This window comes from Gordonia oleivorans, from assembly GCF_040044975.1.
GTDB classification, from domain to species: Bacteria; Actinomycetota; Actinomycetes; order Mycobacteriales; family Mycobacteriaceae; genus Gordonia; species Gordonia oleivorans.
On record NZ_JBDZDI010000002.1, the window covers coordinates 612,562 to 670,232 of the forward strand.

The 57,671-nt window shown below is 68.1% G+C and carries 32 protein-coding genes and 1 tRNA gene (2 of these 33 only partly in view); 18 read left to right on the top strand and 15 right to left on the bottom strand.

The features are described 5' to 3' along the window. The 3 genes from scpA to ABLE92_RS06190 all read left to right on the top strand — a co-directional run. Nucleotides 1-174, top strand: the 3' end of a protein-coding gene (gene scpA, locus ABLE92_RS06180) for a methylmalonyl-CoA mutase (RefSeq protein ID WP_348803795.1). The gene continues 2,091 nt to the left of window position 1, outside the view; the window shows 174 of its 2,265 coding nt (coding positions 2,092-2,265); its start codon lies off the left edge, out of view; the stop codon is at nucleotides 172-174. 14 nt (nucleotides 175-188) lie between these two features. Next, nucleotides 189-1,187, top strand: a complete 999-nt coding sequence (meaB, locus tag ABLE92_RS06185; protein ID WP_348803796.1) for a methylmalonyl Co-A mutase-associated GTPase MeaB — start codon at nucleotides 189-191, stop codon at nucleotides 1,185-1,187. A 285-nt stretch (nucleotides 1,188-1,472) separates the two neighbouring features. Next, nucleotides 1,473-3,743, top strand: coding sequence for a DUF222 domain-containing protein (locus ABLE92_RS06190; protein ID WP_348803797.1), 2,271 nt, complete (start codon nucleotides 1,473-1,475; stop codon nucleotides 3,741-3,743). 615 nt (nucleotides 3,744-4,358) lie between these two features. Here the strand turns inward: ABLE92_RS06190 and ABLE92_RS06195 are convergent. From ABLE92_RS06195 to ABLE92_RS06205, 3 genes are all read right to left on the bottom strand, one after another. Beyond that, nucleotides 4,359-5,330 carry an ABC transporter substrate-binding protein gene (locus tag ABLE92_RS06195; RefSeq protein ID WP_348803798.1) on the bottom strand — a complete coding sequence of 324 codons (972 nt, stop codon included), beginning with the start codon at nucleotides 5,328-5,330 and terminating at the stop codon, nucleotides 4,359-4,361. Between the two features lie 64 nt (nucleotides 5,331-5,394). Then, entirely contained in the window at nucleotides 5,395-6,171 is a 777-nt protein-coding gene (locus ABLE92_RS06200; RefSeq protein WP_348803800.1) for an SDR family oxidoreductase, read from the bottom strand. Continuing rightward, nucleotides 6,168-6,863: an isochorismatase family protein gene (locus ABLE92_RS06205; RefSeq protein ID WP_348803802.1), complete on the bottom strand. Its 696-nt coding sequence runs from the start codon at nucleotides 6,861-6,863 to the stop codon at nucleotides 6,168-6,170. Before ABLE92_RS06205 ends, ABLE92_RS06200 begins: the two co-directional genes overlap by 4 nt. 31 nt (nucleotides 6,864-6,894) lie before the next feature. On the opposite strand from ABLE92_RS06205, the gene ABLE92_RS06210 reads away from it, so the two are divergent. Continuing rightward, nucleotides 6,895-8,463 (top strand): (2,3-dihydroxybenzoyl)adenylate synthase, encoded by a 1,569-nt coding sequence (locus ABLE92_RS06210; RefSeq protein ID WP_348803803.1) that lies wholly within the window; start codon nucleotides 6,895-6,897, stop codon nucleotides 8,461-8,463. 44 nt (nucleotides 8,464-8,507) lie between these two features. On the opposite strand, the gene ABLE92_RS06215 is transcribed toward ABLE92_RS06210, so the two are convergent. The 4 genes from ABLE92_RS06215 to ABLE92_RS06230 are packed head-to-tail and all read right to left on the bottom strand — an operon-like array spanning nucleotide 8,508 to nucleotide 34,118. Beyond that, nucleotides 8,508-9,917: an MFS transporter gene (locus tag ABLE92_RS06215; protein ID WP_348803804.1), complete on the bottom strand. Its 1,410-nt coding sequence runs from the start codon at nucleotides 9,915-9,917 to the stop codon at nucleotides 8,508-8,510. After that, nucleotides 9,917-23,278 carry a non-ribosomal peptide synthetase gene (locus tag ABLE92_RS06220; protein ID WP_348803806.1) on the bottom strand — a complete coding sequence of 4,454 codons (13,362 nt, stop codon included), beginning with the start codon at nucleotides 23,276-23,278 and terminating at the stop codon, nucleotides 9,917-9,919. The genes ABLE92_RS06215 and ABLE92_RS06220 overlap by 1 nt, the downstream gene beginning before the upstream one ends. Beyond that, entirely contained in the window at nucleotides 23,275-31,020 is a 7,746-nt protein-coding gene (locus ABLE92_RS06225; RefSeq protein WP_348803807.1) for a non-ribosomal peptide synthetase, read from the bottom strand. The genes ABLE92_RS06220 and ABLE92_RS06225 overlap by 4 nt, the downstream gene beginning before the upstream one ends. Continuing rightward, complete coding sequence (locus ABLE92_RS06230; RefSeq protein ID WP_348803808.1) at nucleotides 31,017-34,118, bottom strand: non-ribosomal peptide synthetase; 3,102 nt, start codon at nucleotides 34,116-34,118, stop codon at nucleotides 31,017-31,019. Before ABLE92_RS06230 ends, ABLE92_RS06225 begins: the two co-directional genes overlap by 4 nt. 218 nt (nucleotides 34,119-34,336) lie before the next feature. Between ABLE92_RS06230 and ABLE92_RS06235 the strand changes: the two genes are divergently transcribed. Genes ABLE92_RS06235 through ABLE92_RS06245 form a run of 3 tightly spaced genes read left to right on the top strand, consistent with a single transcriptional unit; the run spans nucleotide 34,337 to nucleotide 37,461 of the window. Beyond that, nucleotides 34,337-34,606, top strand: a complete 270-nt coding sequence (locus tag ABLE92_RS06235; protein ID WP_348803809.1) for a phosphopantetheine-binding protein — start codon at nucleotides 34,337-34,339, stop codon at nucleotides 34,604-34,606. Beyond that, the gene (locus ABLE92_RS06240; protein ID WP_348803810.1) at nucleotides 34,603-36,132 is read left to right on the top strand and encodes a tryptophan 7-halogenase; all 1,530 of its coding nucleotides are present in this window, start codon (nucleotides 34,603-34,605) and stop codon (nucleotides 36,130-36,132) included. The genes ABLE92_RS06235 and ABLE92_RS06240 overlap by 4 nt, the downstream gene beginning before the upstream one ends. A gap of 45 nt (nucleotides 36,133-36,177) precedes the next feature. Then, the gene (locus ABLE92_RS06245) at nucleotides 36,178-37,461 is read left to right on the top strand and encodes a cation:proton antiporter (RefSeq protein WP_348803811.1); all 1,284 of its coding nucleotides are present in this window, start codon (nucleotides 36,178-36,180) and stop codon (nucleotides 37,459-37,461) included. Here ABLE92_RS06245 and ABLE92_RS06250 read toward each other — a convergent pair. After that, on the bottom strand, nucleotides 37,442-38,671 hold the full coding sequence (locus ABLE92_RS06250) for an isochorismate synthase (RefSeq protein ID WP_348803813.1): 1,230 nt from the start codon (nucleotides 38,669-38,671) through the stop codon (nucleotides 37,442-37,444). The genes ABLE92_RS06245 and ABLE92_RS06250 overlap by 20 nt on opposite strands. Nucleotides 38,672-38,944: 273 nt before the next feature. Here ABLE92_RS06250 and ABLE92_RS06255 point away from each other — a divergent pair, with 273 nt between their 5' ends. Then, the gene (locus ABLE92_RS06255; protein WP_348803815.1) at nucleotides 38,945-40,342 is read left to right on the top strand and encodes a lysine N(6)-hydroxylase/L-ornithine N(5)-oxygenase family protein; all 1,398 of its coding nucleotides are present in this window, start codon (nucleotides 38,945-38,947) and stop codon (nucleotides 40,340-40,342) included. A gap of 45 nt (nucleotides 40,343-40,387) precedes the next feature. Here the strand turns inward: ABLE92_RS06255 and ABLE92_RS06260 are convergent, their stop codons facing one another. After that, nucleotides 40,388-41,341, bottom strand: coding sequence for an LLM class F420-dependent oxidoreductase (locus ABLE92_RS06260; RefSeq protein WP_348803816.1), 954 nt, complete (start codon nucleotides 41,339-41,341; stop codon nucleotides 40,388-40,390). 10 nt (nucleotides 41,342-41,351) lie between these two features. Next, nucleotides 41,352-42,395, bottom strand: coding sequence for a nucleoside hydrolase (locus tag ABLE92_RS06265; RefSeq protein ID WP_348803818.1), 1,044 nt, complete (start codon nucleotides 42,393-42,395; stop codon nucleotides 41,352-41,354). A 71-nt stretch (nucleotides 42,396-42,466) separates the two neighbouring features. Between ABLE92_RS06265 and ABLE92_RS06270 the strand changes: the two genes are divergently transcribed. Then, nucleotides 42,467-43,390: a mechanosensitive ion channel family protein gene (locus ABLE92_RS06270; protein ID WP_348803819.1), complete on the top strand. Its 924-nt coding sequence runs from the start codon at nucleotides 42,467-42,469 to the stop codon at nucleotides 43,388-43,390. Between the two features lie 107 nt (nucleotides 43,391-43,497). On the opposite strand, the gene ABLE92_RS06275 is transcribed toward ABLE92_RS06270, so the two are convergent. Then, nucleotides 43,498-43,583 (bottom strand) — tRNA-Leu (locus ABLE92_RS06275). A gap of 93 nt (nucleotides 43,584-43,676) precedes the next feature. Here ABLE92_RS06275 and ABLE92_RS06280 point away from each other — a divergent pair. Both ABLE92_RS06280 and ABLE92_RS06285 read left to right on the top strand, forming a co-directional pair. After that, nucleotides 43,677-45,023, top strand: a complete 1,347-nt coding sequence (locus ABLE92_RS06280) for a M20/M25/M40 family metallo-hydrolase (RefSeq protein WP_348803821.1) — start codon at nucleotides 43,677-43,679, stop codon at nucleotides 45,021-45,023. A 29-nt stretch (nucleotides 45,024-45,052) separates the two neighbouring features. Then, the gene (locus ABLE92_RS06285; protein WP_348803822.1) at nucleotides 45,053-45,598 is read left to right on the top strand and encodes a YbhB/YbcL family Raf kinase inhibitor-like protein; all 546 of its coding nucleotides are present in this window, start codon (nucleotides 45,053-45,055) and stop codon (nucleotides 45,596-45,598) included. 31 nt (nucleotides 45,599-45,629) lie between these two features. Here ABLE92_RS06285 and ABLE92_RS06290 read toward each other — a convergent pair whose 3' ends face one another. Genes ABLE92_RS06290 through ABLE92_RS06300 form a run of 3 tightly spaced genes read right to left on the bottom strand, consistent with a single transcriptional unit; the run spans nucleotide 45,630 to nucleotide 48,222 of the window. Beyond that, complete coding sequence (locus ABLE92_RS06290; RefSeq protein WP_348803823.1) at nucleotides 45,630-46,733, bottom strand: quinone-dependent dihydroorotate dehydrogenase; 1,104 nt, start codon at nucleotides 46,731-46,733, stop codon at nucleotides 45,630-45,632. Beyond that, a complete protein-coding gene (locus ABLE92_RS06295; RefSeq protein WP_348803824.1) occupies nucleotides 46,727-47,056 on the bottom strand; it encodes a DUF5703 family protein in 330 nt (109 codons plus the stop codon). The genes ABLE92_RS06290 and ABLE92_RS06295 overlap by 7 nt, the downstream gene beginning before the upstream one ends. Next, nucleotides 47,053-48,222, bottom strand: a complete 1,170-nt coding sequence (locus ABLE92_RS06300) for a YncE family protein (RefSeq protein ID WP_348803825.1) — start codon at nucleotides 48,220-48,222, stop codon at nucleotides 47,053-47,055. The genes ABLE92_RS06295 and ABLE92_RS06300 overlap by 4 nt, the downstream gene beginning before the upstream one ends. Nucleotides 48,223-48,335: 113 nt before the next feature. Between ABLE92_RS06300 and ABLE92_RS06305 the strand changes: the two genes are divergently transcribed. The 6 genes from ABLE92_RS06305 to ABLE92_RS06330 all read left to right on the top strand — a co-directional run bounded on the left by ABLE92_RS06305 (nucleotide 48,336) and on the right by ABLE92_RS06330 (nucleotide 53,267). Continuing rightward, nucleotides 48,336-49,178: an undecaprenyl-diphosphate phosphatase gene (locus ABLE92_RS06305; RefSeq protein WP_348803826.1), complete on the top strand. Its 843-nt coding sequence runs from the start codon at nucleotides 48,336-48,338 to the stop codon at nucleotides 49,176-49,178. Between the two features lie 32 nt (nucleotides 49,179-49,210). Beyond that, on the top strand, nucleotides 49,211-49,963 hold the full coding sequence (locus ABLE92_RS06310) for an MSMEG_4193 family putative phosphomutase (protein ID WP_348803827.1): 753 nt from the start codon (nucleotides 49,211-49,213) through the stop codon (nucleotides 49,961-49,963). 31 nt (nucleotides 49,964-49,994) lie between these two features. Continuing rightward, on the top strand, nucleotides 49,995-50,684 hold the full coding sequence (locus ABLE92_RS06315) for a DUF3090 domain-containing protein (protein ID WP_348803828.1): 690 nt from the start codon (nucleotides 49,995-49,997) through the stop codon (nucleotides 50,682-50,684). A gap of 20 nt (nucleotides 50,685-50,704) precedes the next feature. Next, nucleotides 50,705-51,565, top strand: coding sequence for an SCO1664 family protein (locus ABLE92_RS06320; RefSeq protein ID WP_348803830.1), 861 nt, complete (start codon nucleotides 50,705-50,707; stop codon nucleotides 51,563-51,565). Between the two features lie 81 nt (nucleotides 51,566-51,646). After that, entirely contained in the window at nucleotides 51,647-52,891 is a 1,245-nt protein-coding gene (mshC, locus tag ABLE92_RS06325) for a cysteine--1-D-myo-inosityl 2-amino-2-deoxy-alpha-D-glucopyranoside ligase (RefSeq protein ID WP_348803832.1), read from the top strand. Nucleotides 52,892-52,958: 67 nt separating this feature from the next. Next, nucleotides 52,959-53,267 (top strand): hypothetical protein, encoded by a 309-nt coding sequence (locus ABLE92_RS06330; RefSeq protein WP_348803833.1) that lies wholly within the window; start codon nucleotides 52,959-52,961, stop codon nucleotides 53,265-53,267. A gap of 33 nt (nucleotides 53,268-53,300) precedes the next feature. On the opposite strand, the gene ABLE92_RS06335 is transcribed toward ABLE92_RS06330, so the two are convergent. Beyond that, a complete protein-coding gene (locus ABLE92_RS06335; RefSeq protein ID WP_348803834.1) occupies nucleotides 53,301-54,182 on the bottom strand; it encodes a PAC2 family protein in 882 nt (293 codons plus the stop codon). A gap of 50 nt (nucleotides 54,183-54,232) precedes the next feature. Between ABLE92_RS06335 and metH the strand changes: the two genes are divergently transcribed. Then, nucleotides 54,233-57,671 carry the 5' portion of a methionine synthase gene (gene metH / locus ABLE92_RS06340; protein ID WP_348803835.1) on the top strand. It continues 173 nt past the right edge of the window, so only the first 3,439 of its 3,612 coding nucleotides appear in the window; the start codon lies at nucleotides 54,233-54,235; its stop codon lies off the right edge, out of view.

Consider the following 57,671-nt stretch of genomic DNA (forward strand, 5'->3'; position numbering starts at 1 on the left):
ATCATGATCGTGGTCGGTGGCGTGATCCCCCCCGGCGACTTCGACGAGTTGTACGAGGCCGGCGCCGCCGCGATCTTCCCGCCCGGCACGGTCATCGCCGACTCGGCGGTGGAACTGGTCAACAAGCTGGCCGACAACCTCGGCCTCGAACTCGCGGGCGCCGCGTCGGAGTGACCGGTACAGCGAGGGTGACGCGACGCCCGATCGACGTCGACGAGCTCGAGAAGGCGATCCTGGAGGACGGGCGCGCCGAACTGGCGCGTGCGATCACGCTGGTGGAGTCGACACGTCCCGAGCATCGGGCCGCCGCCCAGGAGCTGTTACTCAGGTTGACTCCGCACGCGGGCAAGTCATTTCGCGTGGGAATCACCGGCGTGCCCGGGGTGGGGAAGTCGACGACAATCGAGGCGCTCGGGCTCTATCTGATCGAGATGGGTCACAAGGTCGCGGTTCTCGCGGTGGATCCGTCGTCGACGCGCACCGGCGGGTCCATCCTCGGTGACAAGACGCGGATGGCGCGGCTGTCGATGGACCGCCGTGCCTACATCCGTCCGTCGCCGACGTCGGGCACTCTCGGTGGTGTCACCAAGGCGACCAGGGAGACGATCGTGCTCGTCGAGGCCGCGGGCTTCGACGTGGTGCTCGTGGAGACCGTCGGTGTCGGACAGTCCGAGGTGGCCGTGGCCAACATGGTCGACACCTTCTCGTTCCTGACGCTGGCCCGCACCGGTGACTCTCTGCAGGGCATCAAGAAGGGCGTACTCGAACTCGCCGACGTGATCGTCGTCAACAAGGCCGACGGCAAACACCTGACCGAGGCCAAATCGGCTGCACGTGAACTGAAGAACGCGCTGAAACTGATCTATCCGCACGACGCGCTGTGGTTCCCGCCGGTGCAGACGATGAGTGCGATCGAGAACACCGGAGTCGACGACTACTGGGCGGCGATCGAGAAGCACCGCGAAACACTGGTGGCCGCAGGCGAATTCGACGCGCGCCGCAGTCGTCAGCAGATCGACTGGATGTGGGAGATGGCGCGTGAGACCGTGGTGTCCCGTCTCGCCAACAGCCCAGCCGTCAAGGCCGAGCGGTCTGACATCGAAAACCGCGTGCGCGGAGCAGAATTGACGCCGGCTCTCGGTGCGGCACAGATCGTCGAGATCTTCGACGGCGAATCGCGCACCTGATTCCGCCCGCCTCGAGCACCCCTCATCCCGGTCGGTCGAGACCCTCATCCCGCCGGTCGAACACTTTCATCCCGCAGGTCGAGCCGCTATCCCGCCGGTCGAGCCGGGCGGAGCGCTAGCGAAGCCCGTGTCGAGACCACGCAAGCCGACGCCGAAAACCCCACCACCCCAACCACACTGGTTCATCCATAAGATGTGGATAGAAAACACTTGCGAGCGTCATGCAGGACAGCTACAATAGAACACATACGCCACAACGGCCTTCTCGGGGGAGGTGACATCAGCATGACAGACACCACCGACACCCCCATGTCGCAACCACTGGCACTGATGCACCAGATCAACGCATTGCTCGACGAACTGGCCGCCACCCCGATGACCGCATGCTCCGACACCGAAGTCATCGAGGCAGCGAAACTGTCCGAACAGATCGCGACCCGTACCCACTTTCAAGGTGATCGGGCGATCCTGGAAATCTCGGATCGTGGTGTGCACCGCAAGGTCGGCAAAGTCAGCCTGTCGAACTTTCTGAACTACGATCTGCGGATCGCGCAACCCACCATGCGCATCGCTCACATGAAGGCCACCGCCCGATTCCACGGTTTGACCGGGCAACCGGAGGAGCCGAAGTTCCCGACCTTGTCGGCCGCGTATGAGAAGGGCTTGATCGGCCACACCCACCTCTCGGCAGCACTCGAAGCGTTGGACAACATCCCGAACGCCGTTCCGCACGACAAGAAGGTCGCGGCCGAAGCCACCTTGGGTGAGAAGGCCACCGAACACATTCCGGCGGATATCACCAAGATGGGTGCCCGGATTCTGGCGCACCTCGATCCCGATGGGCAGTTGGTGGAGGAGAAGGAACGCCAACAGCGTCGCAACCTGTGGATCAACCAATCCCGTGTCGATGGGATGGCGAAACTGAACGGGCATCTCCCGCCGATCACCCGTGCCTTGTGGGACTCCATGTTGGATGCGTGGGCGCAGCCCGGGATGAATAATTTGAGTGATCTGGAATCGCCGACCGGCGCCATCGGGGACGCCGACCCCGACGTGCTGGCGGCGGCGGTCAAGCGTGACGATCGTTCCCAAGCACAACGCAATCACGATGCGATGCACGTCCTGTTGGTGTCGGCGATGAAAGAAGGCGTCCTCGGCAAAACGCATCGCGGCCTGCCGGTCGCGTTGATCATCAAAACGTTCCTGCAGGACTTGCTGGCCGGCGCCGGGTACGCCACCACCGCCTCTGGTTCGACGATTCCCATTCCGGACTTACTCTCGGCGTTGGGTGACATCAAGGATCCCAACGATCTGCAGCAGTTCCTGGCGGTGTTCTCCGACGCGATCGACCTCCCGTTGTATCTGGGGCGGGCCCGCCGGTTGGCGTCGACCGAGCAGCGGATCGCGTCGTTCTCCCGCACCGGCGGTGAAGTGTGCTCGTTCCCCGGATGTGGGCAACCCGCGTCGCATTCGGAGATGCATCACGCAAAGAAAGACTGGGCTGATGGCGGGAAAACCGACATCACCGACCTCGCGCCGGCGTGCGGTCCGCACAACCGGATGGTCGGCCCGAACCCGGGGCAGTACACCACCGGCATCTACGAAGACGGGCCGCTCGCCGGTCGGTGCTGGTGGCAGCTCAACGCCGCACCCGGCATGCCGGAGAACCCGAAGATCGTCAACGATCACCCCGACATCACCGCACTGTACGAGCAGAAACTCGACCAGATCCGGGATCAGATCCACAGCGACCACACCACCAGCGAGGACACCGGCATCGGTAGTGGTTCCGGCGCAACCGAACCCGCAGACACCGACTCGGTTGATGCCGACGTGGTTGATGCCGAAGTGGTGGATGCCGAAACTGCTGACATCGAAGCCGACGCCGAAGCAGAGGTTGAGGCCGAGTCGGTCGATCCCGACGCCACCGCCGACGTCGACGAACCGGCCGATCCCGACGACGACAGCGACCACGAGGCCGAAGCCCCGGCGACCGTCGAGGCAGAAACCCCGTCCGACCGTAGTGTTCCGAGTGACGATCACGCTCCGGCTGCCGACTCCTCGACCATCGACGGCAGCATCGACATCGCAGACAGCGTCGACAAGCACGACGATCACGATGCCGACGTCATCGATCAGCCCGACCCAGGCGTCGACCAATACGATTCAGGCGCAGCCCAATCCGATGCTGTCGAACCACGACCGCCTGACCAACGGAACAGGCCCGACGCCGTAGGCGACGCGCACTCCGACAAACTCGATGCCGCCAACACCGGGGAGATCGACCTGGTCATCTTCGGCGGAGACGGTGTTCCGATCACCGACGATCCCGACGACCCTGCCACCACTGCCGGGCTCGAACGTGCCTCACGTACGCGGATCCGTGTCAGCGACAGGACGACCGAAAGTCAGGCACGCGAGCGCCTCATCCGTGAAGGCCGCACCGACGTCGAACGTGAGCTTGAGGAACTGGCCGCCATCGGCATGAACCCTCGTAACAGCCGGATCGAACGTGTGCTGGCCGCCAGGCTCCACTATCGGCTCGACACTTCTTGAATCAGCCCCGCCCGCCGGACTGGTCAGGCCTCACGACCACTGAAACTTTTGTGGCCGTGGGGAGTTCCAGCCTCGCCTTACGAGGCCTCGACACGGCTCGTCGCTATCGCTCCTCACCGGCTCGACCAACGGGTCGGGTGGCGAGTTCCAGCCTTTCCTTGCGAGGTCTCGACACGGTCCTCCGTTTCGACGGAGCTCAACGCGGCGGCTATCGCTCCGGACCGGCTCGACCAGGCTCGACCAACGGGTGGTGCGGCTCGACTAACGGGACGGGAACTCGACCTCGACAAGCTCGGCCCGGCGGATCAGCAGAACCTGTCGGTGAGTTCCGGCGCACCCTGCGGTGGTCTCGACTCGCGGCTCGCCCTGGGGGCTCGCCACGGCTCGACCGGCGAAAGGACTGCTCGACCGACGAACTAAGGCGTCGACCGGTGAAAGGGACTGCTCGACCGGCGAACTGGGGCCTCGACCGGCGAACTGGGGCCTCGACCGGCGAAAGGGCCTGTTCGAGCAGCGAATGATGGTGGCGGGGCCGGCACCGGCGAGAAGCAGAACGAAAGCCGGTGTGGGCGAACTGAATCACCCACACCGGCTCGTCGCAATCGGTCCGCCGGATCAGAGCTTGGCGGCCACCGGATTCAGGGTGTTGATGACGAACCCGACCGACGGTGCGCTCGGCACGCTGAATGCGGGTTGCGTGTCGTCGTTGAGGAACACCACGGTCCCGTTCTTGACGGCGGTGAGGTTGTTCCAACCCGGAATCTTCTGTACCGCAGCGAAATCTCCGCCCGGAACGTACGCGATCAGCAGATCGGAGTTCAGCAGGTCAATGCGCTCGGGGGAGATTCGCGACCGGGTCTGCCCCTCGGTGTGCTGCGCGGCGACCTCAGGGTTGAGGGTGAAGCCCAGCTGCGCGATCAGGCCGGCAGCGGGGTCCTCGGTCGTGTTGACGGCACCGATCTGACCGGTCGGCATGACCTGGGCGAAGGTGAAGGTCTTCCCCTGCGAACCGGGGTTGTCGGACTTGAACTTCGAGATCTTCGCATTGGTCTCGTCGATCAGCTTCTGCGCCTGATCCTGCACGCCGAAGATCTGACCGGTGGTGGTGGCCAACTGTTCCCAGGTGTCCACCGTGGCGCCCTTGTTGATCAGTGGGATGGTGGGGGCGATCTCGCTGAGCTGGTTGTAGCGGTTCTGGTCACCCAACGGTCCCGCGAGGATGAGATCCGGGTTGTACTTGGCCAACTCGGCCACCGTCACCTGCGTGGGATCGGCAACCTTGACGACCTCCGCATTGTTCTGCTGTGTCCACGAGTACGTCGGTGCAGATTCTGGTACGAAAGCCGCCGTGATCGGGATATCCAACGCCGCAAGGGTGTCGGTCCAGTCGGTGAGCAGAGTGACCACACGGGTCGGCTTCGCCGTGATCTCGGTCGAGCCGTACTCATGCGTGATAGTGACCGGCGAGAACGATGCGTCACTCGAGGACGAGTCCTCATCGGGAGACGAGCATGCGCCGAGGAAGGCGGTCATGCCGATGGCGACGGCCACTACCAGGCCGCGCAGCATCAATCGGGAGTTTCTCACGAGAATTGATTCCAATCGTCGGGGTTGTCGGTCGGGAAAATGAGCAGGGAAGGTGGATCGCTGATTAGCTGTCCAATGTCGCGCCTCCGTCGACCCGGAGGTCGTGCATCGTGATGTGACGCGCCGCATCGGAGGCCAAAAAGACGACAGTCTCTGCGATATCCCTCGCCTCGGCGATCCTCCCCAGCGGGATCCCGAGGCGGAATTGCGTTGCGTCACCGGCCAGTACGGTAGTGCGGTCGTCTGTGGACGACCACATCCCGCGGAGCATCGGCGTGTTGGTCGACCCTGGTGACACCACGTTCACGCGCACCCCGGATGGTGCCGCGGCCAGACCGATGCATCGTGCGTAGGACGTTGCGGCCGCCTTCGATGCGGCGTAGGCCGGAAAGGCGGAACGTGGTGTGGCACCCGCGTTGCTGGAGACCACGACCGCGACTCCGTGGCGTCGCTCCACCAGTGTCGGGACCGCCACGTCGAGAAGGTTTCGGACCCCGCCGGCGTTGACCGCCATGCACAGATCCCAGTCGTCACTCATCACTCCGGCCGCCGAGACGACGATGTCAACCGGTCCGTGGTCGCGCTCGACGGCGTCCCAGGCGGCAGCGACGGCATCGCGATCGGTGATGTCGACGTCGCTGACGTCACCACCCCGAGCCGGCCGGCGGTGCTTGTCACCGTGCGTTGTATCGGGGTCCCGGTGGATATCCCAGCCGATCACGGTGGCGCCGGATTCGCGCAGTACCGCGCAGACCGCCGATCCGATACCGCCGGCGGCGCCGGTGACGACGGCGAGCGCACCCGCCACCCCGGAGACGGGCGTCAATGGACCATCGTTCATGCGGTGATCCCGGACCGGCCACGCGCGCCAGGATCGTCGGTGAGCGCTGTCCCGCCCCGCGTCGGCGGTGAGATCGACGAGATCACCGCAGCGGCATCGAGGACACGTCCCGCGCGCTTGCCGATGTAGTCGGCCGCCATGCGATGCTCATCGGCGCTGAAGTCGGCCATGGCGTCGACGACGAAGAACGGGGCGACATCGCTCATGAAGGCCTCGGTGGCGCTGATCATGCATCCCATGTGCGCGTACACCCCGACCACGATCAGCTGATCCCGGCCGTGATGGGCGAGCAACTGCCGCAGATCGGTGCGCTGGAATCCGGAGTACCGCCATTTGGTGACGCAGATGTCGTCGGGCCCCGGAGTCAGTTGGGGAATGATCTCCTCGTCCCGTCCGGAACTGAGCCCCCTGCCCCAGAATTCCGAGAGGATGCCGCGTCGAGACGGGTGCTGATCGCCGGGCTGGGCCGTGTAGACGACCGGCACCCCGAACGCATTGCAGGCATCGCGAATCGCCACCATGTTGGGTAGCGCGGTGGCCATCGGCTCATGATCAAGTCGATAGGCATCGATGAAATAGCGCTGCATGTCGTGGACGAGAAGTGCGCATCGGTCGGGGTGCAACGTCCAGTCGACCCGGTCGGGGAACGGCCCGTCGGGTATCCGGTAGGGAGCTATGGGCGGAATGGACACAGCATTAGGGTAGCCTCACCTTGTGCGTGTGATGTCATGGCCCTCCGAACTTGCCGACCACTATCGCGAGAATGGGGTGTGGACCGACGACACCTTCGACGACATCGTCGCATGTCGGGCCGTGGATCCGGCGTTCGCGGACAGGCTCGCGGTGGTCGACGTGAATCGTTCGCTGACCTATGCCGAACTCGATGATCGGGTGGGCCGTCTGGCCGCCGGGCTCGCTGCCCTCGGTATCGTGCCGGACGACCGGGTCCTGCTACAGATCCCGAACTCCGTCGAGTACGTCGAAGTGGTGTTCGCGCTGTTCCGCCTGCGGGCCCTGCCGGTGTTCGGTCTGCCGGCTCACCGCGAGAACGAACTGGTCGGCATCGCGCGGTCGGCCGGGGCGGTGGCGATCATCTCTCCGGCGTCGACGCCGGGATTCGACTATCGCGGTCTCGCGCGGTCGGTCGCCGACCAGGTCGATACGATCGGTCACCTCATCGACTCGGATGTACTCGAGGAGATCTGGGCCGACCCTATCGATCACGGTCGGGCCGATCCGGAGGATCTCGGATTCCTGCAACTGTCCGGTGGTAGTACGGGCGTACCGAAGTTGATTCCACGCACCCACGCCGACTACCTGTACAGCGTGCGCCGCAGCAACGAGGTCTGCGGTGTCGACGAGAACACGGTGTACCTCGTCGTCCTGCCGGCCGCCCACAATTTCCCGATGAGTTCACCGGGCATCCTCGGCGCCCTGCACGCCGGTGGCACGGTCGTGTTGTCGGCGGCTCCGTTGCCGTCGGTGGCCTGGGAACTGGTCGCGCGGGAGCGGGTCACGATGGTGGGTTTGGTGCCACCGCTGGCCCGCATCTGGGCCGAAACCGCAGAGAACGGAACGGCTTTCGACCTGTCGAGTCTGGAGACCGTGCAGGTGGGAGGTGCCCGCTGTCCCGATGAACTCGCCCGGCGGATCGGCCCAGCGTTGGGTGCACGACTCCAGCAGGTCTTCGGCATGGCCGAGGGACTGGTCTGCTACACCCGCCTCGACGATCCCGACGACGAGATCACCACCACGCAGGGCCGCCCGATGTCGGAGTGGGACCAACTGCGCCTCGTGGACGAGGACGGCGTCCCCGTCACCGACGGGCCGGGCTTCCTGGAGACGCAGGGACCGTACACGATTCGTTCCTACTGGGAGGGCGCGAGCCCCACATCGTTTGCCGCCGACGGCTGGTATCGCACCGGCGACGTCGTCGAGTTCACCGCTCTGGGCAACCTGGTGGTGCGGGGGCGGGGCACCGACCGCATCAACCGTGGCGGCGAGAAGGTGTCCGCCGAACAACTCGAAGAGCATCTCCTGGCTCATCCCGCGGTCCGGGATGCGATCGTCGTCGCCGCCTCCGACACCTACCTCGGCGAGCGGACCTGCGCGTACGTGATCCCCGCCGACCGCGACGATCCGCCCACGCTCGCCGCGATCCGCGCATTTGTGCGCCGGGCAGGTTTGGCGGAGTGGAAGCTACCCGACGCGATCACGGTGATCGACGAGTTCCCCGAGACCGGCGTCGGCAAGGTGAGCCGAAAGAAACTGCGCGAGCTACTGACCCGCTGATCGGGCTCGGCACCCCGACCGGGTTCGGCTCACGCTCAGCGGCCTCAGCCGACAGGCGTCTGCGCGGGCACCTCCTGGCGCAGCGTCACCAGCGACCGCAACACCACGGCCGCGACGATGGCGGCGGCCAGCAGCATCAGGCCGTAGTAGACGACGGCATCCGAGGCCACCCAGATCGACCCGAATGCGCCGGCGACAAAGGCGCCCACGGTGACACCGCCGACCTCCTGGGCCATCCAGATACCGTTGACCCGGCCCAGTAGCGGCCCGGGTGTGTGCTGCTGGATCAGCATGTAGCGCAACACTTCCTGAATGGCCTCCAGGAATCCGATCACCACGAGCAATGCGATGGCGAGCCACGCGTAGGCGGTCAGACCGAACACGGCCAGGAGCGCGAAGGTTGCGATGAGGCAGCCGAGGAGGAGAACTCCCGGTCGACGTACCGACCCGAGCCACCCGCTGGTCAGTGCTGCGACCATCGCACCGGTCGCGACCGCCGCGAACAGCAGGCCGGTGATCGACGCGTTGCCGTCGAATCGCTGTGCGACCAGCGCCGGCAGCAACGCCACCACGCCGGGTGCGAACATCGCCAGCACACCGACGACCATCACCGCCCCGACGATGCGCTCACTGCGGAGGAAGGACCACAGCGGAACCGTGGTGGCAGGGGAGTCGGCGGAATCGGTGACCTCGGCCCGATCGGCCGTGGGTGTCTGGGCCGTCGGCTGCGGGCGGCCGCCGTCATCGAGGGCCGCGTCGTCGTGGGCCGTGTCATTGAGGGCCGTGTCATCGTGGGCCGTGTCATCAAGGGCCGCGTCCTCCAGGACTGGGGCATGCGGTGGCAGAGAGGGCAATCCGCTGATGATGAGGACTGTCATGGAGGCCAGTACCGCGGCGACGGTGTACGCCCATTCGACACCTGCGGCACCGATCACGAAGCCCGCGATGCCCGGTGACACCGCCGTACCGATGCGCACCGTCAGCGATCCCAGCGCTCCGACGGCCGCCAGGTGCCGACGAGGGATCAACGTCGGGACCGCGGCCATCAACGCCGACGTCGACAATGCGCCGATCAGACCGTCGACCACCGCCAGCACGTAGAGCACGGCCACCGACGCGGAGCCGCCGAAGACGCCGAAGGCGTTGGCCGCCAATCCGGCAAACGAGAGCGCGGCCGCCGCGCGGCCGGCCAGGATGAGCAGCTTGCGGTCGAACCGGTCGGCGAGGACACCGCCGAGCAACATGCCCACGAAGGTGGCGATCCCGGTGACCGCGGTCGCCGCACCGACCTGCGCCGACGATCCGGTGAGGTCATACATCTGCACCGGCACCGACACCAGCAGCATCCCGATGGCGACCAACGAGATCAGTCGGGCAACGAAGATCCGCCGGAACGGCGGGGACACCCGCAGGGGCGTGATGTCGATCAGCAGTCCTCGGGCCCGCCCGGCCATCAGTGTTCTCCCTCATCGGTGTTCACGGTGTTCACGGTGTCCGTCGGAGCGCCGGAGGCGGCTGTCGCGGCGGTCAACTCCGCCACCCAGCGATCCGCCCACGACGTCACCGTATCCTCGTCGACCACACCCGGCTGCCACACCCAGGTCGCCACCAGACGTGGTCCGTCCGGACCGTCGAGGGTGGTGACGTTCACGATCAGACCGTAGGACGCGGGCATCCGTTCGCCCGGTCCGACGTCCGCCGACTCCGGCGCCATACCCCAGCCATCGAACTCGAAGGACCGATAGCGGCCCAGATAGTTGAACTCGATGGCGGCGCCGGGCAGCGAAGCACCGGCGACGTGGCGCAGCAGGCCGTGACCGAGGCCGCCGTCCGGGATGGTGGCGCGCTGATCATTCAACGCACGCGCCTCCTCGGCGACGGTGCCGGCGCTTCCCACCACCACCGGATGGACCGCGGTGAACCAGCCGACGCCACCGGTGAGGTCCGCACCGGGTACCGCCTGCTCCTCGCGGCCGTGGCCTTCGAGATCGATCAGGGTCGGCTGCGCCAGCACCGCTCCGAGCGCACCGAGCAGCAATTCGTCGACGCCCACACCCAGGCGGGCGGGAACCGGGCCGAGCAGGTCGCGGGCCACGTCGGTGTCGACGGTCACCCGGTACCGGCCGGCATCGGCCTCGCGGTCGGTGCGCGGATCGATCGGTCGTGAGAAAGGCGGCGCCGCAACCGAATCGGTGAGGTTCCGCCACATCGGGAGTTCCTCGGACCGATCCAGTGTCACCAGTTCCCTTGCCCACGAACCGAATCCCGGCGGCAAGGGCCCCAGCGACACCGCGTCGCCCGCCACGATCTGCGAGTACGCGGCGACCACCTCCGGGACGAGTACGCGCCAGGACACACCGTCGACGACGAGGTGGTGGATCGCCAGCAGCAACCGCCCCGGCTCGTCCCCACGATCTATCCAGCTGGCTGACAACATCGCTCCGGCAACGGGATTCAGGCGATCGCGGGTGCGGCGGGCGATGTCCTCGACGACCCGTGGGTTCACATCCGCAACGGCCTCGGTGATCACCTCCACCGCGGGTGCGGTCTCCGGTATCTCGAATCGCCACAGTGATTCGTCGGCGACCAGGCGTGCGCGCAGCATCGCGTGACGATGCACCAGTGCGCCCAACGCGGTGCTCAGGGCGTTGACATCCAGATGCGCTGGGACCGTCAGGAACGCCGACTGATGGAACCCGGCGACGGCCTCGGCATCGCCGGCACTGACCTCCTGCAGCCACCGGATGATCGGTGTCGCGGGTACCGGACCGGAGGACACCACCGGCAAGGGTTGCACCGGCCCGTCGACGGTGTGCAGATGTGCCGCCAACTCGGCGGTGGTGCGGTGCGACATCACGTCCCGAGGGCCGACGACGAAACCGTCTGTCCGCAGCCGCGCCACCAGCTGCATCGCCACGATGCTGTCACCACCGAGTTCGGTGAAGTCGTCATCGACGCCGACGTCGTCGGCGTCGAGGCCCAGCACCTCGGTGAACGCGCGGCAGATTCGGCGTTCGGCAGGGTTCGTCGGTGCCCGCAACGAGCGTTCGACGTGCGGTTCCGGCAGCGCCCGGCGATCGATCTTGCCGTTGGGCAGTGTCGGTAGCGCATCGAGGACGACGACGGCCGCCGGCACCATGTAGTCGGGCAGCACCGCGCGGACGGCCGTCCGCAGACCGGCCGGATCCGGCGCGCCGCCGGAGCTTTCGCCCTCCGGCGCGTCGGCGACGACGTAGGCGATCAGCCGATTCGACCGCTCGACCGTGATCGCGGTGGACACCCCGCCGACCGCGATCAGTGCCGCCTCGACGTCACCGAGTTCCACCCGGTGACCGCGGATCTTCACCTGATCGTCGCCGCGACCGCGGTATTCGATGTGACCGGTACTCGTCCACCGCACGGTGTCGCCGGTCCGGTACATCCGGGACCCGTCGGCGGTGAACGGATCGGCGACGAAACGCTCGGCCGTCAGGTCACCGCGGCCCAGGTACCCGCGGGCCAGCCCGGCCCCGGACAGATACAGCTCGCCATCGACGCCGTCGGCCACCGGGACGAGAACGTCGTCGAGGATGTAGGCCCGCATCCCGTCGACCGGTCGGCCGATCACCGGGCGCTCGGTGTCGGCGACGCGCGCGACGAGGGCGTCGACGGTGCCCTCGGTCGGTCCGTAGAGGTTATAGGCGTCGGAGTCGGGAAGATCCCGCCACCGCTGCCACTGCTCGGGTGCGACCGCTTCGCCACCGAAACCGATGGCGGCCATGGTGGTCTCGGCGCCGCCGAGGGCGGCGAGGTGCGACGGGGTGAGTTCCAGGAAGTCCCACGCCTCGTCGACGAGTTGGGTGGCGAGCGCCTGGGCGTCGCGCTGGGTGTCGGCGTCGACGATGCTCACCTCATGGCCGTCGAGCAGCCACAGCTGTGGCTGCCACGACGCGTCGAAGGCCAGCGACCAGCCATGCCCGACCCGCAGCCTGCTGCGCCCGGTGCGTCGACGCGCCGGTTGGTGCAGCATCCGTCGGTGACTTGCGAAGAGATTCGCCAGCGCCCGATGGGGGATGACCACACCCTTCGGCGTTCCCGTCGAACCAGACGTGAAGATCACGTAGGCGGGGTGCTCCGGTCGCAACGGCCGTGCACCCGCCGACGGCCGGAACGCCGTCGCGAGTTCGGATTCTGTTGCCGGGTTGAGGAGTTCGTCGTCGAGGCGGTCGATCACCCGGACCGGACGCGCCACGTCCACCATCGCCGCGACCCGATCGTCGGGAGTGTCCGGCTCGATCGGCAGATACGCGGCACCGGAGTACAGCACACCGAAGATCACCTCCAGCGCGGCCACCCCGCGCGGGAGTCGCACCACCACAACGTCTTCGGGTCCGATGCCGGCTACGGCGAGCCGTCCGGCGATGAGGCGGACACGGTCGTGGAGTTCACCGAAGCTGCGTCGGCCGTCCGGCCCGCGCAGTGCCGGGGCGAGTCGGTCGGGTTCGGTCGCGCGATCGAGCAGATCGGCGACGGTGGTGGGCGCTTCGGTGGCCGGGTGGAACAGTGAGCGATGTTCGTCGGCGGTGCGGATGTCCATCCGGCGCAGCGGCGTATCGGTGTCGGCCACCATGAACTCGAGGATGCCGGTCAACCGCGCCGCCATGGCCTCGACCGTGGTCCGGTCGAACAGGTCGGTGCTGTATTCGATCACTCCGCCGACCCGCGCGTCACCACGTGAGGTGTCCTCGGTGAAATCGAAGGACAGATCGAACTTCGCGGTGGTCGGCGCGGGAAGTGAGACCTGCCCGTCGAGGTCCGGAAGGATTCCGTCGACGTAGACCACCATCGTCTGGAACAGCGGGTTCATCGATGTGGATCGTTGTGGTGCAACGGCTTCCACGACGCGCTCGAACGGGATGTCCCGATTGCCGTAGGCGTCGAGATCGCTGGTGCGAACCCGTGCGAGGAGTTCACGCGTGGTCGGGTCGCCGCCGAGGTCGGTGCGCAACACCAGGGTGTTGAGGAAGAAGCCGACGAGATCGTCGAGACGCGCATCCGAACGCACCGTCACCGGTGTGCCGATGGGGATATCGGTGCCGCCACCGAGCCGCGACAGCAACACCGCGACCGCGGTCCGCATCACCATGAACATCGACGTTCCGGTGGCCGACGCCAGGGCACGCAGCCCGGTCACCAGGTGCGGTTCGAGGGCCAGGAAGACACCGTCGCCGGCCCCACTGGGTCGCGGCGGCCGGGTGCGGTCGTAGGGCAACGCCAGTTCGTCGGGGAGCCCTTCGAGGGCCGAACGCCAGTGGTCGAGTTGCCGCTCACCCCGCCCGCCGTCGATGAGTTCGCGTTGCCACGAAGCAAAGTCGGAGTACTGCAGCCCCAGGGGCTCCCATTGTGGTGCGGCGCCGGCCTGCCGGGCCCGATACGCGGTGGTCAGGTCTGCGCGCAGCGGTGGCGCCGACCATTCGTCGGTGGCGATGTGGTGGATCGTCACCACCGCCACGTCGTCGGTGGCCGCCACCCGGATCGGGATCTCGGCGGCCAGATCGAAGTCGTGCGCACTCGAACGGGTGAGATCGGCCGGATCGTCGACATGCTCGACCACGATGTCGGGTTCGTCGACGAGGTGCGGTTGCTGATCGGGATAACGGGTCCGCAGGACCTCATGGCGATCGGCCACATCGGCCACGGCCGCGCGGAGAACCTCGATGTCGATGCGCTCGGCGGCCCCGGTGGGCCCACCCGGACGCCACATCAGCGGCACGTTGTAGGTGGTGGTCGGTCCGGCCAGGGTGTGCAGTGTCAGCATCCGCTCCTGCCCGTAGGACAAGATCGGTGCGGAATCGGTGCGGCGCACCAACTCCGGCAGCGGCGCGGCCGCGGTGGCCACTCCCGAGGAGAGGTGCTCGGCGAGTGTGGCCACGGTGGGCGCGTCGAACAGCACCCGCAGCTCGGCGTCGTACCCGAGGGTGGAGCGCACCAGGTTGAGCACCTTGATCGCGAGCAGGGAATGACCGCCGAGCGAGAAGAAGTCGGCGTGGACGTCGGTGACCGGGTGGCCCAGGACCTCCCCGAAGATCTCGGCAAGGTCGGACTCGAGGTCGGTCCGGGGTGCGGTGCCGACCGCGGCCGTCATCTCCGGCGCAGGCAGCGCCGCACGGTCGAGTTTGCCGGTGTGGTTGAGGGGCAGTGCGGCGACCACCATGATCGGCGCGGGCACCATGTAGGGCGGCAGCCGCCGCGACAACGCGGCGGTGACGGCCGCGGTCACGTCGGTGGGTGTGGCCGTGGAATCCTCCGGTACCACCCACCCGACGAGACGATCGGCGTCGACGGCGACGGCGCCCGAGGCGATCCCGTCGACGGCCCGTAATGCTGCCTCGATCTCGCCGAGTTCGATGCGGTTGCCGCGCACCTTGACCTGACTGTCGGCGCGTCCGGCGTACTCCAGAATGCCGGCGCGGCGGCGGACGAGGTCGCCGGTGCGGTAGAGGCGTGCGCCGGGGATCTCTCCGGTCGGATCGGCCACGAACGACGCGGCGGTCAGTCCACTGCGTCCGAGATATCCACGGGCGACCGGGATTCCACGCACATAGAGCTCCCCGAGGACACCGTCGGGTACCCGGTTCAGGGCCGCATCCAGGATCAGCAGGTCGGTTCCGGCGATCGGGGTACCGATCGGGATCGTCGGCAGAGTCGCCGAATCGTCGGTATTGGCCACCTGATCGGTGACGACGACGGTCGTCTCGGTGGGGCCGTAGGCGTTGATCAACGCCATCTGCGGTGCCGCGGCGGCGACTCGCGTGGCCAACGGTGTGGTCAGGGCCTCGCCGCCGGCGATGATGTGTCGCATCGTCGCCAGCTCGGGCAGGTGTTCGGCGAACAGGTCGAGCAGCGACGGGACGAACACCGCAGCCGTGACCGCGTGGTCGGCGACGATCCGCGCGAGCCGACGCGGGTCGCGCTGCGCATCGGCTTCGGCCACCACCACAGCGGCACCGGATACGAAGGGCAGCAACAGTTCCCACACGGCACCGTCGAAGCCCGCCGGGGTCTTGACGAGCATCCGATCCCCGGCACCGAAGCCGCCGGGGATGGTCGCCAGACGCCACCGCAGCACGTTGACGACGCTGCGGTGACTGACGACGACACCCTTGGGACGTCCGGTGGAACCGGAGGTGAAGATGACGTACGCGGGATGGTCGGGGTGAATCGTCGGTGGTGCTACTGCCGACGCTGTGACCGCCGACGCCGTGACCGCGGGGGCCCGGTGATGATCGGGGTGAGCGGGCTGGGGGGTCGGCCCGTCCTCGGCGATACCGCCGAGCCCGTCGAGAACCAGCACCGGACGGGCGGTGGCGAGGTGCCGCGTGGCGTCGTCGAGGAGGACGACGGCGGGCGTCGCGTCATCGAGGATATCGGCGATACGTGCGTCGGGCAGATCCGCGTCGATCGGCAGGTAGGCGGCACCGGAATACAGCACCCCCTGCAGGGCGACGAGCTGGCCGATGCTGCGGGACATGATCACCGCGACAATGGATTCGGGTCCGACGCCGGCCGCGCCGAGTCGTGCCGCGATCCGTCGGGCGGCGCCGTGGCACTGCCGGTAGGTCATCACGTTGCCCGCGGTGTCGGTCAGGGCCGGCGCGTCCGGGGTGGCCCGCGCCGCGGCATCGAGCAGGTCGACAAGCGTGGAGCTGCCGGCGTCACCGGTGAGAGCCCGTGGGTCACCGCCACGTTCGGCACCACGCAGGGCGTCGAGGTCGGCCGCGTCGAGCAGCGCGATGCGATCGAGTGCGAGATCGGGATCGGCGGCCACCGCCTCCATGACCCGGGCGAGGTGATTGAGCAGTGCCCGGGCGGTGGCGCGGTCGAACTGGGCGGTCGCGTACTCGAGGCCGATGGTCAGTTCACCGCTGTCGGCGGCGTCGACGAAGGTGAAGGCGAGGTCGAACTTCGCCGCCACCGAGGTGAGCGGAGCGAAGGTCGCCGGAACCCCGAGGAGTTGGTCGGGGACTCCGTCGAGCGGCAGGTAGGACACGCTGACCTGGAACAGCGGGTTGCGTCCGGACACCCGTGACGGTGCGAGCCGTTCGACGACCCGCTGGAACGGGATGTCCTGATTGTCGAAGGCCGCGAGGTCGACCTCGCGGACCCGATCGATCAGTTCACCGAATGCCGGACGACCACCGACATCGATACGCATCACCTGCGTGTCGACGAAGAAACCGATGAGGTCCTCGAGGGCCGGGTCGTTGCGGCCGGAGATGGGGCTTCCCAGCGGGATGTCGTCGCCGGCCCCTTCGCGGTGGAGGAGGGTGGCGACGGCGGCCTGGGCCACCATGAACATGCTGGCGCCGTGTGCGGCGGCGACATCGGCGAGGCGTCGGCGGGTGACGGCGTCGATGGTCGCCGTCTCCGTGGCGGCGGGACCGGCTGCCCCGGGACGTCGCGCCCGGTCCCGGGGCAGCGGCAACTCGTCGGGGAGATCGGACAGGGTCTGCGCCCAGAAATCGAGCTGACCGGCGCCGACGGCGTCCACCCGATCGCGTTGCCACACTGCGTAATCGCCGTATTGGACGGGCAGTGGCGCGAATGAGGGTGTCGCGTCGGCCAACCGTGCCGCGTAGGCGGTGGTGAGGTCGGTCAACAGCGGTCGGTCGGACCATTCGTCGGTCGTGATGTGATGCATCGCGATGGTGAGGACGCCGGCGGTCTCACCGCTCCCGCCGGATGCATCGGAGATGGGAGCCACCCGATCCAGGCGCACCCGGATGGGTGGTTGCGCGGCGAGATCGAAGGGGCGGGTGAGTGTCTCGCGTGCCCGTTCGCCCAGTTCGGTATCCAGTTCGTCGGCCGGCGCGGTGACGGTGGTGACCTCGACGACATCGGGGATCTCCGTGATGTCCAGAATTCGTTGGGACGGTTCACCTGTCGCCGATTCGACGATGACCGTGCGCAGGCTTTCGTGACGTATGAGCAGGTCGGTGACCGCCGCACGCAACGCCGACGGATCGATCGCCGCATGCAGCCGCACGACGTGCCCGTAGTGATACGACGTGTCGGTGGGGTCGAGGCGATGCAGCACCCACAGCCGTTCCTGCGCCGGCGACAGGGGCAGCGGGTCGGGTCGGGCGCCGACGACGATGTCACTGGCCGAGCCGGTTCGGTGGACTCGCAGGGCGATGTCGGCGGGGGTGCGGGCCTCGAACAGGTCTCTGATGGACAGTTGTGCACCGAGTTCCGAACGGACCGCCGACACCAGCCGCATTGCCGACATCGAATGGCCGCCGAGTTCGAAGAAGTCGTCGTCGACGCCCACCGGGTCGGCAGTGCCGAGGACATCGGCGAACACAGCACACAGCTGCCGTTCGATCTCCGTCTGCGGCTCACGATGGGTGGTGGCCGGGCGCGCCTCGGGAAGGGCCCGCACGTCGAGTTTGCCGTTGACGGTCATCGGGAATTCGGTGACCGCGGCGAACAGCGTCGGCACCATATAGTCGGGTAGCCGGGTCGCCAGGTGCCGCCGGATGTCGGTGAAGTCCACACCGGCCGACGGATCCGTGGGGATGACGTAGGCGACCAGACGTTTGACCGACGGATCGCCGGGGTCGGCGGCGGCCACCACGGCGGCCGATGCCACGTCGACGAGTGCGGTGAGGGCGGTCTCGATCTCGGCGAGTTCGACGCGGTATCCGCGAACCTTCACCTGATCGTCGGTGCGCCCGAGGAAGTCGAGGTTGCCGTCGGCGCGGATACGCATCAGGTCGCCGGTGCGATACAACCGTCCGCCGCTGGAGAACGGGTCGGCGACAAAACGTTCGGCGGTCAGATCCGCACGGCCGAGGTAACCGCGCGCCAATCCGGCACCACTGATGTAGAGCTCACCGGCGACCCCCGAGGGCACCGGCCGCAGCCAGCCGTCGAGCAGATGGGCGTGCGTGTTCCAGATCGGGGTGCCCACCGATGAGGTCGGCGACTCGTCGGTGCCGATGCCCAGCGTGTTGATGGTGTACTCGGTGGGCCCGTACAGGTTGTAGCCGAAGGTCTTCGGGTTCTCCCGCAGCCGCGTCCAGACGGGCTCTCCGACGGCCTCACCGCCCAGCAGTACCAGCGGCGGCACATGATCGGCCACGTCGCCGGCGTTGCCGTCGAGCAGACCGTCGGCGAACAACTGCGCGGCGTAGGTGGGTGTCACGTTGATGACGTCGATGCGGTGCGCAGCGCAATAGGCCACCAGCGCAGTCGAATCGCGGCGTAGATCCTCGTCACAGACATGCACCTCGTGACCCTCGACGAGCCAGAGCAGCTCCTCCCAGGACATGTCGAACGCGAACGACACGGTGTGCGCGATGCGCAGTCGTCCGGTGATACCGGCCGAGCGGGCCACCTCGATGGCAGGTTCGAAGACCCTCTCCCGGTGATTGAGTTGCATGTTGGTCAGGCCGCGGTACGGCGTGACGACACCCTTGGGTTTCCCGGTGGATCCGGAGGTGTAGATGACGTACGCCGGCCAGTCCGGATTCACCCGGGGCGTGGTCCACCTCGGCTCGGCGGGCGCGGGCAGGTTGTCGATGGTCAGGATCGGCACCCCGGTGTCGGCGAATCGTTCGCCGACGCGGCTGTGGGACAGGATGATCCGCGGTGCGGCATCATCGATGATGGTGCGCAGCCGCTCGTCGGGATGATCGAGTTCCAGGGGCAGATAGGCGGCGCCGGCCCGCAGGATCGCGAACAACGCCACAACCGTGTCGATGCTGCGGGGAATGGCGAGCGCGACAACGGTTTCGGCCCCCACGCCGTGATCGGAGAGGATGTGGGCGACGCGGTCGACCTCGGATTCGAGTTCGGCGTAGGTCATCCGCCGGTTCTCGAAGACGAGCGCATCGGTGTCGGGGATCACCGCGGCGCGCTCGCCCAGGAGGTTCGACACGGTCACGTCGGGTAGCTCGTGGAGCGGGCCGGCGAGGCCGGTGTCACCGGGCAGGCTCAGATCCACCGCGGCCACCGGTGCGTCGAGGTGGGTGCCGATACCGGCGAGGGCCTGCCGGAACCGCGCCACCAGCGCGAGTGCGGTGGTCTCGTCGATCAGGTCGTCGCGGTACTCCAACCGGAACCGGATGTTGCGCGACGGGGTGACCACCAGCGCCACCGGGTAGTGGGTGTGATCGAGACTGCCCTCACCGATGACATCGTGCAACGCCGACTGGGCGCGTTCCTCGTCCTCGGTCCGGAAGTTCTGCAATACGTAGAGCACATCGAAGAGCACCGGATGTCCGGTCTCCTGCTGGAGCCGGTTGAGGCCGAGGTGGTCATAGGCCATCATCTCCACCCGCTGGTCCTGCATGCGGCGCAACAGTTCTGCGACGGTCTCGTCGGGTCGCAGGACGGTCCGGACGGCCACTGTGTTGAGGAACAGACCGATGACGGTGTCGATGCCGGCAACCTCGGTGGGACGGCCGGCGACGGTGGAACCGAACGCGACATCGGTGCGGCCCAGTTGGCGCGACAGGGTCAGATCGAGCGCGGCGGTCAGCACCGTGTTGAGCGTGACGCCGGCCGTGCGGGCGTCGGCGCGCAGCCGTTCGGAGAACTCCGCACCAAGGTCGACCTCGATGCGTTGCGGGGCGCGCGGAGTCGTGGTCGCAGTGGTGCCGCGGGGCGCGATCAATGACGGCTCGTCGTAGCCGTCGAGATGGGCGATCCACGCCGCCACGGCGTCGGCGTCGTCGGCGCCACGGGCCAGCCAGGAGAGGTAGTCGCGTAACGACGCCTCCCGCGGCGGAATCGGAGTTCCGTTGAGGTACGCGAGCAGTCGGGACACGAAGAGGCCACCGGACCAGCCGTCCCACAACAGGAAGCGCCGGTTGACCACCAGACGGTCACGATCGGCGGGCAGATGCACCAGACGCATCCGCCACAACGGCGCCCGGTCGAGGGCGAACCCGGTGGCGCGGTCCTCGGCGAGCAACTCGGCCAGGCGATGCTCGGCGTCGGCGGGCGAGTGCTGCGACAGATCCAACTCGGTCACATCGGGCTCGACGACGGCGGCGATCACCTGCAGGGGCCGGCCGCCCACCTCGACGAACTCGGCCCGCAGTTCGGGGTTGGTGTTCAGGAGGGTGCGGGCCGCACGCCGCAACGCCGCGGCGTCGATACGGTGACCGAAATCCAGCCAGAACTGCGCGGTGTAGATGTCGGCGTCAGCGTCCATCCGGGCCTGGTAGTAGAGGCCCTCCTGCAGCGGAGTGAGCGGCCAGACGTCGGCGATGTCACCGTGTGCGGCAACCAATTCCGCGAGCGTCTCGGCGTCCAGATCGACCAAGCGGTCCTCGGCGGACCCGACGACGGCACCGGCCAGGGCGTCGGCGACAACCGCGGCGTCATCGACCCGGGTGGGATCGACGACGACCCGGACCTCCCATCCCGCCGCGGCGGGTACGTCGTCATCGGTCCCGGCGGGACAGACCGCCACCGACACCGCATGCGAGGTGGGCAGTCCGTGATCACCGACGATCACGTCCGGATCGACGATGTCACCGGCGCTCCGTGCCGCCATCAGCGACGCCACCACCTGCGGAGACAGGTACCGCAGGATGTCGAGGGCCGGGCCGGGCACCGCGGTGGTCGCACCATCGGAGCGGGCGAAGCGGGTGGGTGTGAGGCCCCGGAACGGCCCGCCGGTGCGCTCGGCACCCGCCGGTCGCAGATCGGTGACCACGTCGACGAGCAGGTGGCTTCCGAGGCGCTCACCGAAGTGCTGCGCGAGGGCTGTGCACACCACGCCGGCGATCTCCGCCGGGTCCGGCGCGACGGCGACGTCGACCGGGCGACGGACGATGACCGGGCCACCGGTGTCCGCAGGGTGGTCCACACCGGTTGGGCAGGTCGGCAATTGCGCTCCGGGGGCGAGCACCGCGAGCCACTGCGGCAGCGCCGACGGGTCCGCGGCCTGTGCGGCCAGCGCGGCGGAGGCCCGGCCCAGCGACATCGGCACCGGATCGATCTCGATCGTGCGCCCATGCGTGAGGTCGTCCGCCGCGACCGTCAGATCTCGGCGCAGGATGTCGATGGTGACCGGATCGGCCAGCGCCGGGTGCACCCACAGCGTCAGTCGACCCGACGCCGGGTCCAGCGTGGCGCGGGGAAGGCGTGCGGTGGCCGTATCCGGTTCGGACGCGGTCTCGGTGGGGTATTCGAGTGGGATCGTCGCGCCGTCGGCCGGCGCGGTGGACAGCGTCCACAGGATCGGGACCGGTCGGGCCAGCGTGGTGCGCAGCACGTCGTGGCGGGCGGCAAGGGCCGCGAGGATCTCGGTGAGCGTCTCGGGGACGGTTCCCGGCGCAACGTCGATGTGAATGGGGCTCGGCGCCAGGCTGTCCGGGTCGATCTCGTCGATTCGCAGCCGGTGCAGGGCCGGCGTGAGGCCGGCGGCGGGCATCGGGCTGTCCTGTGCCGGGCGGTCGTCGGCGCTCACGCCGATCTCCGTGAGGCGGTCGTCGGGCCCAGCGCACAGGTCGGTGAGGAAGCCGTCGAAGGCCGTGGCGATCTGTGCGCTCTCGATGGCCGCCTCGGCCACCCCGCGGACGACGACCTCGGCCGGAAGTCCTTTGCGGCGCAGCTGGATCTGGATCTCGACGTCGGACACCGGACCCGAGGCGAGCGCGTGCACACTCACCGCACCGCCGCCGATGGTCTGTCGTGTGCTGTTCGTCAGCACGTTGATGCCGAGGCCGAACATACGGTAGGGCCCGCTCGCAGGACCGGCGTCGGTGGCGAGGGCACGCGCGAGATCCTCGGCGCGGAAACGGCTTCGGGGAAGCAGGCCGAAGAGGGCGCGGTCCACCCGGGTGGCCAGGTCGGCGAGACGGTCACGACCGAACGCCGCCACCCGCAGCGGCAACACACTGGTGACCATCGACGGTGCCGAGCGCGTCGCCCGGTCGAGGCGACCGGTCACCGGCAGTGCGAACACGAGATCGTCACGACCGGTGCGGAGGTGGGCGAAGCCCGCCACCGCGGCGATCATCATGACCGCGGGTCGCACCCCCACCCGGGAGGCGAGGGAACGCAGCACCGCCAGCCGGTCGGCGTCGATCTCGAAGCGGGCGTGCGTGATCCCCGGTCCCGGTGGCAACTGCTGATCGAGCAGCCGAACCGGATCCGGGTGATCGGCCATCAACGCGGTCCAGTACTCGCGGTCCTCGAGATGGGCGGAACCGGAACGGTAGTCGGATTCGGCCGCGACGATGTCGCCGAGCGCCCAACTGCCGGAATGTATGCGATCAACGTCACCGGATGCGGGATCCGCCGGGGCGTCGTAGCGCTTGCGGACGGTCTCGGCGTAGGAGACCAGACCCATTCCGTCGCAGACGAGATGATGCACCTTCAGGAAGGTGAACACCGCCGTGGGTGGTGCCGTCGGTTCCTCCCCGACGAGCAGGATCCGGAAGTTGCTGAGCGGGCCGGCGTGAATATCCATTGGCTGGGCCATGGTTCGCTGCATCCACGCGTGCGGATCGGTGCCGCGGATGTCGACGACGGGGACGTCGAAGTCGTCGATCGGTAGCAGTCGTTGGGTGAGTTCGCCGTCCTCCTCGGCGAACACCGCACGCATGGCCTCGGCGGCGTCGAGGGTCTGGCGCATCACCGTCCGCAGGCGATGGGGGTCCGTGGTCGACGGCATACGGATGTAGAGGCCGGTGTTGTAGAGCGCCGGGTCGGTGGCGATCTGCATGCCGAGGTAGATGTCACGCTGCCCGGCCAGGAGGGGATGACGCTGCCCCGTCGACTCGGTCGAGCGGGACAGGCGGGAGGTCGAGGTCACGAACACACTCCGGTGGTTTGCTGATGCGTGAGGGACTGAGCGGGGGACTGATCCGGGTGACCGGATTTCTCGGCTCCGGGTGGGGTGGCCGCGACCAGATCCTCCAGCGCGGTGCGCCACCGGTCGGCGAGTCGTACCACGGTCTCGGCGTCAACCTGATCGGACAGATGGCGGAAGGTTGCGCTGATGATCGGGCCATCCGCCTCGTCGCGGCACACGATCTCCACCTCGAGGGGGTGGGCGACCCCGAGGTCCGGGTCGGCGACCGCCGCCAGTGCCGACGATTCGGCCGACGGCTGCCACGCTCCGCCGGTGCCCACGGAGAAGCGGCCCAGGTAGTTGAGCAGCACACTTGCCGACGGCATCGTCGCCAGCGCCATGGCCGTCTGCGGGTTCAGGTACCGCAGCAACCCGAATCCGGCTCCCGCCGAGGGCATCTCCTGCCACTGCCGTTCGGCCTGCACTACGGCCGCGTGCGGGTCGATGCCGTCGGCGGCCGGCAGACGCAGCGGCGCCATGGTGGTGAACCATCCCACCGTGTGGGTCAGGTCGCGGTGGCCGAGGCCCGCCGATTCGGTGTCGCGGCCATGTCGCTCGGTGTCAACGACGAGGTCACCGGCGCCGGTGACCTCGGTCGCCGCCACACGCAGCGCACCGAGGAAGATCGAGGTGACCCCGACGCCGAGACGGGTCGGTAGGTCGGTGACGATCGCCCGGGAGGTGTTCACGTCGAGTGCGACGACGTGGCCGCGCTGTGCCGCGAGGGTGCCCGAACGTGCAGGAGATCCCGGAATCAGCTCGCCGCCGGGGGCGAGCACCGCAGCCCAATGCGCCACCTCGCCCAGGAGTTCCGGGGCGAGGGCGGCCTCGGCCACGGCGGCGGCGAAGTCACCCAGGCGGACTGCGTTCGTGGTGTCGCCCAGGCGGACTGCGTCCGCGGCAGAACCGGCGTCGTGTACGGCGGCGAGGTCGTCGAGGAGGATACGGCGGGAGACCCCATCGACCGCCAGATGATGGATGACGAGGACGAGGCGTCCCGGATCGCCCGAAGTCGTCGGCGTCAGATGCGCGGCGGCGATCATCCGGCCCGATGTGGGGGACAATCGCGCGGCGCAGGCATCCGAGACCGCGGCGATCGTGTCGGCGACAGTGCCGTGGGCGTCGCTAGCGACGACCTCGAGGATGTCGGTGGCCGCGACATCGCCGGGGGCTCGAGCGGTGAGCGTCCACACGTCGCCGGCGATGACGTTCAGGGTCATGCGCAGCGCCTCGTGGGCGTCGAGAAGCGCCTGCAGCGCCGCGGTGATCGAGGCGGGCGTGGCGTCGGGCGGGGTGTCGACGACGAGGGACTGATTGTGGCGATCGATCCGACCGCCCAGTTCGCGGAGCCGATGCATGATCGGCAGCAGACCGATGACCCCACCGGAACCCGCTGTCGCCGTGCCGGATTGCGTGTCAGCGTTGTCACCGTCGGTGATCGGTTCGGCCACCACGGCCAGGGCTTCGATGGTGCGGTGGGTGAAGACGTCCCGCGTCCGAAGGCACCATCCGGCCCGCCGGGCCCGATTGACCAGCGTGGTGGAGACGATGGAATCACCACCGAGCGCGAAGAAGTCGTCATCGACCGAGATCTCGTGCGCAGGCAGGTGCAGGGTCTCTGCGAAGATCGCCAGCAGTGCCGATTCTGCCTCGGTGGCCGGTGCACGCACACCATCGGATGCCGGGCCCCCGGGGGCGTGCGGCTCGGGCAGTGCCGCGACATCGGTCTTGCCGTTGGTGGTCAACGGAACGGCGTCGATACCGATCACCGCCGCGGGCACCATGTGCTCGGGCAGCACCGTGGCGAGCGCCGAGCGCACGTCGTCCGGGCCGATCCCGTCGGTGACGACGTAGGCGAGCAGCCGATGGCCCTCCGACGGCCCGGGACGGGTGATGACCACGACGTCGCGCACACCGCTCACCCCGGCCACGGCGGCGCGCACCTCACCGAGTTCGATGCGGAATCCGCGGATCTTGACCTGGGAGTCGGCACGGCCTTCGGACAGCAGACGGCCATCGCCGGTGAGCCGGAACAGATCTCCGGTGCGGTAGCAGGTCCCACCGCCACCACCGGGATCGGCGACGAACCGCCCCGCCGACAAACCCGGACGGTTCAGGTACGCCCGGGCCACCTGCGGGCCCGACAGGTAGAGTTCGCCGATCACCCCGGGCGGCACCGGACGCAGGTATCGGTCCAGCAGCCGGCCGGTGAATCCGGGTAACACGGCACCGACGGCGCTGCCCACCGAACGTTCCGCGGAGTCGGCGTCGATGTCGAGCAGGGTGGCGTGCACGGTGATCTCGGTGATGCCGTACATGTTGATCGCCCGGACGTCGGGCCAACGGCGCAGGAACGTGGTGAGCCGACGTGCGTCGAGGGCCTCGCCGCCGAAGATCAGGTACCGCAATGCGCCGAGGTCGAGTGGGTCGGCGTGATCGGGGTCGGCGGTGAGGGTGGCGTCGAGGGTGTAGAAGGCCGACGGTGTCTGGTTGAGTACGGTAACCCGCTCATCCCGCAGCAGGGTCGCGAAGTCGGCGGGGGACCGGGTGGTCGCACGATCCGGAATGACCAGTCGTGCACCGGTCGAGAGCGCTCCCCAGATCTCCCACACGGAGAAGTCGAAGGCATAGGAATGGAACAGCGTCCAGACATCCTCGGGGCCGGTGTGGATCGCCTCGCGGGTCGCCGCCAGCAGGGACACCACGTTGCGGTGGGTGATGGTCACGCCCTTGGGCCTGCCCGTGGAACCGGAGGTGTAGATGACGTAGGCGGGATGATCCGGGGTGACCGGGATCGGTCGCGCGACAACGGAGTCACCGGGATCAGACGCCCATACCCGGGCACAGTGGTCGGCGTCGACGATGACGACCGGCCGGGCGTCGGCGAGGATGGTCTCGATCCGTTCGTCCGGGTAGTCCGGGTCGATCGGCACATAGGCACCGCCCGCGCGCAGGACCGCGAGGATCGAGATCACCTGGTCGGCACCGCGCGGCAGCAGCAGCGCCACCAGATCGCCGGGGCGGAGGCCGTCGGCGATCAGTGCGGCGGCCAGGTGCGCACTGCGATCGTCGACCTCACGGTAGGTCAGCGTGGCGGCACCGACGGTCAGTGCGACCCGGTCGGCGTGTTCGGCGGCGGTGTGGGCGAAGACCTCCCACAGGGTGCGCGCACCGTCGAGGGTCCGTCGCTGTACGATCGCCGCGGCGGCGGTGACCGACGACATCGGCAGTGCCGCAACGGTATCGGGCGCATCCGGTACCCGCAGCGCAGCCACGCGGACGTCCGGATGGTGGGCGAGCATCTCCAGGAGGTACAGCACACGATCAGTGAGTTGCTCGGTGGTGTCGCGGTCGAACAGGTCGGTGGCGTACTCCACCCGCAGTCGCAATCCGTCTGTCAGGCCGACGAATTCGAAGGTGAGATCGAACTTCGCGGTCCGTGTCTGCGGGAACAGTGGTGTGGCGTCGAGGCCGGCGAAATAGGGTGCGGCGATCGGATCCCGGTATTGGACCATCGTCTGGAACACCGGATGCCGCGACAGACTCCGGTGCGGCGTCAACGCGGCGACGACGGCGTCGAACGGCAGATCCGCATGCTCGTAGGCGTCGAGATCGGTGCATCGAATGCGGTCGATGACCTCACCGAGGGTCGGATCGCCACTCAGGTCGGTGCGCAGTGCGAGAGTGTTGACGAACATGCCGATGAGCTCTTCGGCGGCGGCCGTGGTGCGCCCGGCGAACGGTGTGCCCACGACGATGTCGTCGCCGGCGCCGGAGGCCGACAGTGCGAGTGTGACCGCGGCATGGACGAGCATGAATCGGGTGGTACCGCTCGTCGCGGCGCGGTCGTCGAGGGCGGCGACCAGATCGGTGGGTACCGCGCGATCGATCTGATCGCCACGGTGACTCGGTTCCATCGGCCGGGGTCGGTCGGTGGGGAGCCGCATCTCGTCGGGGATGCCGTCGAGAGTGTCCCGCCAGTGACTCAGTTGGGTCGCGTGCAGCGAGGTCGGATCGTCGGGGTCGCCCAACCGGTCGAGTTGCCACACGGTGTGATCGGTGAACTGGACGGTCGGCGGCGCCACGGTGATGCCGTTGTAGCCCGCGGCGAGTTCGTCGAAGAGCCGACGTGCGGACCACTCGTCGGCGGCGATGTGGTGGACGGTGAGCAGCAGGATCGCCGACGATTGCCAGGTGTGGATGAGGTCGGCGCGAAGAACGGCGTCGGCCGAGAGGTCGTAGGGGCGCGCGATCAACCGCGCGACGAGGTCCTCGGTGTCACGCCCGTGCCCGTCGTCCCCGTTCCCGTCGTCCCCGTTCCCGTCCTCGCCGTATCCCCGATGTTCGGTCACCGCGACCGTGGCCCGATCGGCGGGGTCGATGACGGGTACTTCGTCGACGATGCGGGTCCGGAGCACCTCGTGTCGGGTCACGATGCCGGTGAGGGAATCCGACAGTGCGCCAACGTCGATCGACGATCCCGGATGGGCGTCGAGGCGAACCGCGAAGGCCACCGTATAGGCGGAATCGTCGACACCGGACTGAAAGAGCAGCCGACGTTGCGCCGGCGACAAGGGCAGGGGATGTGGACGCAGCCCGGGCACCGGCCCCGGTGGCGTGGTGGGGGTGGCGGTCCCCGAGCCGCTCTGCGCGGTGTCGATCTGCGCGGTGTCGATCAGCGCGGCGAGCTCGGCCAGCACCGGATGGTCGAACACGTCGCCGATGCCGAGCCGCGATCCGGTCGCGACCCGCAGACGGGTGAGAAGTCGTGTGGCGGAGAGGGAATGGCCACCGAGATCGAAGAAGTTGTCCTCGATGCCGGCGTCGCGACCGAGGACGGCGGTCGCCGCCGCGATGACCGCGGCCTCGGCGTCGGTGCGCGGACCGCGTGACGATCGGGTCGATCCGGCGTCGGCCGGATCGGGCAGGGCCAGTCGATCCACCTTGCCGCCCGGCGTCAACGGCAATGCGTCGAGGATGGTGATCGACGCCGGGATCATCGCGGCGGGAAGCGACGTGCTCAGTGCCGCGACGATCTCCACCGACGACAGCCCCGGTCGGCCACTGACGTAGGCATCGATCCGGGTGTCACCGGCGGTGTCGGTGACCGCACGGACGGCGGCCTCACGCACACCGTCGACGTCGGCGATGGCCGATTCGACCTCGCCGAGTTCGACGCGCACCCCGCGGATCTTGACCTGGCGGTCCGCGCGGCCGAGCACCGTCAGCCGGCCGTCGGGTTCGATGCGTCCACGATCGCCGGTCCGATAGAGACGACTCCCGGCGCCATCCGGATCGGCGACGAATGCGGTTGCGGTCCAACCGGAGTGATTGCGATACCCACGCGCCGACTGTGGACCGCCCACGTAGATGTCGCCGGCCACACCGGCCGGAACGGGCCGCAGCAGGTGATCGAGAATCGTCACCCGGATGCCCGCAACCGCGGTGCCGGCGGTGATGGCTCCGGTGGTGACCCGGCCCATGGTGACGTCGCCGGCGACCTCGGAGGAGCCATAGGAGTTGATGATCTCGGCGCCGGTGGAGGCCAGCGCATCTCGGGTGGCGGCGACGAGCGGTTCACCCGAGACGATCCACCGTCGGGGTGTGGGCGTCGCACCGACCTCGGTGATCGCCTGTGCCAGTGACGGTATCGCGGTGATCTGGTCGACGTGGTGCTCCGCGGTCAGGTCGGCGAGTGCGGTGGCGTCGCGGGCCGTGGTGTCGTCGGCCAGGATCACCGTCGAGCCTGCGGCAAGGGCACCGAGCAATTCGGTGCTGCCGTCGATGAAGGCGATCGAGGACTTCGCGAGAACCACGGCGCCGTTCCAGGATTCCGCAGCCCAGGCGATCCGGTTGGCGAGTGCACGAGACGTGCCGACGACGGCCTTCGGAGTACCCGTGGAACCGGAGGTGTAGACCACGTAGGCCGATGAATCCGGATGGACCGCCACCGGATGCGGGCCCGGTGTGTCAGACGCGGACCCCGCGGCGAGAGCTGCCGCCATCGGGTCGTCGATGACGAGATCCGGTGTGGCGTCGTCGAGCATGAAATCGATGCGGGCCGCCGGATATCCGGGGTCGATCGGCAGGTAGGCGGCACCGGCCCGGAGCACACCGAGCAGGGCGGAGACCATGTCGACGCTGCGCCGAGTGGCGATCGCGACGATGGACTCGGCGCCGAGACCACGTGCGGTCAGGGCTGCGGCGATCCGGTCGGCGGATGCCGCCAGCTCGGCGTAGGTCAGGCTGTGATCGTCGACGCGCAGCGCGACGTGTTCGGGTACCCGCTGCGCGGTGGCCGCGATCCGTGCCGAGACCGGCACGAACGGGACCGGGTCGGCTCCCTCGAGTCCGCGCGCGGCGCTCGCGTCGGCGTCACTGCGGGGCAACTGCGCGGCTGTGGCGCCGGCGTTGTCGACGATGGTCCCGACCATCCGGATCAGTCGGTCGAGGAGGGTCGCCGACACCGTGTGCCCGTCCTGCGTGCGCCGTTCGAACAGAATGCGGATGTCAGGATCGTCCTCGACGAGAACTGTGGCGGCGTAGCTGTTCTCGTCTTCGATGTGCGGGCGGACCGGGCCGCGGGGGAAACTCTCGAACACCACGACCGAGTTGAAGAGTTCACCGAGGCGCAGCGATGCCTGGATGTCACCCAGCGCGCACTGATGCTGATCGAGGAGGGCGAGCTGTTCCCGCTGAACCCGCGACAGCAGCTGTGCCACCGATTCGTTCGGATCGATGCGCACCCGCACCGGGATCGTGTTGATCAACATGCCGACCATCTCGTCGACACGGTCGACCGCCGGATCGCGCCCGGACACGACGGCGCCGAAGATCACGTCGTCGGTATCGGTGTGATCGGCCAGGACCAGGGCCCAGGCCACCTGGATCAGGGTGTTCACCGAGGCGCCGTGATCGCGCGCCACCGCACGCATCCGCGCGGACCGGGCGGTCCCGAGACGGCGCTCGACCACCGGTGGGGCGGGGTCGATCTCCGGCAACGGCAGCCGGGTGGCGGACCGCACACCGGACAGGGCGGTACGCCAACGGTCGAGCCCGTCCGGTCGGCTCGCCCGCCAGCGCAGGAAATCGCGCAGGTCCGCCGGAGCCGGTAGCGGTTCGTCGCGTAGTGCCCGCACGATCTCGTCGACGAGGCGGTGCAATGACCACCCGTCGAGGGCGACATGGTGGGCGACGATCAGCAGGTGATGGCGTGGGGGGTGGTGATCGTCGGTGCCGGTGCCGGTGCCGGTGCCGGTGCCATCGGAGGTGACGCCGGGAATGTCCTCGGTGGCGGCGAGGATGATACGGAACGGGGGCGGCGAGGTCAGGGTGATTCCGCGGCGCCGTTCCCGGTGCCGCAGCGCGTCGAGGTCGAGGCCGGCGTCGAGCGCGCAGACCTCCACCGGGGCGGCGACGTCGGTGTGCACGCGCGCGACCGGTGCACCGGTGCGTCGGCGGGTGTAGGAGGTGCGCAGCGAGGCGTGGCGTGCCATCACCGTGGTGACGGCGGCGATCACCCGGGTGGGGAGATCGGCATCGATCGTGACGTGATCGGCCAGATCGATATCGGCGAGGATGAGGTAGGGATCGTGGGATCCGTCGGTCCGCGGCCGGGTCGAGTGGTAGACGATGGCTTCCTGTAGCCCGGTCAGCGGCAGGACGTCCTCGATGCCGCCGACACCGGTACCGGTGGCGCTCACAGCAGGTCCCCCTCGACCAGCTCGTCGAGTTCGTCGACGCCGAGATCTGCGGTGGTGGTGGTGTATTCGGAGTGCAACGATGCCTCGTGATTCGGATCGGCGGCCCGGGCGATCGTGGCGAGCCGCGTGATGGTGGGGTGGTCGAAGAGTTCGATCGGGGTGATCCTCAGACCGGCCCGGGCCGCGTGGGCCACCACGCGGACCGCCGTCAGGCTGTCGCCGCCGAGGATGAAGAAATCATCCTCGACTCCCACCGCGGGAAGGCCGAGAACCTCCCGGAAGGCCTGCGCGAGTGCGTGTTCGGTGGCGCTCGACGGTTCCCGGGAGTCACCGGCAAGCGCAGCGAAGTCGGGTCGGGGCAACCCGGTTCGATCGATCTTTCCGTTGGGTGTCAGCGGAACCTCGTCGATGGCGGTGATGACGGTCGGGATCATGTAGTCGGGGAGACGGTCGGCCAGATGCCGGCGCAGCGAGACGGTGTCGATCTGATGTCCGCGCGTCGGCACGGCATAACCGACGAGACGCCCGTCGACGGCGACGGTGACCGCTCGTTCGACCGAATGGTGCTGTGCCAGGGCGGCATCGATGTCACCGAGTTCGATCCGGAAGCCGCGGATCTTGACCTGGTGGTCGGTGCGGCCGAGGCAGTGCAGCGTCCCGTCGTGACCTCGGCGCGCGAGGTCACCGGTGCAGTACATCCGGGTGCCGGGTGGCCCGAACGGGTCGGCGACGAATCGTGTGCAGGTCAGGTCGGGCCGCCCGTGGTAGCCGCGTGCGAGGCCGGCTCCGGACAGGTACAACTCGCCCACATCGCCGTCAGTGGTCGGATGCAGCGCCGAATTGAGAATCCGGACACCGGTGTTCGCGATCGGCGTGCCGATGCCGACCTCGGCGGTCTGGCCGCGGCGCAGCGGTTCGGTCGTCGACCAGATGGTGGTCTCGGTGGGGCCGTACATGTTTCGGGCCGAGGCCGCGTGCCGCGTCAGTTCACCGGCGATGTCGGCCGGCAGTGCTTCGCCGCCGACCAGGACGTCGACGTCGGTGAGGGCCTTGCCGTGGCCGGATTCCAGGAATGCCGACCACAGCGAGGGGGTGGCCTGCATGACGTCGATCCGGTGGGTGCGGATGAGCGCGGCCAATCGCGCCGGGTCGTGCACGTCGTCGTTGGTGGCCAGGATCACCGTCGCACCCGCGGCCAGCGGCACCAGCGTCTCCAGGATCGCGATGTCGAAGGAGATGGTGGTCACCGACAGCACACGACGGCCGGGGTGATATCCGACGAGTTCGGCGAGGTGTCCGCCGAAGTTGGCCAACGCCCGATGGCTGATCACCACGCCCTTGGGTGTGCCGGTGGAACCGGAGGTGTAGATGACGTATGCCGGGTGCTCCGGTGCCGGTGCCGGCGACGCTGACGATACGACACCACGATGATCCGACGGCGGTGCGGACGCCGGCGTCAGCGCGCGCACCTCAGCGGTTGCGGCGGAGCCCGGTTCGATGACGGCCACCGGTGCGGCGTCGGCCATGGTCGCGGCCAGCCGTTCGGCCGGGAAACCGGGATCCAGCGGCAGGAATGCCGCACCACTGTGATGGACGGCGAGCAGCGCGACGATCATGTCGACACCCCTCGGCAGGGCGACCGCGACGATATCCTCCGGCGCCAGGACCCCGAGTTCGTCCGACAGCGCCGTCACCCGCGCACGCAGCGTCGCGACGTCGATCCGCTCGTCTCCACAGATCAGTGCGACCGCGTCGTCGGGGTGGGCGAGCACACGCTGCACGAGCGGAGTCGGATCGATCGGGCCCCGGGTGGCCTCGTCGGCGGCGGCGATGGCACGTGCCGCGGACTGTTCGTCCGGCATCGCGATCGCTCCGATCGATACCTCGTCGAGCGTCGGTGCTGTCGTTGCGGCCGCGACGAAAGCACCGATGCCCGAGCAGATGTCGGCGACGTCGGCGTTGCCGTAGAGATCGGCGTCGGCATCCAGCACGATCTCGAGGTCGCCGTCGAGGTCCGCGCAGGTGATCGCCACGTCCACGACGGGGCCACGGGCGAGTGAACGGATGACCGCCACGTGTCCGCCGATGGCGGCCGTCGGGGAGAAGGGCTTGATGTTGAGGGTGGGTCCGATGACACCGTCGATCCCGCGGCGCCGCAGGTCGCGCACGATGTCCTCGCCCCGGTAGCGGGCGTGTGCGCTCACGGTGGCGATCCGGCCGGCGACGTCGGTGGCCACCTCGGACAAGGTCGCGTGCCGGGGCGTCGCCACCCGCAGAGGAATGACGTTGACCGTGCTGCACGCGCACGGGGCCGCCGGCGATCCCAGCCGATTCATCATCGGGAATCCCAGGATCACCTCGTCGGAGTCGACGAGTCGTGCGCAGTGGGCCGCGATCAGCGCGGCGAGGACCGCCGGCGTCCGGGTGAGCGATCCGGCCCCGCCGACCACGACCCGTTCGGTGCGGACACCGCGCGCGATGCGATGGCCGCGAGGGGCTTTCGCGAGTGTCACCGGACCGTTCGCGGCGCCGAGTTCGCGCTCCCAGAACTCGCGGTCGCCGGGGCGGGCGTCGTCCACCCCGGCGGGGAGGTCGGTGATCGAACGCAATGCCCGTGCATCGGTGAGGTTGTCGTACAGGCGTGCGATGCGGCGAACAAGGAGGCCGAGCCCATAGGCGTCGAGAACCATGTGATGGGCGACGATGAGCAGGCCGAGGCGGTTCCCGGCGGTGAGCACCGAGATCTCGGCGCACGGCCCGATGGCCGGATCGATCGGCCGGCCAACCGCCGTGGTGGCCACCGAGTTCAGTGCAGATGGGTCCGGGCCGAGATCGACCTGTCTGACCTCGATCGGCTCGCCGAGGTGAAAGCGCAATTCGCCGTTGTCATCTGAGAACCGCGCGGAGAGTAGATCGGCCTCGCGCGCGGCGGCGGTGGCCGCGGCGATCAGTCGTGCCGCGTCGGGCCGTGTGTCGAACTCGAGAAGCTGGCCGATGGTGAACACCGGCGACGGCCCGATGACCGACTGCGCGGCCCACAGGCCCTGCGCCGCCGCCGATGCGGGGAACGAGGGTTCGTGGGACGGAGCGCAGGCCATAGACATAGTAGGGCAGCCTACCCTTCATTTGGTTAGACTTTCCAAAGAGGGGCGGTCCGCGGCTTTCACCGGGCGGCGTCTACATTAGGGCAGGCTAAGCTCAAGGGAAAGTGCTCACGCCGAGTGTATGCCCGATGCGGTGACACCGGATCGGCGGGAGTCGTCACCGAGCGCGCGACGTGCCATCACGACGATGGCGGAGAAGTGAGGAAGACCAGATGGCCGCTGTTGGTGCAGTGCTGACCCGGGAACGAATCATCGGGGACATCGCCGACATCCTGGAGTTGCCCGCATCCGAGATCACCGACGAGACAAACGTTCTCGACATCGGACTGGATTCGGTGCGGTTGATGTCGCTGATCGAACGGTGGCGCGCCGCGGGTGCGGTGCAGTCAGATCTGGTCGCCCTCGCCTCGGACCCGGTCGTCGGCTCCTGGGTGCGCGAACTCACCGCGGCCGCCGCGTCGACGCCGGACTCCGCACGATGAGCGGGCAGCGAGATCAGGCGCCCGCCGTGACCGAAGACGTCGATGTCGTGGTCGTCGGCGGTGGACCGGGTGGCTCTACCACCGCCACGATGTTGGCCAAGAGCGGTCGGCGGGTGATCCAGCTCGAGAAGGAGACCTTTCCCCGGTACCAGATCGGGGAATCGTTGCTGCCGTCCACGATTCACGGTGTGTGCAAACTCCTCGGCTGCTACGAGCAGGTGCGTGACGCCGGATTCATGCACAAGCGCGGCGGTAGTTTCCGGTGGGGTACCAATCCGGTGCCGTGGAACTTCCTGTTCGCCATCTCACCCGAGTTCGCCGGCGAGGGGAGTTACGCCTACCAGGTCGAGCGGATGAAGTTCGACCAGATCCTGCTGGAGAACTCGGCGGCCAACGGCGTCGACGTCCGGCAGAACAGTCGGGTCAACGGCGTCGACACCGACGACAGCGGACGCGTCGTGGGTGTGCGTTACGTCGATGCCGATCGCGTCGAGCATCACATCCGCGCCGCCTACGTGGTGGACGCGTCGGGCAACTCCACCCGACTGACCCGGCACGCCGGCGCCGAACGCGTGTACTCGGAGTTCTTCCAGAACATTGCGGTGTTCGGGTACTTCGAAGGGGGCAAACGATTTCCGGCCCCGGACAGCGGCAACATCCTGTGCGCGGCATTCGACGAGGGCTGGATCTGGTACATCCCGCTGTCGGACACGCTGACGAGCGTCGGCGTCGTCATCGCCAAGGACAAGGCCGATCACGTGATCAACGCGCAGGAACAGACCCTCCTGCACTACATCGATCGCTGCGAGATCGTGCGCGACATGCTCGCCGATGCCACCCGGGTGACCGAGGGGACCTACGGTGAGATCCGGCTGCGCAAGGACTACTCGTATGCCAACACCCGCTTCTGGGGCAATGGCATGGTGCTCGTCGGCGACGCCGCGTGCTTCATCGATCCGGTCTTCTCCACCGGGGTCCACCTCGCGACATACTCCGGTGTGCTGGCGGCCCGATCCATCAACAGCGTGCTCGACGGCACCGTGAGCGAGGACCGGGCATTCGGCGAATTCGAGGGCCGCTACCGGCGTGAGTACGCGGTGTTTCACGAATTCCTGTCGGCGTTCTACGACATGGAGCAGTCCGAGGACTCGTACTTCTGGAAGGCCCGCCGGGTCACCAACTTCGATCGCACCGATATGACCGCGTTCGTATCCCTGGTGGCCGGCGGCTTCTCCGGCGAGCAGGCTCTCACCGACCCGTCGCAGATCATCGAACGCTTCCGCGCATCGTCGGACGCCCTCACCCGGGCCGCCGCGAAAACCGGTGGTATGGACACCGATTCGGGTCAGCGGATGGGGCACATGTTCTCCGCTCCGGTGGTCCGCGACGTGATGGAGGAGATGAACGCACTCCAGGCACGCGGGGCGGTGGGTGATCGGGCCACCGAGCCGCCGCTGCTGGCGGGCGGGCTCGTACCGTCGGCCAACGGTCTGTCGTGGGCCGAGCCGGCCGATGTACCGGTCTGATCGGGTGTCGCGGTCGGTGGTGACCGGGAACCACCGACGGCCCTGATGCTCGGACATCTCGCCCTGGTCCTGATGGCCGCGCTCGGCTGCGGCATGATCGCGCAGCGACTCGGGCTGCCGGCGATGACCGGGCAACTCGCGGCCGGAGTGATTCTCGGGCCGTCGCTGCTCGGGGCGGTGCTGCCCCCGGCGTGGAGTTTCGGTACCGGCGATGCGCTGCCGCTGGTGTCGGCCGTGGGTACGCTCGGCGTCGTCCTGCTCGTCGGGCTGGCCGCCGTCGACCTCGACGGTGCCTTCCTCCGCCGCCGTACCACCGTGCTGGCGTCCGTCGGCGTCGGATCGTTCGTGATCCCGCTGGTCGCCGGAGTGGTTGCCGGACTGCTGATTCCGCACACGCTGCGCGGGCAGTCCGCCGGCACCACCGAATTCGTGCTGCTGCTCGGAACGGCGTTGTCGGTCAGCGCGATTCCGGTGATCGCCCGCATCCTGACCGAGCTCGACCTGATGCGCAAGGAAATCGGTCAGCTGACCCTGGCCACCGGCACCCTCACCGACGTCGCCGCCTGGGTCATCCTCGCGGTCGTCTCGGCCATGGCCACCTCCGGGCTCCGGGGTTCCCGGTTGCCGTTGACCCTGGGAGCCCTGGCGGCCCTGCTGGTGGCGACCTGGCTGTTGCGACGACCGGTGAGCCAGGCGCTGGATCGTCTGGAGACCTCCCGCCATCGCTCGGAGACCGGCGGGATCGTGGTGTTGGCTCTGATCGCCGGTGCGGCTCTGACCGGGGCCGTGCACCTCGAGCCGGTCCTGGGTGCATTCCTCGCCGGGGTGATCATCGGCCACCGGGGCGAGTCCGTGATGGCGCCGCTGCAAGCGATCACGAGCTGGGTGCTGGCCCCGGTCTTCCTGGCCGGTGCGGGACTGCACCTGGATCTGCACCTGATCGCGCGTCCCCAGGTGCTGCTCGCCACGGCGGGGCTCCTGGTGGCCGCGGTGGTGAGCAAGTTCGTCGGTGCCTATGCCGGTGCGCGCATCGCACGGATCCCGAGGTGGGATGCCGCCGCGCTGGGCGCAGGACTGAACGCGCGGGGCGTCGTCGAGATCGTGATCGCCTCCGCGGGACTGCACATGGGCGTCTTCGGCGAAGAGATCTACATGATCGTGGTGCTGTTGGCCGTGGTCACCTCGATCATGGCCGGGCCCTGGGTTGCCTACTGCGTGACACGCAGCGCGCGTGTGGCAGTCATCGACGTTGCGCCGGAACGTGATTCACCCGCACCCCCATCGCCGCAGACTGCTGCCCCGACGATGCCTACCCTCGATCGATCCTGAACGCATCGAGGACGGCCGCGAACTTGCTCTCGGTCTCGGAGACCTCGGCATCGGGGTCCGACGCCGCGACGATTCCACCGCCGGCCCAGGTGACGGCACTGCGGCCGTCGGCGGCGATCTCGGCGCAGCGGATGGTCACCATCCATTCACCGTCGCCCCCCGCGGTCGCCGACTCCGACCAGCCCACCGCTCCGGCGTAGAACCCGCGGGGCCCTTCGGTGGCCAGGATGTGCTCGCGGGCCGGCCGCGTCGGGGTTCCGCAGATCGCCGGGGTCGGATGAACCGCCAACGCCAGATCGAGGGAGGTGATGGACCGCTCGGTGATCGTGGCCTCGATGGGGGTGCCGAGATGCCACATGGTCGGGGTGGTCATCAGCACCGGTTCCTCCGGGATGTGCAGGGTGTCGCACAGTGGCGTGAGCGCTGCGGCCAGGGCGTCGACGACGTAGCGGTGTTCGGTGTGGTCCTTCGTCGAATTCTTCAGGGCGCGACCGCGTTCGGCGTCGATCCGCGGATCGGGGTGGCGTGCCGACGAGCCCGCCAGGGGATGGGCGGTCACGGTGGTTCCGCGTTTGCAGATGAGCACCTCCGGGCTCGCGCCGACGAGGTGGGCGCCGCGATGCCCGGATGCGGCCGAGAGGTCGGTGACGAACACCGACCCGTTCGAGTCGGCCGCCCGCATCCGTGCGGCGATCTCCCACGGTGAGATCGCACCGTCGGCACTGAGCCGAAGGGTCCGGGCCAGCACCACCTTCTCGAGCTCGTCGGAGGGGTCGGCGAGGCGTCGAACCGAGGACACCACACGGCGTCGGTGCTCGGCGGTGTCCGGATCGGCGCGTTCGATCGCGGCGTGCGGGACTCCAGCGTGCGGGATTCCAGTGTGCGGGGTTCCGGTGTCGGGGATGCCGAGGCGGGTGGACGCGGTCCAGGTGCCCGTGTGCTTCGACACCGTCTGCGGTGCCCACAGGGCGGCGTCGTCGGTGGTGTCGAATGGTATGGCGCCCACCACCGCCCGCACCGATCCGTCACGCAGGGCCGACGCGGCCAGGGTGACGTCGGCGAACGGCTGCTCGACGCCCGCGGCGATCACGTGATACTCGTTGCGACAGAACAGGAACCCGCCTGGGTCGGCCGATTCCGGCCTTCCCTGATGGCTCGTGGTGGCGGCGTCGGCGGTGACATCGCGGGTGCTGACGATCGAAGGGTTCATCTCGTTTCTTCTCCTGAGCAGGACAGCGGTTCACTCTGGTTGTCGGATCGTCTGGTGCGCTGACCCACATGCATGCCAGATGAACCCGCTGCTGAACCTTAGGTTAGACTTACCTTCACGATAGCTGGCGTCCGGTGCGGGGGCCGACGGCCGGGCATGAGACGACGATCTCACCGGGTCATCGAAGCGGTGGCCTTCCCGCCCCGATCAGGGTGCCATGACCGACCCGGCGCCATCGCAGCCACCGCCGGTGTCAACGTAGAGGAGTAGCGCGTGTGCAGTGACAGTTCCACGACGGATGTGGTGGGGATCGGTTTCGGTCCGTCGAACCTGGCGCTGGCCATCGCCATCGAGGAACACAACAGTGCCTTTCACAACGGGGCCTTTCACACCAACGGCGCCATTCACTCCGACACCCCCACACAGCGGACCCCCGACCAGCGCCCACTGTCGGCGCGATTCCTGGAACGGCGTGACCGGTTCGAGTGGCACCCGGGGATGTTGTTGCCGGGCGCGACGATGCAGGTGTCGTTTCTCAAAGATCTCGCCACTCAACGCAATACGGCCAGTCGGTTCACGTTCCTGAACTACTTGTCCGAGCGTGGCAGGCTGTCCGACTTCATCAATCTGGCCACCTTCTTCCCCCTCCGGTCGGAGTTCCACGACTATCTCGGATGGGCCGCCGACCGGGTCGACATCCCGGTGCAGTACTCGACGGAGGCCTCCGATGTCCGGTGGTCCGATGGCGTGTTCGAGGTGGTGACCGCCTCGGGTACCCACCGGGCGCGCAACCTGGTACTCGGCGGCGGCATCCGCGGCAAACTGCCCGCGGGCGTGTCGGCCGGGCCCCGGGTCTTCCACAACCATGACCTGCTCACCCGTCTGGCCGCGTTGCCGTCGACGCCGCACGGACGGTTCGTGGTGGTCGGCGCCGGACAGAGCGCCGCCGAGGTGACCGCATACCTGCATGCCGAAACACGTGCCGAGGTGCACGCCGTGTTCGCCAAGTACGGCTACACACCCGCCGACGACAGCCCGTACGCCAATCGGGTCTTCGATGCGTCGACCGTCGACGAGTACTTCGCCGCCGAGCCGGCCTGGCGTGAGCGATTGCTCACCTATCACCGCGGCACCAACTATTCGGCGGTGGACCCGGAGTTGATCGAGGAACTGTACCGGCGCGAGTACACCGAGCGGGTCGCCGGCGACCGCCGGTTGTTCGTCCACGGATCCACCGAGGTCGTCGACATCGTCGAAACCGATGACACCGCGCGGCTCCGGATGATCCATCGGCTGACCGGAGAGGAACTCGATATCGATTGCGACGCGGTGATTTTCGCCACCGGCTTCGAGCCCACCCCGATCGCCGACCTGGTCGGCGGCCTCGCGAGGCGATGCCATTCGGATGTGCATGGACGGCCGATCCTGGATCGGCAGTACCGCGTGCGCACCGATCCCGAGGTCACCGGGTCGATCTTTGTGCAGGGCAATTCTGAGCACACCCACGGTCTCACGTCGACGCTGTTGTCCAATGTCGCGATCCGGTCCGGGGAGATCGTCGACACGATCCTCGGCACCGGCACCGGCACCGGCACCGGCACCGGCGCGGTACCCAACGGAACCGACGGTGTCGCCACCTCGGTGCGGGTCTCGACGCCGTCCGGACTGTAGGCGGTGGTGTGACCGGCCGGCCTCAGTGTCCGACGACGGCCGGCCTCAGTGTCCGACGACGGGCGTCAGGGTCTCGCCGAGCAAGCCGACGCGGCCGGCGATGTGACCGTTGGCCGGAGCGTTGACGGTGAAGCCGTCGATTCCGGTGGCCAGCAACTCGCCGTAACGGGCCGCCACCTCCTCGGGCGAACCGACGATGGTGCTCGCACGCCGGACCTCGGCGCGGGGATTTCGCGCCAGGTATGCCTCGAACTCGCGGATCGCCTGATCGTGCGTCGGTGCCACGCACGCCGACGTCTGCAGGCTGACGGTGATCTCGGAGCGATCGCGGCCGAGCTTCTCGCAGTGGCCGGCCAGGGCGTCGAGTTTGCGACCGATCTCGTCGGGCGCACAGATGATGTTCGATTCGTCGGCGTACTGGGCGACCATGCGCAGGGTCTTGCGTTCGCCGCCACCGCCGATCATCACCGGGATGGCCGACACCGGCGCCGGGGAGTTGATCGCGTCGGCGACCTGATACCACTTGCCGGCGAGGGTGGGACGCTCGCCCCGCAGCATCGGCAGGATGATCTGCAGCGCTTCCTCCAACTTCTCGAACCGGTCGGTGAAAGTACCGAATTGGTAACCGAGAGAGTCGTGTTCGAGTTCGAACCAGCCCGCGCCGATGCCGAGCTGGGCGCGGCCCTCCGATACCAGATCGAGAGCCGTGATGGTCTTCGCGAGTAGCGTCGGGTTGCGATAGGTGTTGCCGGTGACCAGCGCCGACAACCGCACTCGTGAGGTGTGTTGGGCCAGCGCCGAGAGCAGGGTGTAACACTCGATCATCGGATCGTCTGGTTCGCCCAGAATGGGCAGCTGATAGAAGTGGTCCATCACCAGCACCGTGTCGAAACCGGAGTTCTCCGCCTCGACCGCCTGCGCGGTGATGGTGGGAAACAGGTGATCGGGTGCGATGCCGGGATAGGTGAAATTCGGAATCTGATAGCCGAGGCGGGTCACCGCATCAACGCTACGCCGAGCCCTCGCGATTGCCGACCGTTCGGGCGAGTTCGGCGATGGTGTCGATGAGATCGTCGAACACGGCCTCGACGTCGGTGGTGGTCGCAATCGCGGCATTCGGTTCGCCGCCCCACATTCCGCGTTCGTCGGCCACCGTCGTCCCACGCGTGAGCGGTCCGGTCAATTCCACCGCGACCTGCGCCGGACGGGTCGTGACGCGCGACGGATTCAGCGCCACCATCGCGGCGAACGGATCGTGCAGGTGCGCGATATATCCCTCGTCGTGCGCGTGGTGGAACTCGAGATAGAAACGCACCGCATCCATCACGTGGCGGATGAGGTGATTGCTCGCGACCGAACGCAGGCCGGGTTGGTCGGACGGATCGGGGCATTCGAGCGGCTCACTGCCCGCGGCGGCGGCCAACCGGACCGCGTGGTCGGGCGTCAGTGCGATGGCCTCGGTGAGGTCGAGGGAACACACGATCGGCGCCGGTGTGCCGGCGACGCCGAACGCGGCGAAGACCTCGGCGGCGGCCTCCGGATCAACGGCGACATTCCATTCCGAGGTCGGAGTGGTGTTGCCGTGCACATGGAAGGCACCACCCATGATCACGAGTCGGCGAAGTCGGTAGGGCAGCTGCGGATCACGGCGGATGGCGGTGGCCAGCGACGTCATCGGTCCGGTGACCAGACCCACCAACTCACCCGGATGTGATGTGGAGGCGACGATCCACGCATCGGCGGCGTCGTCGTCGGCCACCGTCCGCGTGCTGGTGGGCAGTTCGGCGTACCCGACGCCAAGCGGTCCGTGGGTGTCCTCCGTGGTCATCAGGTCGGCGACCAGCGGGACGGCGGCACCCAGATGCACCGGAACGTCCTCACGGCCGCACAGGTCCAGCCAGGCGAGATTGTTGGCGGCGACGACGTCGGCCGGGACATTCCCGGCGGTACTCGCGATCCCGACGAGGTCGACGTCGTCGCGCCCGAGGAGATACAGCAGCGCCAGGGAGTCGTCGATGCCGGTGTCGCAGTCGAAGAAGAGTCGCGCGGTCATCGGGCCATTGTGCCTGCCCGGCCTGTCCAGCAGGTTCGACATCTCGGCTCAGATGCGTACGGTCGGAGGGCATGACTGATCACCTACTGGCCTTCGAATGGACGGACACCACACGAATGTGGTTGGTGGAGACCCCTGTTCGGATCGTTGCGTATCTGATCGGGGCGTTGGTGGTGCGCTTCCTCGCACACCGCCTGATCGACCGCGCCACGCGGGGCGGTGATGGCCGCGGCATGCCCGCGGTGGTGCGGCATCTGCGTGAGCGAGCACCGGGATCAATCCCGGACGAGACGATCATCGCGCGGCGCACCCAGCGAGCGCAGACCATCGGATCGGTGTGCAAGTCCACGGTCTCCATCGTGGTGCTGGTGTGGTTGTGCCTGGCGATCCTGTCGGTCCTCGGGGTCAACATCGCACCGTTCATCGCCTCGGCGGGCGTCGTCGGCCTGGCCATCGGCTTCGGTGCACAGAATCTGGTCCGCGACTTCGTGAGTGGCGTGTTCATGCTTCTCGAGGACCAGTACGGGGTCGGCGACACCGTAGACCTGGGCGAGGCGATCGGCGAGGTGGCCAGTGTGGGCCTGCGGGTCACCACGGTCCGGGACGTCGACGGCACCCTCTGGTATGTCCGCAACGGCGAGATCGTGCGGGTGGGCAACATGAGTCAGGATTACGCCGTGGCCCGGGTGGAGGTGCCGGTGTCCTTGCGCGCCGATCTCGACCTGGCTCAGCGTGTGGCGGTGGACGCCGTCCGTGCCGCGTTCGACGAGGATGCCGAGTTGGCACGTGATGTCCTCGACGACCCGCGGATGCTCGGGATCCAGGAGGTCGCCGCCGATCTGGTGACACTGCGGATGACGGTGACCACCCGGCCCAACGCGCAGTGGGCGGTGGCGCGCCGCCTGCGTCACGAGATCCTGCGCGGATATGAGCGCAACGGGATCGACATGCCCTATCCGAACGGCAAGGTGCTCGTCGGTCGGACCGCGGACTGAGCCGATCGACGTCGGCCGCTCGACGTCGGCCGCTCGACGTCAACGATTCGAGATGGGCGAAAAACGCAGGGCCCCGGGAAGATTCCCGGGGCCCTGCGGTGTGCGTGTGTCCGAGGGGGGACTTGAACCCCCACGCCCGTTAATAGGGCACTAGCACCTCAAGCTAGCGCGTCTGCCATTCCGCCACTCGGACTTGCGTTGCCGTGGTGGGAGTGAACCTCTCACACCGGCGGCGATAACACTAACCGAGGTTGCCCCCGTATCCCAAATCCCGTAGGAGTGAGGGGTGACCGATGAGCCTTTCGCCCCGCGCGCGGTCGACGAAGTCGTCGATCTCGTCAGTACCCTCATCCGCTTCGACACCAGCAACACCGGTGAACTGGAGACCACGCGCGGTGAGGAGGAGTGCGCCAAGTGGGTCGCGCAGATGCTGGAGGAGGTCGGCTACACCACCCAGTACGTCGAATCCGGTCAACCTGGTCGCGGCAACGTGTTCGCCCGGCTGCCCGGCCCGCCGGATTCGGATCGGGGAGCGCTGCTGATCCACGGCCACCTCGACGTGGTCCCCGCCGAACCGGCCGACTGGAGCGTTCATCCGTTCTCCGGGACCGTCAAGGACGGCTACATCTGGGGTCGCGGTGCCGTCGACATGAAGGACATGGTCGGGATGGCACTGGCGCTGGCCCGCCAATTCCAGCGCGACGGCACCGTCCCGCCCCGCGAACTGGTCTTCGCCTTCCTCGCCGACGAGGAGGCCGGTGGTTCCTGGGGTGCGCACTGGCTGGTGGAACACCGCCCGGACCTGTTCGAGGGGATCACCGAGGCAGTCGGCGAGGTCGGCGGATATTCGTTGACCGTCGATCGCCCGGACGGATCGGAGAAGCGCCTCTATCTCGTCGAGACCGCCGAGAAGGGCCTGGCGTGGATGAAGCTCACCGCCGACGCCACCGCAGGCCACGGCTCGTTCCTGCACGCCGACAATGCGGTCACCGAGGTCGCCGAAGCGGTCGCACGAATCGGTCGACACACCTTCCCGCTGGTGATCAGCGATTCCGTCGCGGAGTTCCTGGCCGCGGTGTCGGAGGAGAGTGGACTGGATCTGAGTCCGGACGCTGCCGACCTGGAGACCTCGCTGTTCAAGCTGGGCAGCCTGGCGCGCATCATCGGGGCCACGCTGCGCGACACCGCCAACCCGACGATGCTGCGGGCCGGGTACAAGGCCAATGTCATCCCGCAGAAGGCCGAGGCCGTGGTGGACTGCCGGGTCCTGCCGGGGCGTCAGCAGGAGTTCGAGGCCGAGATCGACCGCCTCATCGGCCCCAACGTGACGCGGGAGTGGATCACCCACCTCGACTCCTACGAGACGACCTTCGACGGTGACCTGGTCGACGCGATGAACGCGGCGATCCTCGCCCATGATCCGCAGGCGCGCACCGTGCCGTACATGATGTCCGGTGGTACCGACGCCAAGGCCTTTGCGAAACTCGGGATCCGCTGCTTCGGATTCGCGCCCCTGCAACTGCCCCGCGAACTCGATTTCGCAGCGCTGTTCCACGGCGTCGACGAACGCGTGCCGGTGGATTCGGTCCTCTTCGGCACCCGGGTCCTCGAACATTTCCTGCTCAACAGTTGATCGATCCGCACCCGAGAAAGGCGCTGCACATGGCGACGTTCGACCCGTACGAGGCCCTGCCGAATCTGCCCACCTTCACCGTGACCTCGGAGAACATCACCGACGGCGCCCCGCTGGCCACCCCTCAGGTCAGCGGCCTGATGGGGGCCGGCGGCGCCGACGCGTCCCCGCAGCTGAGCTGGTCCGGATTCCCCACCGACACCAAGAGTTTCGCGGTCACCGTGTACGACCCGGACGCCCCGACGGCGTCGGGATTCTGGCACTGGGCGGTCGCCGACATCCCCGCATCGGTCACGAGCCTGCCCGAGGGCGCCGGCGATGACGCGGGCAGCGGCCTGCCCGCGGGTGCCCTGACTCTCGCCAACGACGCGTCGCTGAAGCGTTTCGTCGGTGCCGCACCGCCTCCCGGACACGGACCGCACCGCTACTTCGTGGTCGTGCACGCCGTCGACGTGGAGTCCCTCGGCCTGCCTGACGGCGCCACCCCTGCCTATCTCGGCTTCAACCTGTTCTCCCACGCCATCGCGCGGGCCACCCTCATCGGCACCTACGAACAGCCGTCCGAGGATCTGTAGACCACAAGAACCGAGGGTCCGGTGCCGGCGATCACCGCCCGGCGTCGCTGCCCACCGCGGCGGCGAGGTCGGTGAATCCGCCGGCGCGTACCCGTTGGGCGATACCGTCGTGGATCTCCTTGAGCCACACCGGGCCACCGTAGATGAACGGGGTGTACGCCTGGAGTAGGTCGGCGCCGGCGGTGATGCGTTCCCAGGCCTGATCGACGGTTTCGATACCGCCGACGCTGACCAGCGAGATCCGGCCACCCACCCGGGCATACAGGCGGCGCAACACCTCCAGCGACCGCGCGGCGACCGGTGCGCCACTCAAGCCGCCCGCTCCCATCGCCGCCACCTCGGCGGCGGGCGTGCGCAGGCCGGTCCGGGAGATGGTGGTGTTGGTTGCGACGATCCCAGCGAGGCCGAGTTCGACCGCGAGATCGGCCACCGCGTCGACGTCCTCGTCGGCGAGATCGGGGGCGATCTTGACCAGGACCGGCACCTCTACCTCGGCCAGCACTGCGGTCAAGATGGGACGCAGCGCGTCGACGGACTGCAGATCACGCAGTCCGGGGGTGTTGGGCGAACTGACGTTGACGACGACGAAGTCGGCGTGCGGTCCCAGCAATCGCGCGGAGAGTCGGTAGTCGTCGACGGCCTCGTCGACCGGCACCACCTTGGTCTTGCCGATGTTCGCCCCGATCGGCACACGCACCGGTCCCGAGTGCGGGGTGCGCAGATGCTCGGCGGCCACCTCGGCGCCCGGATTGTTGAATCCCATGCGATTGATCAGCGCGTGGTCGGCGGGGAGCCGGAACAGGCGCGGTGGGGGATTGCCCGGTTGCGGGCGGCCGGTGATGGTGCCGATCTCGGCGAAGCCGAAACCGAGTTGACCCCAAGCGTTCACGGCGGACGCGGACTTGTCGAATCCGGCGGCCAGCCCGACGGGCGCCGGGAAGTCGACACCGAAGACCGTCTGCCGCAACACCGGATCATGCTGTGCCAGAAGGTGAGCCGACAGTGCGCGGAGCGGGGCGAGGCCCATCGAGATCCGGATGGTCTCGGCGACGATCCGATGGATCCGTTCCGGTGAGAGCAGGAACATCAGCCGCAGCATCGGTGGGTAGAGGTAGCGGTCGAGTCGTGTCAGCATGCCTGTGCGTCCTCGTCTGCGGGCTGGTCGTGAGCGTGTTCGCCGGCAGCCGGGCTCTCCCGGCGCGGTGGCTTGCGCCGCTTGAGGAGTACCTTGCGGGTGCCGTCGGAGTACAGGCGCACGCGGGACAGTTCCCAGCCGCCGAACTCGGCCTCCAGCGACAGGCGCATCGACGCGGTGACCCGGGTGACATCCGGGGGCAGACGCACGAGGAGGCACTCGTAGTCCTCGGAGGTCACCTCCCAGCCACGAGGGTAGCGGGCACCGTTGCGAATCCCGGCGCGACCGGACGGGAGCGGGGCTCCGGCGGGGCGAGCCGTCACGGAGCGGTTCCCGGAGTCGATGTCACCGGAGTCGATGTGACGGGAGCGGATGTCACCGGAGCGGATGTCGCAGGCGCCGAACTCATGGGCGCACTCCCGGTCCGCTGGGCCGATGACACGACCTCGATGCCGCCGTCGCGGGCCGAGAGTACGTAGACAACTCCGGTCGCGTCGTCGACGACGAGTGAATCCGGTTGTGCCACAGTCGAAAAGCGGTGCTTCTCGATGGGTTCGCCCCCGGCCAGGTCATAGGCCACCGCCTCGTTGTTGCCTGTGGTCGTGACCCACAGCAGGTTGTGGGTGTCGTCGTAGTCTACGGCGTAGGGGCCCTCGGGTACGGGGTAGCGGAAACGCATCACCAGCGGCGAGCCGAAGAACCCGAGGATCTCGTTGTCGCGGGTGTTGGCCACCAGGATCCGGCCGTAGTGATCGACGGTGGAGTTGGTGGCGCCGTTGCCGGCCCGCAGTGCCGGTCCGAGATCACCGGTGGCCAGATCGATCGGCGTGACCGACGACTGCGCACGATCGAGGACGACCACCTGCTCGGAGCCGAGATCGGCACTCGGTGGCGACACGGTGATCTCGTCGACCCGGACGAATCCGCCGATGTCACGCTTTATCGCCAGGTCCGTGCCGAGCACCAGCACGTGACCGTTGCCGGTGCCCACCAGGATGCGGCCGTCGGCGGTGCGCGCGACCGCGGTGGGGGTGTCGGTGTCCAGCGGGGTGGTGGCGACCGCACCGTCGGCGGAGATGCGCGCGAGCGTATTCGGGCCGACGCCCACGAACGCACCGTCACCGGCGCCGACGATCGTGGTGAGGTGGGGTGTGGTGATGATCGTCGGCGGCGCCTGCATCGATGCCGTGTCGAAGCGCAGCACGCTGGTGCCGCCGGAACCCAGAACACCCAGCTTGCCGCCGGACAGCGCCGGCGCCGACGCGCCCGCCGGTGTGGGGATGATCACGCCGGCCGGGGTCGCCGGTCCCGCCGGTGCCGGACTCGGGGTGGCGGGGACGACGGTGGCCACGTCGGTGGCACCGGACTGAGAATCATTTCCCGACCCGCAACCGGCGACGAGGAGACCGGCCGTGATCAGGGCGGTGACCAGGGTGGTGGCCTGCCGGGCGCGTGTGCGGGAGGGGAGGCGCGGGCGGTCGGCATGCATGGGGTCCATCTTGGACGTACCCGGACGCGCGGACGACGCCGGGGTGAGCGCGGCGTGACGCCGGCGCACGCATTCAGCGGCGTCACAGCGACTGGCCGGTAGCATCGGGCGCCGTGACCGACACCATGACGTGGACGCAGTCAATCGTTCTCGGTGCCCTGCAGGGCATCACCGAGTTCCTGCCGATCTCCTCCTCGGGCCATCTGCGTATCGCCTCGGAGTTGATGTTCGGCGAGGACGCCGGTGCCTCGTTCACCGCTGTGACCCAGTTGGGCACCGAGGCCGCGGTGCTGGTGTTCTTCGCCCGCGACATCGCCCGGATCGTCGTCGCGTGGTTTCGGGGGCTGTTCGACCGCGCCGCACGCGGCCTCGACTACCGCATCGGGTGGTACGTGATCCTGGCCACCATTCCGATCGGCGTGATCGGCTTTCTCCTCAAGGACGAGATCCGGACGGTCGCCCGCAACCTCTGGGTGGTGGCCACGGTCCTCATCCTGTTCTCGGGAGTGTTCTGGCTCGCCGAGCGATTCGGCACGCGGCAGCGGTCGATGGAGCAGCTGACCCTGCGAGACGGGATCGTGATGGGGCTCGCGCAGTGCCTGGCCCTGATTCCCGGCGTGTCACGATCCGGCGCAACCGCGAGCGCGGGCCTGTTCCTGGGCCTCGAACGCGAGGCCGCGTTCCGGTTCTCCTTCCTGCTGGCCATTCCCGCCGTGGTGGCGTCCGGGTTGTTCTCCATTCCTGACGCCATCAATCCGACCGGGGAGGGGATGGAGGCCACGGTCCCGGAGCTGATCGTGGCGACGATCGTCGCCTTCGTCCTCGGTTACGCCTCGATCGCGTGGTTGCTGAAGTTCGTCAGCCACCACTCGATGAACTGGTTCGGCGCCTACCGGGTACTGCTGGGCCTGACCGTGATGGGCCTGTTGACGGCCGGGGTCATCAGCGCGACCTGACCGCGAGGCGTGGGTGTGCCTAAGGTTGTGGGATGACCGTGATCCTCGTCCGCCACGGACGCTCGACGGCCAACACCTCCGGAGTTCTCGCCGGACGGAGCCCGGGTGTGGCCCTCGACGACAAGGGCCGCGCCCAGGCCGCCGAACTCGTCGGTCGCCTGACGTCGTGCCTGCCCGCCATCACCGCGGTGGCCCGCTCACCGCTGCAGCGATGCGCGGAGACCGTCGCCCCACTGCTGGCCGCGCTGACGGCCGACGGCCGCGACGTCCCCGAGGTGGTGATCGACGACCTCGCCGAGGTCGACTACGGCTCGTGGACCAACCGCACGATTCGCGAACTGCTGACCGAGCCGTTGTGGAAGACGGTGCAACAGCATCCGTCGGCCGCGGTCTTCCCCGACGGTGAGGGCCTGGCGATGGTCCAGGCCCGCGCGGTCGCCGCGATCCGCGAGCTCGACCGTCGCTACGGCGGCCCGGACGGGGCAGGTGTGTGGGTCGCGTGTTCGCACGGTGACGTCATCAAGTCGGTCATCGCCGATGCGATGGGGACGCACCTCGACTCGTTCCAGCGGATCGTCGTCGAACCGGCATCGGTGAGCATCATCCGCTATTCCGACGTTCGGCCATTCGTACACACGGTGAATTCCACGGCGTCCCTGACGATTCCGATGCGCAAGCCACAATCCGACGATGCCGTGGTCGGTGGTGACCGCGGCACCGACGAGCCCACCGAAGAGCCCACCGCCGAGCCGGTGGTGGCCGCTGCCGCCGGGCACGACGGATAATGACAGTCAACGACAGATGTGAGGAGGTGTGATGTCCCGAGCGATACATGTGTTTCGCAGCCCCGACCGGTTTGTCGCGGGGACCGTCGGACAGCCCGGGGATCGGACGTTCTACCTCCAGGCCGTCCACGAATCGCGCATCGTCAGCGTCGTCCTGGAGAAGCAGCAGGTGCAGATCCTCGCCGAACGTATCGGCGCGCTGCTGGAGGAGATCCACCGACGCTTCGGTACCGCGATCCCGCCCGAGGCCGACGAGGTCGCCGATCTCAGTCCACTCGTGATGCCGGTCGACGCCGAGTTCCGGGTCGGGACGATGGGTCTGGGATGGGATGCCGAGACCGAGGCGGTGGTCGTCGAGCTGCTCGCGATCACCGAGGGCGAGTTCGACGAGAGCGTGGTCCTCGACGACACCGACGAGGGCCCCGACGCGGTGCGGGTGTTCCTGTCCACCCTTGCCGCCCGCGAATTCGCCGCGCGCTCGACCCGCGTCATCTCCGCCGGGCGGCCGCCGTGCCCGTTGTGCGGGCAGCCGCTGGACGCCGACGGGCATCTGTGCGCCCGGATGAACGGCTACAAGCGCGACGCCGAGCTGAGCAAGTCACTCGACTTCATCGATCCGGAGGTCTTCCGTGGCCTGACCGGTGACGGTCCGCCCATCATCGGCGAGGAGTACGGCGACCCCGACGAACCCGACACCGACCCGGGCGACACCGACCCGTGAGCCTCGGCGACACCGCGGACATGCCCGAGGATCTCGATCCGACCGGCACGTCGACTTCGCGCGACACGACTTCCACCGACACGGTGTTGGCGACGGCCGAGCTGAGGATCATCGGTCGCATCCCCACCGCGAGCAACGCCACGCTGGTGTGCGACGCGGTCGATGGCGACCGATCGGTGCGGTGCGTGTACAAGCCCGTCCGCGGTGAGATCCCGCTGTGGGACTTCCCGGACGGCACCCTCGCCGGTCGCGAAGTCGCGTCGTATCTGGTGTCCGAAGCACTGGGCTGGGCGACGATCCCGACGACGGTGCTGCGTGACGGCCCCCTCGGGCCGGGCATGGTGCAGCGGTGGGTCGACACCCCTGACAACGACGATCCGGAATTGTGTGTCGCCCGCGTCGATCTGGTGGATCTCGCGCCGCCGGACGCCATCCCGTCCGGGTACCGGTCGGTGCTGCGGGCGCTCGACGGTCGCGGTGAACCGGTCGAACTCGTCCACGCCGACGATCCGCGCCTGCTACGCATGGCGGTGCTCGACGTCATCCTCAACAACGCCGACCGCAAGGGCGGGCATGTGCTCGAAGGCCTCGACGGTTCGGTGTACGGCGTGGATCACGGGATCTGCCTGCATCAGGAGGACAAGCTCCGCACCGTGCTGTGGGGGTGGGCCGGTGACCGCATCCCCGGCCACCTGATCGCCGACGTCGCGGCCCTGGCCGACGACCTCGAATCCGATGCGTCGTCGGTACGCGACGCGCTGACGGCGCACCTCACCGTCGACGAGCTCGACGCCTTGATCATCCGGGCGATCATGCTCGTGGAATCCGAACGGATGCCGTACCCGCCGGGTCATCGCCCGATTCCGTGGCCACCGTTCTGACCGGGTTCAGCGGGAGTGGGGCCCGGCGATATGCCCGAGGCGACGACAACCCCTGAACGCGTACGCAATACAGTGGGGGATATGCATTCGTGGCCTGATCCCACCCTGCCGTCGGTCGCCGGCGCCGGTCCCGCACTTCGCCTGTACGACACCTCGGCGCGTCAGGTTCTGCCCGTCGCACCGGGCCCGACGGCGACGATGTACGTCTGCGGTATCACGCCGTATGACGCCACCCACCTCGGTCACGCCGCGACGTACCTGGCCTTCGACATGGTCAACCGGGTGTTGCGCGACCTGGGCCACGATGTGCACTACGTACAGAACATCACCGACGTCGACGACCCGCTGTTCGAACGTGCCGAACGCGATGGGGTGGACTGGCGGGAACTGGGCTCCGAGCAGATCCAGCTGTTCCGTGACGACATGACGGCGCTGCGGGTGCTGCCGCCGCGCGACTACATCGGCGCGATGGAGTCGGTCGACGAGGTCGTCGAGATGGTCGGCAGACTGCTCGCATCGGGAGCGGCCTACGTCGTCGACGACGCGGAGTTCCCGGATGTGTACTTCCGGATCGACGCCACCGAACAGTTCGGCTACGAATCCGGCTACGACCGCGACACGATGGAACGCTTCTTCGCCGAACGTGGCGGCGATCCCGACCGGGCGGGCAAGCGCGACCGACTCGACGCGGTGCTCTGGCGGGCAGAACGCCCCGGCGAACCGGCGTGGGACGCGCACTTCGGCCGGGGGCGGCCGGGCTGGCACATCGAATGCTCGGCGATCGCGCTGAACCGGCTCGGAATCGATTTCGACATCCAGGGCGGCGGCAACGACCTGATCTTCCCGCACCACGAGTTCTCCGCGGCCCATGGTGAGGCGCTGACCGGCGCCCGGCGTTTCGCCAAGCACTACGTGCACACCGGGATGGTGGGCCTCGACGGCGAGAAGATGTCCAAGAGCCGCGGGAACCTGGTCTTCGTGTCGAAACTCCGGGAGGCCGGAGTCGATCCGGCCGCGATCCGGCTCGCCCTGCTCGCCGATCACTACCGCGGTGACCGCATGTGGACCGACGAGGTCCTCGAGACCGCGAAGGCCCGGCTGGCGCGCTGGCGCGAGGCCACCGACGCGGCGACCGGCCCCGATGCCGCCCCGATCATCGAGCGGGTCCGGCAGTATCTGGCCGACGACCTCGACACCCCGAAGGCCCTCGACGCGATCGACGGCTGGTGCGGCGACGTCGAGCAGGGTCTCGGTCAGGACCCGGGCGCGCCCGGTCGGATGAGCGACGTCGTGGATGCCCTGCTCGGCGTGCGGTTGCGGCCTTGAGGGCAGCCGCTCGGGTGAGGTTGGACTCGGGTGGGTGCCGGCGCCTGCGGCTTAGTACAGTTTGCGCGTGGCTCGCGTGAAGGAGATCGATCCGAACTCGGCAACCGGGGTGTGGACCGTGCAGACCCGGACCTCGACATATCTCATCGACTTCGATGAGATGACGCTGTTGCGCGCTCCCGGGGTGGGCAGCACCGAAGGCGAGGAATGGGCGGTGAGTACGCTGCGCCGCGACTCCGAGGACATTCCACTCCTCGGCGTGAAGTCGTGCCGGGTGGGTGAGTCGGCCCAGTTCTGGGTGCGTGCCGCCGACGACCCGGACGTCCGGACCTGGCGGATCACCACCCCGGTCGTGTCCATCGAACGGATCGGCTGACCCGACCGCCGGGACGGCACACTCGTCGGCGGATCAGCCGCCGAACGCCCCCGGACCGCCACGCCGCTTGAGGTACCGCTCGAACTCGGCCGCCAGCGCGTCGCCGTCGATCTTGGCCATCGCCTCGTCGGTGTCGATCTCGGCGTCACCACGTTCTTCCAGACCGCGGACGTACTCGGCGATCTCCTCGTCGTCCTCGGTCATCTCGGTGACGGCCTGCTCCCACTCCTCGGCCTGCTCGGGCAGCGTGCCCAGCGGAACCTCGATGTCGAGAACCTCTTCGACCCGATTCAGCAGTGCGACGGTCGCCTTGGGATTCGGAGGGGTGGAGACGTAGTGGGGGACGGCCGCCCAGAACGACACCGCGGGCATGCCGGCCTGCACGAAGAGGTCCTGCAGCACGCCGGTGATCCCGGTGGGGCCTTCGTAGCGGCTCTCGGCCAGGTTGTAGCGCTCCGCGGCGTCGCTGCTGTAGGCGCTGCCGGTCACCGGCACCGGGCGGGTATGTGGCGTGTCGGCCAGCAACGCGCCGAGCATCACGGTCGTCTCCACCTCGAGTGCCTGGGCGAGGTCGACGATTTCCGCACAGAACCCGCGCCAGCGCATGTTGGGTTCGATCCCGCGCACGAGTACGATGTCACGGTCGGCCCCGACGGGGCTGCAATAGGAGATGGACGTGGTCGGCCAATCGATTCGGCGCGTCACGCCATCGACCTGCTTGATCGTGGGCCGATTGACCTGGAAGTCGTAGTAGTCATCGGATTCGATGTCGGCCAATGGGCGGGCATCCCACATCAGCGCGAGGTGCTCGACGGCGCTGCTGGCCGCGTCGCCGGCGTCGTTCCAGCCCTCGAAGGCGGCCAGCAGGATGGGTCTACGCAGGCGGGGAAGGTTCGACATCTGCTCGGCGTTCACTGATCCAGCCTACGACCGAACCCGAGAGAGAGCGAACTACCCTGAGCACCATGTCCACACCGTCATCGTCCACCGGTAACCACGACACGACCTTGCTCACCGCGATGTCGCGTCGCGTGCTGATCGGCGACGGCGCGATGGGCACGATGCTGCAGGCCGCGGACCTGACGTTGGACGACTTCCTGGGCCTCGAGGGCTGCAACGAGATCCTCAACGACACCCGGCCCGACGTGCTCGAGGGGATTCACCGGGCGTACTTCGAGGCGGGCGCCGACGCGGTGGAGACCAACACCTTCGGCTGCAATCTCTCCAACCTGGGTGATTACGACATCGCCGACCGGATCCGGGAACTGTCCTACAAGGGCACGGCCATCGCGCGCGGGGTGGCCGACGAGATGGGGCCGTCCGCCGACGGCACCGCACGCTTCGTCCTGGGCTCGATCGGTCCCGGTACCAAACTGCCGAGCCTGGGTCACACCACCTTCGCGGTCATCCGCGACGCCTACTTCGAGTGCGTCGCCGGCATGCTCGACGGTGGGGCCGACGCCGTCCTCATCGAGACCAGCCAGGATCTTCTGCAGGTCAAGGCGGCCGTCGTCGCAGCGCGCCGGGCGATGGCCGACCTCGGTCGCCGCATCCCGATCATCACCCACGTCACCGTGGAGACCACCGGCACGATGCTGCTCGGTTCGGAGATCGGCGCGGCCCTGGCCGCGATCGAACCCCTCGGGGTCGACATGATCGGGCTGAACTGCGCGACCGGCCCGGCCGAGATGAGCGAACATCTGCGTTACCTCTCGCGGCATGCGCGCATCCCGGTGTCGGTGATGCCCAACGCGGGTCTTCCGATGCTGGGTGCCAACGGCGCCGAGTACCCGCTGCGGCCCGACGAGTTGGCAGTCGCACTCAGTGACTTCGTCGGTGACTTCGGGCTGTCCTTCGTCGGTGGCTGCTGTGGCACCACTCCCGAGCACATCCGGCAGGTGGCCGAGGCGGTCGGCGAGACCACCAAGGCCGCCCGTGAACCCGAGCACGCCTCGGAGACCTCGTCGCTCTACACCGCCGTTCCCTTCGATCAGGACGCCAGCTTCCTGGTGATCGGGGAGCGGACGAACTCCAACGGCTCCAAGGCATTCCGTGAGGCGATGCTCGCGGAGGACTATCAGCGGTGCCTCGACATCGCCAAGGAACAGACCCGCGACGGCGCCCACATGCTCGACCTCAACGTCGACTACGTCGGCCGCGACGGTGCCGCCGACATGACGGCACTCGCCGCGCGGTTCGCGACGTCGTCGACCCTGCCGATCATGCTCGACTCCACCGAACCCGAGGTCATCCGGTCGGGGCTGGAGACCCTCGGTGGACGCTGCGCGGTCAACTCGGTCAACTACGAGGACGGCGACGGACCGGATTCCCGCTTCGCGCGCATCATGCGGCTGGTCGTCGAACACGGCGCCGCCGTCGTCGCGCTGACCATCGACGAGGAGGGACAGGCACGCACCGCGGACTGGAAGATCCGTGTGGCCGAACGCCTCATCGCCGACATCACCGGCAACTGGGGATTGTCCGAGGAGGACATCATCCTCGACACCCTCACCTTCCCGATCTCCACCGGGCAGGAGGAGGTGCGCCGCGACGGCATCGAAACCATCGAATCGATCCGCCGACTGCATGAGGCACATCCGGATGTGCACTTCACGTTGGGCATCTCCAACATCTCCTTTGGTCTGAATCCGGCGGCGCGGCAGGTGCTCAACTCGGTGTTCCTGCACGAATGCGTGCAGGCCGGACTCGACACCGCGATCGTGCACGCGTCGAAGATCTTGCCGATGAACAAGATTCCCGACGAGCAGCGCGAGGTGGCCCTCGACCTCGTCTACGATCGTCGTGGCGCGGTGGGCACACACAGCGAGGGTCGAGACGACTACGACCCGCTGCAGAAGCTGATGGAGCTGTTCGAAGGTGTCTCGGCGGCCTCCGCACGCGAATCACGCGCCCAGGAGCTCGCCAAACTGCCGCTCTTCGAGCGACTCGAGCGACGAATCGTCGACGGGGAGCGCAACGGGCTGACCGATGACCTCGACGAGGCGATGACGCAGAAGCCGCCGCTGGCCATCATCAACGAGACCCTCCTCTCGGGGATGAAAACCGTCGGAGAACTCTTCGGCTCCGGCCAGATGCAGCTGCCATTCGTGCTGCAATCGGCCGAGGTCATGAAAACCGCTGTCGCACACCTCGAACCGCATATGGAGTCCACCGGCGAAGACGGCAAGGGCCGGATCGTGCTGGCCACGGTGAAGGGTGACGTCCACGACATCGGCAAGAATCTCGTCGACATCATCCTGAGCAACAACGGCTATGAGGTCGTCAACATCGGTATCAAGCAACCGATCGCGACCATCCTCGAGGTGGCCGAGGACAAGCGGGCCGACGTCATCGGCATGTCGGGACTGCTGGTCAAGTCGACCGTGGTGATGAAGGAAAACCTCGAGGAGATCAATTCCCGTGGTCTCGCCGACAATTACCCGGTTCTCCTCGGCGGTGCGGCATTGACGCGTGCCTATGTGGAGAACGACCTCTCCGAGACCTACGAGGGCGACGTGCATTACGCGCGTGACGCTTTCGAGGGTCTGCGGTTGATGGACGACATCATGGCCCGTAAGCGGGGGGAGGGGCCGGACCCCAACAGCCCGGAAGCCCTCGCGGCGCAGGAGAAGGCCGCCGAACGCAAGGCCCGTCATGAGCGGTCCAAGCGGATCGCGGAGAAGCGCAAGGCCGCCGAGGCGCCGGTCGAGGTGCCCGCGCGTTCGGATGTGGCCGCCGACAACGAGGTTCCCACGCCACCGTTCTGGGGCACCCGGATCGTCAAGGGCGTCCCGGTCGCCGACTATCTCCAGCTGCTCGACGAACGAGCTCTGTTCCTCGGACAGTGGGGTCTGCGTGGCGCCCGCGGTGGTGACGGACCGTCGTATGAGGATCTCGTCGAGACCGAGGGGCGGCCGAGGCTTCGGGAATGGATCGAACGGCTGTCCACCGAGGGCATCCTGGCGCACGCCGCCGTGGTCTACGGATACTTCCCGGCGGTCAGCGAGGGCGACGTGGTCCATGTGCTCACCGAGCCGAAACCCGATGCGCCGGTGCGTTTTTCGTTCACCTTCCCACGCCAGCAACGGACCCGCTTCCTGTGCATCGCCGACTTCCTACGCTCGCGGGAGTCAGCCATCGCCGACGGTCGTGTCGACGTCCTGCCGTTCCAGTTGGTCACCATGGGTCAGCCGATCGCCGACTTCGCCAACGAGCTGTTCGCGAAGGACGCCTACCGTGACTACCTCGAGGTGCACGGCATCTCCGTGCAGTTGACCGAGGCCCTCGCCGAGTACTGGCATCAGCGGGTCCGCAGTGAACTGCGCTTCGCCGACCACGCCGGCGATGCCGAGGATCCGGACAATGCACAGGGCTTCTTCGACCTCGAATATCGTGGTGCGCGTT

What these genes read in the sequence shown, in the direction of transcription:
- ABLE92_RS06190 (WP_348803797.1), top strand. Translation starts at nt 1,473, where the DNA reads ATGACAGACACCACCGACACCCCCATGTCGCAACCACTGGCACTGATG.
- ABLE92_RS06200 (WP_348803800.1), bottom strand. Translation starts at nt 6,171, where the DNA reads ATGAACGATGGTCCATTGACGCCCGTCTCCGGGGTGGCGGGTGCGCTC.
- ABLE92_RS06210 (WP_348803803.1), top strand. Translation starts at nt 6,895, where the DNA reads ATGTCATGGCCCTCCGAACTTGCCGACCACTATCGCGAGAATGGGGTG.
- ABLE92_RS06215 (WP_348803804.1), bottom strand. Translation starts at nt 9,917, where the DNA reads ATGGCCGGGCGGGCCCGAGGACTGCTGATCGACATCACGCCCCTGCGG.
- ABLE92_RS06230 (WP_348803808.1), bottom strand. Translation starts at nt 34,118, where the DNA reads ATGGCCTGCGCTCCGTCCCACGAACCCTCGTTCCCCGCATCGGCGGCG.
- ABLE92_RS06235 (WP_348803809.1), top strand. Translation starts at nt 34,337, where the DNA reads ATGGCCGCTGTTGGTGCAGTGCTGACCCGGGAACGAATCATCGGGGAC.
- ABLE92_RS06240 (WP_348803810.1), top strand. Translation starts at nt 34,603, where the DNA reads ATGAGCGGGCAGCGAGATCAGGCGCCCGCCGTGACCGAAGACGTCGAT.
- ABLE92_RS06245 (WP_348803811.1), top strand. Translation starts at nt 36,178, where the DNA reads ATGCTCGGACATCTCGCCCTGGTCCTGATGGCCGCGCTCGGCTGCGGC.
- ABLE92_RS06250 (WP_348803813.1), bottom strand. Translation starts at nt 38,671, where the DNA reads ATGAACCCTTCGATCGTCAGCACCCGCGATGTCACCGCCGACGCCGCC.
- ABLE92_RS06265 (WP_348803818.1), bottom strand. Translation starts at nt 42,395, where the DNA reads ATGACCGCGCGACTCTTCTTCGACTGCGACACCGGCATCGACGACTCC.
- ABLE92_RS06270 (WP_348803819.1), top strand. Translation starts at nt 42,467, where the DNA reads ATGACTGATCACCTACTGGCCTTCGAATGGACGGACACCACACGAATG.
- ABLE92_RS06285 (WP_348803822.1), top strand. Translation starts at nt 45,053, where the DNA reads ATGGCGACGTTCGACCCGTACGAGGCCCTGCCGAATCTGCCCACCTTC.
- ABLE92_RS06290 (WP_348803823.1), bottom strand. Translation starts at nt 46,733, where the DNA reads ATGCTGACACGACTCGACCGCTACCTCTACCCACCGATGCTGCGGCTG.
- ABLE92_RS06300 (WP_348803825.1), bottom strand. Translation starts at nt 48,222, where the DNA reads ATGCATGCCGACCGCCCGCGCCTCCCCTCCCGCACACGCGCCCGGCAG.
- ABLE92_RS06310 (WP_348803827.1), top strand. Translation starts at nt 49,211, where the DNA reads ATGACCGTGATCCTCGTCCGCCACGGACGCTCGACGGCCAACACCTCC.
- ABLE92_RS06315 (WP_348803828.1), top strand. Translation starts at nt 49,995, where the DNA reads ATGTCCCGAGCGATACATGTGTTTCGCAGCCCCGACCGGTTTGTCGCG.
- ABLE92_RS06320 (WP_348803830.1), top strand. Translation starts at nt 50,705, where the DNA reads ATGCCCGAGGATCTCGATCCGACCGGCACGTCGACTTCGCGCGACACG.
- mshC (WP_348803832.1), top strand. Translation starts at nt 51,647, where the DNA reads ATGCATTCGTGGCCTGATCCCACCCTGCCGTCGGTCGCCGGCGCCGGT.